60 protein-coding genes (1 of these 60 only partly in view) are annotated in these 56775 nt (G+C 44.3%); 39 read left to right on the top strand and 21 right to left on the bottom strand.

The features are described from left to right. The 16 genes from rnr to ACIGBN_RS16425 form a co-directional block, all read left to right on the top strand. Positions 1-1007 carry the 3' end of a ribonuclease R gene (gene rnr / locus ACIGBN_RS16500; protein ID WP_396666626.1) on the top strand. The gene continues 1564 nt to the left of window position 1, outside the view, so only the last 1007 of its 2571 coding nucleotides appear in the window; the start codon falls outside the window, past its left edge; the stop codon is at positions 1005-1007. A 32-nt stretch (positions 1008-1039) separates the two neighbouring features. Beyond that, complete coding sequence (gene rlmB, locus ACIGBN_RS16495) at positions 1040-1807, top strand: 23S rRNA (guanosine(2251)-2'-O)-methyltransferase RlmB (RefSeq protein ID WP_133004405.1); 768 nt, start codon at positions 1040-1042, stop codon at positions 1805-1807. Positions 1808-1818: 11 nt separating this feature from the next. After that, entirely contained in the window at positions 1819-2886 is a 1068-nt protein-coding gene (gene cobT, locus ACIGBN_RS16490) for a nicotinate-nucleotide--dimethylbenzimidazole phosphoribosyltransferase (RefSeq protein WP_396666624.1), read from the top strand. Continuing rightward, positions 2867-3649: an adenosylcobinamide-GDP ribazoletransferase gene (locus ACIGBN_RS16485; protein ID WP_396666622.1), complete on the top strand. Its 783-nt coding sequence runs from the start codon at positions 2867-2869 to the stop codon at positions 3647-3649. The genes cobT and ACIGBN_RS16485 overlap by 20 nt, the downstream gene beginning before the upstream one ends. Beyond that, positions 3646-4233, top strand: coding sequence for a histidine phosphatase family protein (locus ACIGBN_RS16480; RefSeq protein ID WP_396666620.1), 588 nt, complete (start codon positions 3646-3648; stop codon positions 4231-4233). The genes ACIGBN_RS16485 and ACIGBN_RS16480 overlap by 4 nt, the downstream gene beginning before the upstream one ends. 43 nt (positions 4234-4276) lie before the next feature. Next, positions 4277-4891 (top strand): trimeric intracellular cation channel family protein, encoded by a 615-nt coding sequence (locus ACIGBN_RS16475; protein ID WP_133004409.1) that lies wholly within the window; start codon positions 4277-4279, stop codon positions 4889-4891. Between the two features lie 3 nt (positions 4892-4894). Further along, positions 4895-5494 carry a cob(I)yrinic acid a,c-diamide adenosyltransferase gene (cobO, locus tag ACIGBN_RS16470; protein ID WP_133004410.1) on the top strand — a complete coding sequence of 200 codons (600 nt, stop codon included), beginning with the start codon at positions 4895-4897 and terminating at the stop codon, positions 5492-5494. Next, complete coding sequence (locus ACIGBN_RS16465; protein ID WP_396666617.1) at positions 5488-6549, top strand: endonuclease/exonuclease/phosphatase family protein; 1062 nt, start codon at positions 5488-5490, stop codon at positions 6547-6549. The genes cobO and ACIGBN_RS16465 overlap by 7 nt, the downstream gene beginning before the upstream one ends. Before the next feature lie 120 nt (positions 6550-6669). Continuing rightward, positions 6670-7113, top strand: coding sequence for a tetratricopeptide repeat protein (locus tag ACIGBN_RS16460; protein ID WP_133004412.1), 444 nt, complete (start codon positions 6670-6672; stop codon positions 7111-7113). A 217-nt stretch (positions 7114-7330) separates the two neighbouring features. Beyond that, positions 7331-7834, top strand: coding sequence for a superoxide dismutase, Ni (gene sodN, locus ACIGBN_RS16455; protein WP_133004413.1), 504 nt, complete (start codon positions 7331-7333; stop codon positions 7832-7834). Between the two features lie 79 nt (positions 7835-7913). Then, positions 7914-8240 carry a S24/S26 family peptidase gene (locus ACIGBN_RS16450; RefSeq protein WP_133004414.1) on the top strand — a complete coding sequence of 109 codons (327 nt, stop codon included), beginning with the start codon at positions 7914-7916 and terminating at the stop codon, positions 8238-8240. Positions 8241-8375: 135 nt separating this feature from the next. After that, a complete protein-coding gene (locus tag ACIGBN_RS16445; RefSeq protein WP_133004415.1) occupies positions 8376-8993 on the top strand; it encodes a YitT family protein in 618 nt (205 codons plus the stop codon). A 143-nt stretch (positions 8994-9136) separates the two neighbouring features. Continuing rightward, positions 9137-9667: a GNAT family N-acetyltransferase gene (locus ACIGBN_RS16440; RefSeq protein WP_133004416.1), complete on the top strand. Its 531-nt coding sequence runs from the start codon at positions 9137-9139 to the stop codon at positions 9665-9667. A gap of 31 nt (positions 9668-9698) precedes the next feature. Next, positions 9699-10388: a 16S rRNA pseudouridine(516) synthase gene (locus ACIGBN_RS16435; protein WP_133004417.1), complete on the top strand. Its 690-nt coding sequence runs from the start codon at positions 9699-9701 to the stop codon at positions 10386-10388. 43 nt (positions 10389-10431) lie between these two features. Continuing rightward, positions 10432-10809, top strand: a complete 378-nt coding sequence (locus tag ACIGBN_RS16430; protein ID WP_133004418.1) for a DUF2750 domain-containing protein — start codon at positions 10432-10434, stop codon at positions 10807-10809. Between the two features lie 376 nt (positions 10810-11185). Next, complete coding sequence (locus ACIGBN_RS16425; protein WP_396666613.1) at positions 11186-11809, top strand: TetR/AcrR family transcriptional regulator; 624 nt, start codon at positions 11186-11188, stop codon at positions 11807-11809. 128 nt (positions 11810-11937) lie between these two features. Here ACIGBN_RS16425 and ACIGBN_RS16420 read toward each other — a convergent pair whose 3' ends face one another. Next, positions 11938-15393, bottom strand: a complete 3456-nt coding sequence (locus ACIGBN_RS16420; RefSeq protein ID WP_396666611.1) for a PAS-domain containing protein — start codon at positions 15391-15393, stop codon at positions 11938-11940. 149 nt (positions 15394-15542) lie between these two features. Here ACIGBN_RS16420 and ACIGBN_RS16415 point away from each other — a divergent pair, with 149 nt between their 5' ends. The 4 genes from ACIGBN_RS16415 to ACIGBN_RS16400 all read left to right on the top strand — a co-directional run bounded on the left by ACIGBN_RS16415 (position 15543) and on the right by ACIGBN_RS16400 (position 18039). Continuing rightward, positions 15543-15899, top strand: a complete 357-nt coding sequence (locus tag ACIGBN_RS16415) for a DOPA 4,5-dioxygenase family protein (RefSeq protein ID WP_133004421.1) — start codon at positions 15543-15545, stop codon at positions 15897-15899. A 24-nt stretch (positions 15900-15923) separates the two neighbouring features. Then, positions 15924-16571 (top strand): MarC family protein, encoded by a 648-nt coding sequence (locus ACIGBN_RS16410; RefSeq protein WP_133004422.1) that lies wholly within the window; start codon positions 15924-15926, stop codon positions 16569-16571. A gap of 242 nt (positions 16572-16813) precedes the next feature. After that, entirely contained in the window at positions 16814-17296 is a 483-nt protein-coding gene (locus ACIGBN_RS16405) for a peptidylprolyl isomerase (protein ID WP_133004423.1), read from the top strand. Between the two features lie 140 nt (positions 17297-17436). Continuing rightward, entirely contained in the window at positions 17437-18039 is a 603-nt protein-coding gene (locus ACIGBN_RS16400) for a uracil-DNA glycosylase family protein (RefSeq protein WP_133004424.1), read from the top strand. On the opposite strand, the gene ACIGBN_RS16395 is transcribed toward ACIGBN_RS16400, so the two are convergent. Then, positions 18023-18472 (bottom strand): GNAT family N-acetyltransferase, encoded by a 450-nt coding sequence (locus ACIGBN_RS16395; protein WP_133004425.1) that lies wholly within the window; start codon positions 18470-18472, stop codon positions 18023-18025. The genes ACIGBN_RS16400 and ACIGBN_RS16395 overlap by 17 nt on opposite strands. 114 nt (positions 18473-18586) lie before the next feature. Between ACIGBN_RS16395 and ACIGBN_RS16390 the strand changes: the two genes are divergently transcribed. After that, positions 18587-18823 (top strand): glutaredoxin domain-containing protein, encoded by a 237-nt coding sequence (locus ACIGBN_RS16390; protein WP_396666608.1) that lies wholly within the window; start codon positions 18587-18589, stop codon positions 18821-18823. Between the two features lie 186 nt (positions 18824-19009). Here ACIGBN_RS16390 and ACIGBN_RS16385 read toward each other — a convergent pair whose 3' ends face one another. The 5 genes from ACIGBN_RS16385 to ACIGBN_RS16365 form a co-directional block, all read right to left on the bottom strand. Next, a complete protein-coding gene (locus ACIGBN_RS16385; RefSeq protein WP_133004427.1) occupies positions 19010-19222 on the bottom strand; it encodes a hypothetical protein in 213 nt (70 codons plus the stop codon). 131 nt (positions 19223-19353) lie between these two features. After that, positions 19354-20010 (bottom strand): 5,6-dimethylbenzimidazole synthase, encoded by a 657-nt coding sequence (gene bluB, locus ACIGBN_RS16380; protein WP_396666606.1) that lies wholly within the window; start codon positions 20008-20010, stop codon positions 19354-19356. A 118-nt stretch (positions 20011-20128) separates the two neighbouring features. Next, positions 20129-20644 (bottom strand): hypothetical protein, encoded by a 516-nt coding sequence (locus ACIGBN_RS16375; RefSeq protein ID WP_396666604.1) that lies wholly within the window; start codon positions 20642-20644, stop codon positions 20129-20131. A 100-nt stretch (positions 20645-20744) separates the two neighbouring features. Beyond that, on the bottom strand, positions 20745-22511 hold the full coding sequence (locus ACIGBN_RS16370) for a sodium:solute symporter family protein (RefSeq protein WP_133004430.1): 1767 nt from the start codon (positions 22509-22511) through the stop codon (positions 20745-20747). A gap of 6 nt (positions 22512-22517) precedes the next feature. Beyond that, positions 22518-22778 carry a DUF4212 domain-containing protein gene (locus ACIGBN_RS16365; protein WP_115898895.1) on the bottom strand — a complete coding sequence of 87 codons (261 nt, stop codon included), beginning with the start codon at positions 22776-22778 and terminating at the stop codon, positions 22518-22520. 426 nt (positions 22779-23204) lie between these two features. Between ACIGBN_RS16365 and ACIGBN_RS16360 the strand changes: the two genes are divergently transcribed. Further along, a complete protein-coding gene (locus ACIGBN_RS16360; RefSeq protein WP_165943023.1) occupies positions 23205-23732 on the top strand; it encodes a GNAT family N-acetyltransferase in 528 nt (175 codons plus the stop codon). 62 nt (positions 23733-23794) lie between these two features. On the opposite strand, the gene ACIGBN_RS16355 is transcribed toward ACIGBN_RS16360, so the two are convergent. The 5 genes from ACIGBN_RS16355 to ACIGBN_RS16335 form a co-directional block, all read right to left on the bottom strand. Then, entirely contained in the window at positions 23795-25495 is a 1701-nt protein-coding gene (locus ACIGBN_RS16355; RefSeq protein WP_396666600.1) for a diguanylate cyclase domain-containing protein, read from the bottom strand. Positions 25496-25550: 55 nt separating this feature from the next. Further along, entirely contained in the window at positions 25551-26567 is a 1017-nt protein-coding gene (locus ACIGBN_RS16350) for an amino acid ABC transporter substrate-binding protein (protein WP_133004433.1), read from the bottom strand. A 251-nt stretch (positions 26568-26818) separates the two neighbouring features. Then, positions 26819-28450, bottom strand: a complete 1632-nt coding sequence (locus ACIGBN_RS16345) for an aminotransferase class V-fold PLP-dependent enzyme (protein WP_396666598.1) — start codon at positions 28448-28450, stop codon at positions 26819-26821. A gap of 81 nt (positions 28451-28531) precedes the next feature. After that, the gene (locus tag ACIGBN_RS16340) at positions 28532-29005 is read right to left on the bottom strand and encodes an Lrp/AsnC family transcriptional regulator (RefSeq protein WP_133004435.1); all 474 of its coding nucleotides are present in this window, start codon (positions 29003-29005) and stop codon (positions 28532-28534) included. Positions 29006-29799: 794 nt separating this feature from the next. Then, on the bottom strand, positions 29800-30948 hold the full coding sequence (locus ACIGBN_RS16335) for an alpha-hydroxy acid oxidase (protein WP_341565383.1): 1149 nt from the start codon (positions 30946-30948) through the stop codon (positions 29800-29802). A gap of 118 nt (positions 30949-31066) precedes the next feature. Here ACIGBN_RS16335 and ACIGBN_RS16330 point away from each other — a divergent pair, with 118 nt between their 5' ends. The 3 genes from ACIGBN_RS16330 (at position 31067) to ACIGBN_RS16320 (ending at position 33582) form a co-directional block, all read left to right on the top strand. After that, complete coding sequence (locus ACIGBN_RS16330; protein WP_396666596.1) at positions 31067-31972, top strand: LysR family transcriptional regulator; 906 nt, start codon at positions 31067-31069, stop codon at positions 31970-31972. 203 nt (positions 31973-32175) lie between these two features. Continuing rightward, positions 32176-32484, top strand: coding sequence for a DUF6172 family protein (locus ACIGBN_RS16325; protein WP_133004438.1), 309 nt, complete (start codon positions 32176-32178; stop codon positions 32482-32484). Between the two features lie 252 nt (positions 32485-32736). Next, positions 32737-33582 (top strand): DUF2076 domain-containing protein, encoded by an 846-nt coding sequence (locus ACIGBN_RS16320; protein WP_396666594.1) that lies wholly within the window; start codon positions 32737-32739, stop codon positions 33580-33582. A gap of 34 nt (positions 33583-33616) precedes the next feature. On the opposite strand, the gene ACIGBN_RS16315 is transcribed toward ACIGBN_RS16320, so the two are convergent. From ACIGBN_RS16315 to ACIGBN_RS16305, 3 genes are all read right to left on the bottom strand, one after another. Continuing rightward, positions 33617-34594: a 2-hydroxyacid dehydrogenase gene (locus ACIGBN_RS16315; RefSeq protein ID WP_396666592.1), complete on the bottom strand. Its 978-nt coding sequence runs from the start codon at positions 34592-34594 to the stop codon at positions 33617-33619. A gap of 9 nt (positions 34595-34603) precedes the next feature. Continuing rightward, entirely contained in the window at positions 34604-35554 is a 951-nt protein-coding gene (locus tag ACIGBN_RS16310) for a sugar kinase (RefSeq protein ID WP_396666590.1), read from the bottom strand. A gap of 246 nt (positions 35555-35800) precedes the next feature. Beyond that, entirely contained in the window at positions 35801-36811 is a 1011-nt protein-coding gene (locus ACIGBN_RS16305) for a LacI family DNA-binding transcriptional regulator (protein ID WP_396666588.1), read from the bottom strand. Positions 36812-37617: 806 nt separating this feature from the next. On the opposite strand from ACIGBN_RS16305, the gene ACIGBN_RS16300 reads away from it, so the two are divergent. Further along, the gene (locus ACIGBN_RS16300; RefSeq protein ID WP_343773188.1) at positions 37618-39018 is read left to right on the top strand and encodes an amino acid permease; all 1401 of its coding nucleotides are present in this window, start codon (positions 37618-37620) and stop codon (positions 39016-39018) included. A 65-nt stretch (positions 39019-39083) separates the two neighbouring features. Here ACIGBN_RS16300 and cpxA read toward each other — a convergent pair whose 3' ends face one another. Both cpxA and ACIGBN_RS16290 read right to left on the bottom strand, forming a co-directional pair. After that, the gene (gene cpxA / locus ACIGBN_RS16295) at positions 39084-40493 is read right to left on the bottom strand and encodes an envelope stress sensor histidine kinase CpxA (protein ID WP_396666585.1); all 1410 of its coding nucleotides are present in this window, start codon (positions 40491-40493) and stop codon (positions 39084-39086) included. 59 nt (positions 40494-40552) lie between these two features. After that, positions 40553-41257 carry a response regulator gene (locus ACIGBN_RS16290; RefSeq protein WP_396666583.1) on the bottom strand — a complete coding sequence of 235 codons (705 nt, stop codon included), beginning with the start codon at positions 41255-41257 and terminating at the stop codon, positions 40553-40555. Between the two features lie 214 nt (positions 41258-41471). Between ACIGBN_RS16290 and ACIGBN_RS16285 the strand changes: the two genes are divergently transcribed. After that, positions 41472-41963, top strand: a complete 492-nt coding sequence (locus ACIGBN_RS16285; RefSeq protein ID WP_343773184.1) for a Spy/CpxP family protein refolding chaperone — start codon at positions 41472-41474, stop codon at positions 41961-41963. A gap of 287 nt (positions 41964-42250) precedes the next feature. Beyond that, on the top strand, positions 42251-42673 hold the full coding sequence (locus tag ACIGBN_RS16280; protein WP_396666581.1) for an acyl-CoA thioesterase: 423 nt from the start codon (positions 42251-42253) through the stop codon (positions 42671-42673). A 77-nt stretch (positions 42674-42750) separates the two neighbouring features. On the opposite strand, the gene ACIGBN_RS16275 is transcribed toward ACIGBN_RS16280, so the two are convergent. Next, a complete protein-coding gene (locus ACIGBN_RS16275) occupies positions 42751-43251 on the bottom strand; it encodes a lactoylglutathione lyase family protein (RefSeq protein WP_133004447.1) in 501 nt (166 codons plus the stop codon). A gap of 94 nt (positions 43252-43345) precedes the next feature. On the opposite strand from ACIGBN_RS16275, the gene ACIGBN_RS16270 reads away from it, so the two are divergent. From ACIGBN_RS16270 to ACIGBN_RS16260, 3 genes are all read left to right on the top strand, one after another. After that, a complete protein-coding gene (locus tag ACIGBN_RS16270; RefSeq protein ID WP_396666578.1) occupies positions 43346-44230 on the top strand; it encodes a LysR family transcriptional regulator in 885 nt (294 codons plus the stop codon). A 207-nt stretch (positions 44231-44437) separates the two neighbouring features. Next, positions 44438-45760 (top strand): methyl-accepting chemotaxis protein, encoded by a 1323-nt coding sequence (locus tag ACIGBN_RS16265; RefSeq protein ID WP_396666576.1) that lies wholly within the window; start codon positions 44438-44440, stop codon positions 45758-45760. A gap of 18 nt (positions 45761-45778) precedes the next feature. Next, on the top strand, positions 45779-46240 hold the full coding sequence (locus tag ACIGBN_RS16260) for an Lrp/AsnC family transcriptional regulator (protein ID WP_396666574.1): 462 nt from the start codon (positions 45779-45781) through the stop codon (positions 46238-46240). Here ACIGBN_RS16260 and ACIGBN_RS16255 read toward each other — a convergent pair. Next, entirely contained in the window at positions 46237-47112 is an 876-nt protein-coding gene (locus ACIGBN_RS16255) for a DMT family transporter (RefSeq protein WP_396666572.1), read from the bottom strand. The two genes, ACIGBN_RS16260 and ACIGBN_RS16255, sit on opposite strands and share 4 nt — an antisense overlap. Positions 47113-47498: 386 nt before the next feature. Between ACIGBN_RS16255 and ACIGBN_RS16250 the strand changes: the two genes are divergently transcribed. Then, complete coding sequence (locus ACIGBN_RS16250) at positions 47499-48134, top strand: LysE family translocator (RefSeq protein ID WP_133004452.1); 636 nt, start codon at positions 47499-47501, stop codon at positions 48132-48134. Between the two features lie 64 nt (positions 48135-48198). Here ACIGBN_RS16250 and luxS read toward each other — a convergent pair whose 3' ends face one another. Together luxS and yjeH are read right to left on the bottom strand one after the other, a co-directional pair. Then, positions 48199-48711 carry an S-ribosylhomocysteine lyase gene (gene luxS / locus ACIGBN_RS16245; RefSeq protein WP_133004453.1) on the bottom strand — a complete coding sequence of 171 codons (513 nt, stop codon included), beginning with the start codon at positions 48709-48711 and terminating at the stop codon, positions 48199-48201. A gap of 59 nt (positions 48712-48770) precedes the next feature. Next, positions 48771-50045 carry an L-methionine/branched-chain amino acid transporter gene (gene yjeH / locus ACIGBN_RS16240; protein ID WP_396666570.1) on the bottom strand — a complete coding sequence of 425 codons (1275 nt, stop codon included), beginning with the start codon at positions 50043-50045 and terminating at the stop codon, positions 48771-48773. A 146-nt stretch (positions 50046-50191) separates the two neighbouring features. Between yjeH and ACIGBN_RS16235 the strand changes: the two genes are divergently transcribed. From ACIGBN_RS16235 to ACIGBN_RS16205, 7 genes are all read left to right on the top strand, one after another. Next, positions 50192-50623: an Lrp/AsnC family transcriptional regulator gene (locus ACIGBN_RS16235; RefSeq protein ID WP_133004455.1), complete on the top strand. Its 432-nt coding sequence runs from the start codon at positions 50192-50194 to the stop codon at positions 50621-50623. Positions 50624-50749: 126 nt separating this feature from the next. After that, positions 50750-52426, top strand: coding sequence for a chloride channel protein (locus tag ACIGBN_RS16230; protein WP_243712072.1), 1677 nt, complete (start codon positions 50750-50752; stop codon positions 52424-52426). Positions 52427-52428: 2 nt separating this feature from the next. Next, a complete protein-coding gene (hemJ, locus tag ACIGBN_RS16225; RefSeq protein WP_341565370.1) occupies positions 52429-52851 on the top strand; it encodes a protoporphyrinogen oxidase HemJ in 423 nt (140 codons plus the stop codon). Between the two features lie 27 nt (positions 52852-52878). Continuing rightward, complete coding sequence (gene hemL, locus ACIGBN_RS16220) at positions 52879-54162, top strand: glutamate-1-semialdehyde 2,1-aminomutase (RefSeq protein WP_396666567.1); 1284 nt, start codon at positions 52879-52881, stop codon at positions 54160-54162. An 80-nt stretch (positions 54163-54242) separates the two neighbouring features. Then, on the top strand, positions 54243-54971 hold the full coding sequence (gene pssA, locus ACIGBN_RS16215; protein WP_396666631.1) for a CDP-diacylglycerol--serine O-phosphatidyltransferase: 729 nt from the start codon (positions 54243-54245) through the stop codon (positions 54969-54971). A gap of 115 nt (positions 54972-55086) precedes the next feature. Beyond that, on the top strand, positions 55087-56076 hold the full coding sequence (gene msrP, locus ACIGBN_RS16210) for a protein-methionine-sulfoxide reductase catalytic subunit MsrP (RefSeq protein WP_396666565.1): 990 nt from the start codon (positions 55087-55089) through the stop codon (positions 56074-56076). Position 56077: 1 nt separating this feature from the next. Then, on the top strand, positions 56078-56683 hold the full coding sequence (locus ACIGBN_RS16205; protein WP_396666563.1) for a sulfite oxidase heme-binding subunit YedZ: 606 nt from the start codon (positions 56078-56080) through the stop codon (positions 56681-56683). Positions 56684-56775 lie beyond the last annotated feature (92 nt).

Raw genomic sequence — 56775 nt, 5'->3', positions numbered from 1 at the left:
CACCAAGTGATTACGCGGTGTTAGCAGAACAGATTAAAGACCGTGCCGACGCGCGTAGCATACAAGTGATGTTGTTGCGTTCTATGTCTCAAGCCGTGTACCAAGCGGATAATCTTGGTCACTTTGGCTTGAACTACGAAGCTTATACACACTTTACTTCGCCGATTCGTCGTTACCCAGATTTGTTAGTGCATCGTGCGATTCGTTATTTGATTCGAGGTGAAGGTCGTCCCGTGGTGCGTCAGGCGCACCGAGTGACCGGTAGCCCAACCTTGAAAGAGCGTAAAATTTACGGCTACGATCAAGCCGACATGGATGCTTTAGGGGATTCTTGTTCGATTACAGAACGTCGAGCAGATGAAGCGACTCGCGACGTAGAAGCTTGGTTGAAATGTCAGTACGTAGAGCAACATTTAGGCGAACCGTTCGATGGTGTTGTGACCGCAGTAACCTCGTTCGGCTTGTTTGTTGAGCTACAAGGGTTGTTCGTGGATGGTTTGATCCATATTTCTGGATTGGGACAAGATTATTTTGTTCATGATCTAGAGCATCAAGCGATTATTGGTGAAAGAAGTGGTCGAGTCTTCCGCTTGGGCGATCGCCTAAAAGTGAAAGTGGCCAATGTGAACTTGGAACAGCGCAAAATTGACTTGAGCTTGGATGAGACACAATCGCGTCCGCGTAAAAAAGTAGTGCGTAGTGAAACCAGTGAGCTTGAAATGCAATTGGCGCAACTGCCTCCTATTGAGTTGGGCGGCCGTGTGAAACCTAAAAAAGCAGCACCAAGTGCCACTCAAGGTGACAAAGTAGAAAAAGCCGGTAAAGACGCGAAAGAGGGAGAAAAACCTAAGGCAAAAAAACGCCGTGGGCCTTCTAAAGGCAAGATCATTCGTCAAAAGAAAAGCGCTCAAAGTGCGGCGAAAGCCAAACCGGCTTCTGCAGCTAAAAAAGCGAAGAAGCCCAAAAAAGCGAAAAAAAATAACGCTAAGCCTCGCGCTCGCGATTAATTGATTTATCCGATTAGAGTAAAAACGTCATAATGTCAGATTTAGAATGGATTTACGGTATTCACGCCGTAGAAAATGCCTTATCACAGCAACCTGAACGCGTTAAAGAAGTGCGCTTTCAGGAAGGTCGTGATGACAAAAAAACACAGCGTCTAGTGCAGCTTTGCAAAACGAATAAAGTGCGTTATAGCCTAGTCGCGCGTCGTGAATTGGACCAGCTCTTTACTAAGAATAAAGAGCGCGCTGTTCACCAAGGTGTGGTGGCTTATACCACCATGACCAAAGCCGGTAACGAAGGTGATTTACATACCTTAGTGGAAGGGTTGGATGAAACACCGCTGATTATTATTTTGGATGGGGTGACTGACCCACATAATTTAGGTGCGTGTTTGCGCAGCGCAGACGCCGCTGGTGCCCATGCGGTCGTGATGCCAAAAGATAACTCAGCGCCATTGAATGCGACAGTGAGTAAAGTGGCGTGTGGTGCGGCTGAAAGCATCCCTGTTTACGCGGTAACGAACTTAGCGCGTACTATGAAGAAGCTACAAGACCAAGGCGTTTGGATATTTGGTACGGCTGGTGAAGCGACGCAAACGGTTTATGAGCAAGATTTTACCATTCCGACGGCCATTGTAATGGGCGCTGAAGGTGAAGGTATGCGCCGTTTAACTCGTGAACAGTGCGACTATTTAGTGAAACTACCCATGTCAGGTGTGGTTTCAAGCTTAAATGTCTCGGTTGCGACCGGTGTTTGTTTGTATGAAGTAGTGCGTCAGCGCGCTCAAAAAGCACAGGGTTAAGGAGTATCGTGGTGTTTGAATGCTTTTCAATTCAAGCCCCGTCGGCGGCATTAGACGACGCACTGCAGCATAAAATTGATAATAAAACCAAACCGTTAGGTGCTTTAGGTACGCTAGAAACATTGGCGTACCAGCTTGGTCGTATTCAGGGAACACTTCATATAGATGTTTCTAAACCCAAGATGATTGTGTTTGCTGCAGACCATGGTGTTGTGGCTCAGGGTGTCAGTTTGTTTCCTCAGGAAGTTACACCACAAATGGTGATGAACTTTTTGCATGGAGGGGCTGCTGTGAGCGTCTTTTGCGCACAGCACAATGTGCCGCTGCAAGTGGTGGATGTGGGTGTTAATGCGCCATTAGAAGATCATCCGCTATTGAGCAAACGCAAAGTAGCCTTGGGTTCAAATGACTTTAGCCAAGAACCCGCGATGACAACACAAGCCCTGTCACAAGCGATTCAAGCCGGTGTTAGTGAAGTAGATACGGCGATTAATGACGGCGTTAATCTACTGATGTTCGGCGAAATGGGTATTGGGAACACTTGTGTTTCCTCTTGCATGATGAGTGCGCTAATGGGCATTGACCCGCTAGAGAGTGCAGGTCGTGGTACAGGACTGGACGCCTCTGGAGTGTCCAGAAAAGCACAGGTGATCGCTGCCTCATTACAACGTGCAGAGGCGCACACGGGACAACCTGTGGCACAGTGGAATGCGCAGACATTGGCAGAGCAGGTCGGTGGTTTTGAAATCCTTGCTTTGGCTGGCGCTATGTTGCAATCAGCACAGCGTAAAACGGCGTTTGTGGTCGATGGCTTTATTTGCTCGGTCGCCTTGTTGTTTGCCCAAAAAGTGGCTCCTAATGTGAGTGAATACGCGATTTTTGCTCATCAATCGAATGAAAAAGCGCACAAACTTTTATTAGCACACTTAAACGCGGACCCTATCTTGTCGTTGGATTTACGTTTAGGGGAAGGCTCAGGTGCGATTCTGTCTTATCCTTTAATTCAAAGCGCGGCGGTATTTTTAAATACTATGGCGAGTTTTGAAAGCGCAGGTGTGAGTGACGGTGACAATATTTAACCCTCATTGGCAGGGCTTCAAACGCAGCCTTGTTACTTATACTCGGATTCCGCTAACGGTGGATTGGGGCGACACGATAAAGCACACCCCAGCGGTGTGCTTTTTACCTTGGGTCGGCATTGTTGTTGCGCTATTGAGTGCTTGGCCATTATGGTTTGAAGGCTTGCCTGCGACTATTCAAGCTATTTTTATGTTGCTAACCGCGGTATTGCTGACTGGCGGCTTCCATGAAGATGGTCTGATGGACGCTTGTGATGGTCTGGTCGGCGGTTGGGATAAAGAACAACGCTTGAAGATCATGAAAGACTCTAGGATTGGCAGTTATGCCGCCTTGTCGATTTGGTTTGCTCTGATGCTGAAATGGTTGTTGCTGACTCAGATACTACTAAGCTTTACCTCTAATAGCGCTCATTATGGTTCTGCATTGATCGCGTGGATTGCGGTGCATAGCGTATCTCGTATTACGCCTTTGGTGGTTATGAATACGATGGAGTATGTGTCCGCTGGTGGCAGTAAAGCCTCTAGCATGATCGCAAGGTTAGACGCGCCACAATGGGGCGTGGCCTTACTGCCTTGTGTATTGCTCCTGTTATTAGACTTTTCCTACCTCATTAAAGCAGTGCTTGTATTGGCGTTGTTTACGTTTGGCGCACGACGCTACCTAAGAAAACGCATCGATGGCTATAATGGTGACGCATTGGGGGCGGTAGAGCAGATAAGCGAAGTGTTATTGCTGTTGTGCTTTATGGATGCCTTAGCATGAAGCTGTATTTGGTTCGACATCCTCAGCCGGATGTCGAAAAAGGGCTTTGTTATGGGCAAACGGATGTACCGCTTTGTAAAGGCTGGCCGGTTCATGCCGAAAAGCTAAAACAACACCTTGATCAGCGCATACAGCAAGATGACGCGACTTTTTTTCATAGCCCATTAGAGCGAGCTGCCAAACTTGGTGTGTTTATCAGTCAGGGTCAATCTCAAGCCAAAGACGCTCTTAAAGAGTTGGATTTTGGTTGTTGGGAAAATACCTTATGGCAAAGTATCCCCAGAGAGTCGATAGAATCGTGGTTTGAGGACATCCTTCATGCTACGCCTTATCAAGGAGAGTCACTTCAAGCATTAGCGGATCGAGTGTGGACGTGGTGGTTGTCGGTGAGAGAAGGCGCTGCCGAACACTTAATCCTTGTTACGCATGCCGGGGTGATTAAAGTGCTGGTTAGTTTGCTGTGTCAGTGGCCATTAGCGCAAGCGCATCGCATTGATGTGGGCTTTATGAGTGTGACAGAACTGTATATTCAAGATGATTATATTTCCTTGAAGCGTCTCGGCGCTGGTGATTGGGTCGTCTAATTCCATCCAATAGAACGTGATTTGAACAGAGAAAAATTACACTATGCTGTTATATATTTTAGGCATGATAGGCATTGCTGCGTTTGCGATTACTGGCGTGATCTCGTCTGGAAAGCGAGACATGGATCTTTTTAGCATTGTCCTTTTAGGCATGGTTACCTCATTGGGAGGAGGCACGATTCGAGACACCATATTAGGGGTAGAAAGCGTGTATTGGGTGAAAGACACCTCTTATCTTTGGGTGGCATTTTTATCTTCTTTGTTTGCTTTTTTTGCGGTGCGCATTATCGATGACAGACAAAGGGTGTTTCATTACGCTGATGCGTTTGGCTTAGCCTTGTTTACTGTTGTTGCCACAGAGCGAGTGCTGACATTAGGGTTTTCACCAACCATAGCGATTACCATGGGGGTCACTACTGGTGTGGCTGGCGGTATTATTCGTGATGTGCTGAGCAATCGACCGCCAATGGTATTGGGGCGTGAGTTTTATGCGACTCCAGCCTTTATCGGAGCCGTGCTGTTAGTGCTTCTTCAAAAAAACATACCTTCTCATGAATATAACTCGATTTACGCCGTCGCTCTGATCTTTATACTCAGGTTGTTTGCTATTCATAAAGGCCTGTATTACCCCAGTTGGCTACTATATAAGAAGAGATAATTCATGACAGAACTTGATGCAAAACAAGAAGCGCGCTTATTAAAGAAAAAGGCTGTGGTTGATCAGCGCATCGCCGCCGCGACAGAAGAGCGTGGCGTCACCATTTTGTTAACCGGTACAGGCAAAGGCAAAAGTTCTAGTGCCTTTGGCACCATGGCAAGAGCGTTAGGACATGGCCATAAATGTGCTGTCATCCAGTTTATAAAAGGCCGTAAGGCGACCGGGGAGCAACTTTTCTTTGGCGAGCATCCTGGTGTGGATTTTCACGTTATGGGGCATGGCTTTAGCTGGGAAACCCGTAACCCAGAATTAGAAAAGCACGCGGCTGAGCAAGCTTGGGAATTGGCAAAACAAGTATTGTCTAATCCAGATATTCATTTTGTACTGCTGGATGAAATTACCTATATGTATAAATACGGCCATCTCGATGAAGCAGACTTGCTGGCAGCATTGGCGGCGCGTCCAGCTCACCAAAATGTCATGATGACAGGTAGAACGGCCCCTAGAGCATTATTGGACAGTGTGGATACCCACAGCAAGGTGGCGAATGAGCGCCATGCGTTTGCGAATGGTGTAAAAGCACAAGCAGGCATTGAGTGGTAGTTCGCATTGCGAGCTACAATACCGCATTAAGTCGACCTAATAGAGGCGATTTATTGGCTGCTCTAGAGTCTGGTCGTGATAAACAAGTGTTAGCCACGGTGGCGCTGTTGCAGCATATCCGAGCAGATATCATTTTACTGAACGAGGTAGACTTTGACCCAAGTGGTCGAGTCGTTGCCTTATTACAGCAAGCTCTTCGTCAACCAGCAAATAATGCGGCTTTGGATTACCCTTACGCATATTGCCAACCTGTTAATAGCGGGGAGCCTTCAGGACGTGATTTTGACAAAGACGGAATGGCCTCTGATCAGGGGAGTGACGCCTTAGGTTTTGGCCTGTTTCCAGGCCAGTATGGCATGGTGTTATTGTCGCGTTTCCCGATTGATAGCGCTTCGTCACGGACCTTTCAATCCTTCCTTTGGAAGGACATGCCTAATCCTTGTTTGCCCAAAAATGCTCAAGGTGATGCTTGGTTTGATTCAGCGGACCTTGCGGTATTGCCTTTGTCTTCAAAGTCTCATTGGGATGTGGCCATTAATATTGGGGGCAGGCGTCTTAGATGCTTGTGTTCACATCCAACGCCACCAGTGTTTGACGGTCCAGAAAGGCGCAATGCCTGCCGTAATCACGATGAAATTCGTTTTTGGAGCGATTATTTATCCGCTGAGCCTTACTTTTACGATGATCAAGGAAGGCGAGGAGGGTTAGACCAAGAGGACTTTGTTTTGCTGGGGGATTTGAACGCTTCACCAGTGGAAGGGGACGCTTACCAACAAGCGATCAAGCGCTTATTACAACACCCCAGAATGGCACAATGTGCTTTTCCTGACAGCATCGGAGCCATTACTCATAGTGCTAAGCTCGATAAAAACATCGCTAAACACCATACCGCTGTTTGGCGAATGCAAGCGGATTACGTACGAGTCAGCCACACACTCTCTCCCTCCTACCAGGCTGTATTTTGGCCTGCAAAAAAGCATAAAGCAGCGTCCTTGCTCACGGATACTTCAGATCATCGTCTTGTGTTTATTGACCTTCCTTTTGTAAAAAACTAAATCAAATGAGATTTATTCTCAATATCGCTGGATTTCTTATAGCTTTTTAATGATAATGATTCTCGTTACTTTGTTTTTCGACATTCATTACTATGAAAATCAACCGAAGTGGAGATGACTATGCAGTACTGGGAAAAGTTAACAAGAGAAGCCAATCAAGCCTATTTCAAACATGCTTTTTCTGATGCGGTAGATCTGAACCGAGAGGCGCTGACACAAGTTGAAAGTGACTTCGATCGTGGTTTTTATCAGGACCCAGAATCGTATGTATCCGCTGCTGTGGTTAGCCATTTAAATATCGCCGAAGCATTTGTTGCGTTGGGAGATTTTATTTCGGCTAATTTACAGTATGAAAACGCCGCTAATTTCTTACAAGCTATTTTGATTCGCCCTGATTTAGAGTGTGAACAGCGTGATTTGATTATGCGTACCGCGACTCATATACGTTTCGAATGGGATCTTTTTAGTCAAAGCCATAGTGCGAACTTGAAGGAACAAAGCAAGGTATTGATGCAGGCTATTACGCATGCGGTATCGTATTCAACAGCGGTTGTACATCACTAGGGTTGATAGAGGATGAAAAAAAAGACAGTCATAGCATGCAGGGTTCTGTTCGCAAGTGTTGTCAGTGGACGTTCTTTTGCTCAGGCAAACGAATGCGCTTCTTGGTTTACTGTTCATAATCTAGCGTTTGTCTTTGTGGGTCTTTTGCTCTTTGCCGGTGTGTATTACAAGCAATTTTTTATGCGACGAAAAAACAGACAGAAAGGACGTGTTCACCATGATGCATCAGATGATTAACCTGTTAGATAAAATGGTTCATTTTAAACAAGCTCAGGCGCATTGCGATATTCCTTGTAAAATTTACGACCCATCTGGTGCTTTGTTGGCGGCATTGAGTTGTGTTCGTATGATTGACCTGATTCATGAAGTCGGTGATGGCACCAGTTTGTCCGTCTCTGATGTGGCGAAAATTTCACGCTTAGTGCAGGAAAAAGAAAAAACCTGTAGCGATGTAAAAGAAGAAATTCGAACCATTTGGGGAGATTATTTTAAGGCAGCGCAGTTTGAACAAGTACCGGATGTGCACACCATGGTTCACGATATCATGATGCAAGCCTCTAAGTGCAAGCAAGGAATCGACCGCTCTGACAGTGAAGCCTTGGTAGAAAAAATAAATCGATTTGCTGAAGCTTTCTGGCTAACAAAAGGAGTGAGTACTTACCGAGCGCCTTGCCCTTATCCGCCAGCATTAGAAACGGTTTACCCTAATTTAAAACCTTAAATAGCTCGCAGGTACATGCCTTTGATAGTGATTGCGCAGGCCTGCGTTTATTTGATCAATGTTTACACGGGGACGCTTTATGTTTCGTTTAATTAAAGTGCTGGGCAACAGCATGGTGCCACGGCTTTATGATGGCGACTTTGTTTTTACAAGCCGCTTTTACACGACGTTAAAAGTAGGGCATCTTGTTGTTGTGGATCATGCCTTATACGGACTTATTCTTAAAAAAGTACTCCACATAGCCCCAGATGGACAACTTTGGCTAGGCGGAGAAAACAACCAAAGTATGCAGTCTGAACGCATTGGTTGGGTGTCATCAAGGCGAGTGGTCGGTAAAGTAGTCGCGTCTATTTGTGCTCATCGTCCTTCGGCTGCGGTTATTGAAGGGCAGAGTAGCGTCAAATAAGTGTACAGAAAAAAAGACACTTTTTAGAAAAGAGTAAAAACAAAGTATGGCTCAACAGTTGGTCTTCGGGCTGTGTTTCTCTAAAATTTGCTTATCCGTTATGCGAATTTTAATGTCTAATTTGAAGAGAAACTTATGTCTACTAGTGCAACAATACCTAAACGCCATACTCGAATAGAAGATATTCAGGCGCTTGTTATTGGTACCCTTATTATTGCCTTAGGGGTGAATTTTTTCACTCAAGCGGGGTTGTTGACCGGTGGTACCGCTGGCATGGCATTTCTACTGCAATACACAACCTCACTGACTTTTGGTGAAGCCTTCTTTTTAGTCAATATACCGTTTTATCTATTAGCGATGAAATACATGGGGTGGGAATTTACGCTTAAAACGTTTTCCGCTGTGTTTTGTGTTTCGCTTTTTTCCGATCTGACTCCCAGGTTTATTTCGTTAAACAGCATTGAGCCCATTTATGCGGCATTGGCTGGTGGTTTTCTGATGGGCGTGGGCTTTTTGATGTTATTCAGACACAACGCCAGTTTAGGTGGTATCAATATTTTGGCACGCTACATCGCGGAAAAGTATGGTATCTCGTTTGGTAAATTTCAGATGGCCGTGGATTGCACCATAGTGACCTTGTCTATTTTTGTGGTGGACATCTACTTGATTGCGATCTCAATTATCGGCGCCATTGCATTGAATATCATTCTGGCAGTCAACCATAAGCCTGGACGTTACATGGGCAATATCTAATCAAATTACAGTGTTAAAAAATACGGCGGCCTATGGTCGCCGTATTTTTTGGGAAGCAGTGCATTCGCTTGATGTAACGCCATTTCTAATGCCGACAGGCTCAGGTATCATAGCGACTTATAGATTAAAGAAGGATACACGGTTTGGAGCTACTCAAAGTAGATGACCTCAACCCTTACCTGAATGACCTAGTTGAATTGCTTTGTGATGCGGTTGACTCAGGTGCTCCTATTGGCTTCTTACCACCACTGAGTGAGCCGGAAGCGAAAGCCTATTGGCTGTCAATCAATGAAGAATTACAGGTCAATTCTCGGCAGGTGTTATTGGTTCGAGAAGAAGACAAAATTGTTGGCAGTGTACAGATAGCCATGTCTCCGAAAGCCAATGCATTGCACCGCTGTGATGTGGAAAAATTAATGGTACACACAGAGGCCCGAGAAAATGGCCTTGGTAGCATTTTAATGCAGGGCGTTGAGCGTGTTGCTGCCTCGATGCAAAGACAGCTGTTAATATTAGAAGTAAGAAGCGATGATATCGCCCATGACATGTATGTTAAATTAGGTTTTACACCGTTTGGTGAAGTGCCAAATTACACACGAAGTGCCAATGGTGCGTTACACAATTCCACTTTTTTCTTTAAAGAAATAGAGTTAACTCACGAAGTTTTCTCTTAAATTGATCGATTAGGCACAGGCGAATCCCCCTTTGAGACTAGATTTTTATTTATCCCATGTGACAGACCTTGCTCGCAAGGCATCAAAAATAGCGGCATCAAAAGGCCGTGTCACAGTGAATGGCGAGATCATTAAGAAAGCAAATTATACGGTACAAGAAACAGACGTTATCTGTTTAGATGATGAACGCCTAGCATGGCCATCTGAAGGCTACTATTTGCTTCATAAACCTGCAGGTTATGTTTGTGCAACCGAAGATGCCGAGCACCCAATCGTGGTGGACTTATTGCCTTCTCACCTTGGCCAAAGCTTAAAAGTGGTTGGACGCTTGGATAAAGACACCACAGGATTATTGCTATTAACCACCGATGGACAATGGCTACACCGAATTACTTCTCCTAAAAAAGCGTGCAGTAAACGTTATCAAATGACGCTAGTCGATAGCATTGATGATGCCGCTCTGGAGCAGCTTGAAAAAGGGGTATTGCTCAATGGCGAGTCCCAACTTACTTTGCCTGCGGTGGCGGAGCGTATTTCGGATAAAGAAATATACTTAACCATTCAAGAAGGTAAATATCATCAAGTGAAGCGCATGCTGGCGGCGGTTGGCAATAAAGTAGTCACGCTGCATCGAGACCAAATTGGTGATCTAGTATTAGATAGCGCGCTGGCTCCAGGTGAGTTTAGAGCGTTAACCGAAGACGAAGTTGGCTATTTCTAGATAACATGATCGTACTTTAGCGACGACAAACGAGAGAACATATATGACTACTGAATTGTCTATGGATGAGCGCGTCCAATTATTGATTGCACCAGATAGTGAGCGTTTAGCCTACTTTGTTGAAAAAGTAAAAGAAACTCAAACCGTATGGAGTTTGAGCAACGAAGAAGGCTTTGTGATGGTTGAAACCGACGAAGGCGATTGTGTCATGGTTTGGCCTGATGCAGAGTTTGCAAGCCAGTGGGCGGTTGATGACTGGGATGATTGCGAGCCTGTTGCGGTTGAAATGGCTTCTTTTATGACGGAATGGTTGCCAAGTTTAGCCATGGATAAAATTACTATTGCTGTCTTTCCAAATATTGAAGACGAAGGGAAATTGTCTTCAGCAGATGACTTGAAAGCGCTTTTGTCTGAAGCTTAAGTGTCTTTTTTCTAGGGATGGTATCGCTGAGCAACAAACCCAAATAGGGTTTGTGGCTTGTTATATCAGAGTTGGACGCGAGCAAGCTTTTTGGTGTCGTATTTTTTTATGCCGCTGAAAGACAAAACGCTTGTTCGGGCTCCCTAATAATCCGGCATAGATCTGGCTTGTTCAGGGGGGTTATTAAACAACTTAGCCTTGTTGTATTACTAAGCTGTATTACTGGATTTCTTTGATATAACCTCAGTGAATTTATTGCTTGAATATAAATTCGCTTCTCGCCTCAGCGTCTCCCATTGTGCATAATATTCGTTTCCCCTTTTAAGTAAGCGATAGTTTACAGATATTGATTGTATGATAAGGATGTAATCAAATAATGAGCAAGCGCCAAAGTAATCGAGAAGAAATCTTTACTCGGATTTTAGAGGCTGCCGAGGTTGAGTTTGGCCTTAAAGGATACAGTGGCGCCAGTTTGCAGCACATCGCCGACCGTGCAAATCTCCCAAAACCTAATATTGTTTACTATTTTCAATCGAAAGCGAATCTATACAAACAAGTGCTGAATCAAATCCTAATGGATTGGAATGATTTGTTTGATCAGGCAACCATTGATGATGATCCTGCCGTTGTATTAGATGCTTTCATTCGAGAAAAATTAGCATTGAGTTTCACCAATCCTCGCTCTTCGCGTATTTTTGCGATGGAAGTAATTGGTGGCGCCTTGCACATTGGCGACTATTTGAAAGAAGATTTGGTGCCCTGGCTGGCGTCTCGTGTTGAGGTGATTCAAGGCTGGATTGATGCCGGCAAAATGCGCTCTATAGACCCAACCAGCCTCATTTTTATGATTTGGGCGACAACACAGCATTATGCCGATTTTGAGGCGCAAATATTGGCTTTGACCAACAAAGAAGCGTTAGTCGAAGAGGATTTAAAGCGCATAGGAGACACTGTCAGTAGTATTGTGTTGACTGGCGTTGGCTTAACCTTACCTAATTAACTACCTTATCTAATTAGAAACGGTGCACGAAGACAAACTGCTGAGGAATAACACGGCGCCTTTGTTTCCTGATGCATTATGTTAAAGGGATGCTAAGGCGTAGATTTTAAGAGAGGGAGCATAATTTATTATGCTCCCTCTCTTTGTTTATGGATGTGTTGAATAAGGGCTCTTAATTTAGCGGGCTTGGCAGGTTTTGCCATATAAAGCACATTACTTTGTTTGCAGCGTTCGATAAGGTCTGCTTCTTGCAATGCTGTGATTAAAACTGCTGGAATGTCTTTGTTGGCTTTTTGGCGCAAGGCTGCGATCAGTGAAAGGCCGTCTTGGTCTTGATTTAATTGATAATCGACAAGCAATAACTCTGCTTCGCCTTCCGCTTGTTTTGCATCTTCGATACTTTCAAACGTACGGCATTCACATTGCCAATGGGTTAATAAGGTTCGCATGGCAGCGAGGTTATTTTTATCGTCATCAATACACCAGACAGAACAGGTGGCGGTATGGCTCTGTACTTTGGGAGCGCCTAATGGTTTTTTATTTTCATTGTCTTGCTGCTGTTTTGCCAATGGAATAAGAATGCCAAAGCAACTTCCTTTGCCTGGTACTGAGCGTGTCTGTGTTTCCAGCCCCAGCTGGTTTTGCAATCGTCTTACCAGGCCTAATCCAAGTCCCATACCTTGCTCTGCGGTGTTTTCCCAGCGATAAAAATCATCGAATATTTTTTGTTGTTCGGATTCTGGAATGCCGATTCCCGTGTCCCAAACTTGCAACAGCGCGTGGTCTTTTCGTCGACGAGTACTCAGTAATATATGTCCTTTTGTCGTATATTTAACGGCATTTGAGACAAAGTTTTGAATAATGCGGCGCAGATAAATGGGGTCGCTGTGTACTTGAAACGGTAAAATATGGGTGGAAAGGGTGAGTGATTTGTCTTCTGCTATAACCCCAAACTCTGCCACAATCGGGGCGAGCAGGTCCGCTAAATGACAGTCGGATAATCTGGGTTTAATCGCCCCTTGGTCAAGACGGGCAATTTCGAGCAGAGTTGAAATCAGTGATTCAGTGGATTCTAACGCGTCTGATAATTTTCCCACGATTTCACCTGACTCAGGCGCTAAATGGCTCGACTGAAGCACGCCCATATAGAGTTTTGCTGCATTTAATGGTTGCAGTATGTCGTGGCTGGCGAGAGCGAGAAACTCTGTTTTTGAGGCGTTTGCATGCTCTGCTTCCGCTTTCGCTTTAATAAGCGCTTGCTCTGCGATATTACGCCGAGAAATTTCAGCCATCAGCTCTTGGTTAATACCTTGTACTTCCACCGTACGAGCTTCGACACGTTTTTCCAAATCGATGTTGGCTTCTTTAAGGGCTTGCTGGCTTTCGATGTGTTCTGTGACATCCGTGAAACTGGTGACAAAGCCGCCATCAGGTAGGGGATTCCCAACCATCTCAATCACGCGGCCACTGGCTCTGCGGCGTAAAAAACGATGGCCGGAGCCTTTGCGAAGGTAATCTAAACGACGATTCACTAACTCTTCAATATCGCCGACACCACATTCACCGCGTTCCGCGTTGTAACGAATTAAAGCTTCAACCGGAAGGCCAATTTTCAACATGCCTTCGGGGTAGGGGTAAAGAGATAGATAGGTTTTATTCCAAGCCACCATGTGTAGATCTTTGTCTACTACGCTGATGCCTTGGTCTAAATTGTCCATGGAAACGAACAATAAATTTTGGCTGAATTGAATGGCTTGGGTGGTTTCATCGAGATAAGTCACCATCTCTTCGACCTTGATCTGCTTATCGACCAAGATAGAGTTGATGATGGTACGTGCGGATGAGCCGCCTAGTACGCCACCAAGAATACGTTCGCAATAGTCGATAAACAATCGATTCGGCGCCGCATTAGGAGACAGGTTTTGGGTATAATCGTGCTCGAATGTCTGTAAAACGCGCTGACTTTTTTGGGCTCCTAAAAAGGTTTCTAATAAAACAAATAAGTCGCTGTTTAAAGCTTTGCTTTTGGGTTTAAAAAAGCGCTTTTCCAATTCGGCTGTAGGGCTGACGAAAGCGGTTGCTTGTATGCGGTCTATGAGGCGTTCAGAGGACAAAACAGAACCTCCAATATAGCCTATGATATTGGCAATTAAACTGATAAAGGCGCCATAGCTCAGTAAATTAGAGCGTGACTCAGGATTGTCTAATGCCCAGTTCATATTGCCGGTAAGCGGCAGCATGAGTAATAAAATCCAGCATAAAAAGCCTAACGTTAAGCCGGTATAAACGCCATAGGCGTGGCCTCGCTTCCAATAGAGTCCGCCAAGTACCGCTGGCAACAGCTGGAGAACCAAAGAGAAGGCGACTAATCCGGTTCCGGCCAGTGATTCGCTGTTCGCCATTTTCTGATAATAAAGGAACGACAGCATCAAAATTCCGGCCATCGCAAAACGGCGAATAATCAAAATACGGCGGCGATAAATCGGCAGACCTTGCTGCTGTGCGTTAGCTCGTGCCAACATCAAAGGTAGGATGACATCGTTGCTAATCATGATGCTTAATGCAAACGTAGAAATGATAATCATGGCTGTAGTAGCGGACATGCCACCCAGAAAAATCAGCATTTGCAGTGCTAAGTTATCCGACGCGAGTGCGAACTGAATGACGTAGGTGTCGGCGTTGATATCACTGGAAAATAAACTTTGTCCAGCAATGGCCAAAGGCGGAATGATAAGGGCAAATATCAATAAATAGAGAGGAAACAGCAATCGTGCCATGCTTGATTGGCGGTTGTCTTGATGGTCCACCACAGTGACGTGAAATTGCCGTGGCAGGCAGATAACCGCGGCGGCCGACATAAGCGTTTGCATGATAAAAGAAAAAGACAGTAATTGGTCTGTATGCCAAGCGCTAAAGTCGATAGAAAGCGCTCTCCAGCTGGGTGCAGAATGCTTCATCATGATGATGGCAACAATGCCCACCGCGACAATAGCGATCAACTTAAACAGTGACTCAGCGCCAATGGCGAGCATCATTCCTGAACGGTACTCTGTTACTTCGACTTTGCGCGTGCCAAACAACATGGCAAAAACGCCAATAAGAATGGTGGCAATAAAAACCACCAAGTTGGCCGAGGACTCTTCTTGATTAACAAACAAAGCAAAGTTGGAACCAATGGCCTTTAGTTGCAGAGCGATATACGGAATAATGGCCAGCATGGCAATTAAAATGACCAAGGGGGCAGTCATTGGGCGCTTGCCATAACGAGATGAAATAAAGTCTGCGATGGAGGTGATGTTTTGCTTTCGACTGACCAAGATCATCTTACGAATAAAGGGAAAGGCGAACAGATACAGTAAGATAGGGCCTAATAAAACCGGTAAGTAGTTCCAGCCAGAGCGAGAGGCTTCGCCGATTGCGCCATAAAACGTCCAAGCGGTACAATAGATCGCCAATGAAAGGCTGTAGACGACAGGATGGCGAGTCAGTTTCTTAGCAATAGGGCTTTCTTTATCGCCCCATATCGCGATCCAAAACAAGCCTAAAATATAAAGAATGGCCAATAAAACCCAAAAAACCGTCATCGATTGAATTACCTTTCCTTCGACTTATCATTATTGTTAATAGCAAACCAATGTATCATAGCTAACCTAACAATCCTCTACGACTTAGGTCGCTATCCTGATGAAATTAGGGCGGCTACTGTGTTATATGAATCATTAGGAATGTAATTATGCCTACTCATTTGTCAGAAAAAAGTATTAAGGCGTTTCATGCACATCTTTATTTCAAAGATGAAGTTGGTACAGAAATCGCTAAGAAAGTTGCACAACAAGCGGCAGAATTGTTTGATATTAAAGTTGGCCGCTTCCATCAAAAGCCAGTTGGCCCTCATCCATTGTGGAGTTGTCAATTGTCCTTTGCCGTGGAAACCTTTTCAAAAATAGTCCCCTGGTTGATGTTTCATCGTCAGTCTTTGGATGTCTTTTTGCACCCACTAACGGGAGATGACTATGTGGACCACACACAAGGTATTAGTTGGTTAGGACATTCTCATCCCCTTAACCTTGCTCAATTTACCCCTAAATAAGGGACTTTCTAGAAAAGGTATTTTATGGAAGATTGGTTCAAACAGTTTATTATTTTATGGTCGGTTATCGATCCAATTGGTACCGTGCCAGTATTTTTAGCGGTAACCGCAGGACTCGCTAGTCCTTCTTTAGCTCGTAAGCTCGCGCTAAAAGCCGTGCTTATTTCGGCGCTCGTATTGCTCTTTTTTGTGATTGCTGGTGAGTATCTTCTAAACGAAATGGGCATACCGCTTGAAGCCTTTCAAATCGCGGGTGGCTTGGTTCTCTTCCTGTTCGCCTTGACGATGATCTTTGGTGAAAGTAAGCCGGATGAAGAGATGGGCATAGTGGAAAAAGGAATGCACAGTGCGGTATTTCCGTTGGCCATACCTTCTATTGCTTCACCAGGGGCGATGATGGCTGCTGTGCTATTAACAGATAACAATCGTTTTTCTGTGATGCATCAGTTTGTCACCACCATGGTGATGTTAAGTGTCTTGTTTGTGACCTTTATTTTAATGTTGCTGGCTACTCGTATTCAAAAAATTATCGGTGTGGCTGGTGCCAGTGTGATTAGTCGAGTCATGGGCTTGATTCTAGCGGCGGTAGCGGTGAACTCTGTATTAACAGGGATTCAGCAGTATTTTGATTTGCATACGGCAATCAGTACTAAGGATTCGTTGGGGCTGTAAACGCCCATTGTGGACGCTGTATTTTATGATATTTTGCCTACGGGTAAAAAAAATGAAAGCGGGCCCTAGAAAAATCGTCGATCGTCCCAAACTTTATGGCTAACGGTAGTTATTAGCACTATGGAAGGTTATCATAGTGCGACAAACTACAGTTTGGGTTCGTGTTGTGGCGGTGTATCGCAAAGTCTGTTTGCTTCTATCAAGCACTCGTTCCCCTATTCATATTTAAGCAGGAGAAGACAATGCAAATCGCAGAAAACGCCGTTGTAAGCATGCACTACACATTGACAGATGAACAAGGTCAAGAATTGGACTCTTCCATTGGCCAAGAGCCACTTGTATTTTTGAGTGGCGCACAAAATATCATTGATGGGCTAGACAAAGCGCTTCAAGGTAAAACGGCGGGTGAGAAACTAACGGTTTCTGTTGCACCTGAAGAAGGTTACGGTGACGTTCATCAAGAATTGATTCAAAAAGTACCACACGATAACTTCCAAGGTGTTGATGATATCCAAGTGGGTATGCAATTCATGGCGCAAACGCCAGGTGGTCAACAGCCAGTAACCGTTATTGGTGTTGAAGAAGATGGCGTTATGCTAGACGGCAATCACCCATTAGCGGGTAAAACATTGAATTTTGATGTTGAGATTGTTGACGTTCGTGAAGCTGTTGCTGAAGAACTAGAACACGGTCATGTGCATGGCGAAGGCGGTCACCAGCACTAGGCTATTGAATAGCGATATTGATTCGCTATCATAGGGTTAATGAGAAACGGTATCCTTAATGGGTACCGTTTTTTTATGTCTGCTATTTATCGCTGGGCAGAGTGGATGAAAAAACGGATTGATAACGAGAGGATTAGGTCGTGGAAGAATGTACGTTTGCTGAGCTAGAGTCAAAAATATTGGCCTGTACTGCTTGTGCGCGTTTGCTACCTCATAAGCCTAAACCTATTTTACAAATTCACCCACAAGCGAAAATACTCATCGCCGGACAAGCGCCAGGGCAACGAGCGCATGATGCGAATTTACCGTTTGATGATCCCAGTGGCGACAGGCTAAGGGGTTGGCTTGGGGTCTCAAAAGACACCTTTTATAACCCTACAAAAATTGCTTTGGTGCCAATGGGGTTTTGTTTTCCAGGGGCGGGCAAGTCAGGGGATTTAGCCCCTAGAAAAGAATGTGCTGAGAAATGGCGTGACCCACTTCTTCGCCAGTTAACACACGTAAAACTGACGGTTATTCTGGGGACTTATGCGCAAGCTTACCATCTGGAAACGAATCGAAAAACGACACTGACAGAACAAGTTAAAGCCTCAAAAGCTTGGCTTGAGCAGGGCAAGATAGTCTTGCCCCACCCAAGCCCAAGAAACAATCGTTGGCTGGCTCAGAATCGCTGGTTTGAGGAGGAAATATTGCCTCTGTTAAAAGCGCGCATAGAGCAGATATTGTCTACTCACGAAGCATAGAAATATGCTCAATACCGTCTTCTAAATAGGGCTTAGACACAGTGACAAAACCATGGGAAGCGTAGAAGTTTTCAAGATGTGATTGCGCCCCGATTTTGATGCCAATGTTAGGCCAGAGCGTGAGTGTTTGGTTAATGGCTTGCTCAATCAGGGCATGACCCAGTTTGTCTTTTCGATTGTTTGGCGCCACCACGACACGTCCTATACTCGAATATAGCGGATAGCTTGCCTCAACAGGCAAGAGTCTTGCGTAGGCGATGAGATGGCCTTCTTGAACCGCATAGAGGTGCTGTGTATCTGGCAAACGATCTAGGTCATCGAGGTCAGGGTAGGGACAGTTTTGCTCAACGACAAAGACGTTGCTGCGCAGTTTGAGTAAGTCATAAAGCGTGTCTACAGAGAGCTCATGGAATTTTCTGCAATACCAATTCATTCTTTCCCTTATTCTTAAATAGTCTTGCTTGATTAGCACGATGTGATCAATTGATTATCGGCCAAAAAGAAACTGGCATAAAGTCGTTTGATAAGATCACAATGAGAGTTAAGTATGCCAGAGTACATAGTATATGGTCAGGACGCCTGCTTATTTTGTCGGCATGCACGGAAAGTATTAGAAGAGCATGGTATCGCTTTTCAATTTATTGATGTGCTCAAAGAGTCAATATCACGGTCAGCGCTCACAAAGGTGATAGGGCACGATGTGTATACTTTGCCACAAATTTTTAAAGGGTCCCATTATTTGGGCGGATTTCATGAACTGCAAAAATATTTTGGCATCATCTAATAGAAAATTAGGTAAACAGAGAGAGAAAAAAGAGAACTGAACAGAAGAGGGCGCTTTATTGCTTGAAGAAGAGAGCTGTGATGCAGAGAAGTGAGCAAGTGCATGTATTGTTATTTTTCATGCTACTCATATATCACTAGGATTGCTTAAGCGAGAGTGACTTACTTACTTTATTGTAAGCCAGTATTACGCTTGGTGTTTACGTGGCTGAATGCTTGGTACTAGAGCATTTTTAACTTTTACTAAGCCTTTTTTAACGCTCTTGTAGGCGTAAAATGCAACTTCAATCATAGTTTCACTTCTTTCAGCGCTAACGATAGCGTTGTTTTTTTCTGCTTCAGTTAAGTAGCTACCGTCAATTCCTTTGATCAGTTCAGCAAGACGTTGTGAGTTATTCATGGTGGTCTCCTATCAGGTTTTATTTCGATAATGAGATGATAGGAAGTTGCGTCATATAAGACAAACGATAAAAAATATCCTCAAAGGTGAGAAAAACTCATCAATAGGAAAAACGTTATTTTATCATGGGCTTATAGCGGATTATCGTCAGGCCAGGTCTCAAAGTGAATGGCATTTTTAGTGTCTCGTCTTGGCAACCAGCCAAGGCGTTCTAAGTCCGGTGTCGTTTGAAATTGCTCTACGTAACCAACGCATAAATAGGCGATGATATCTATGTTGTCAGGGATGTTTAACGTGTCTCTAACGACATTATCATGAACAATGCTGACCCAACCGACACCGACATTTTCAGCTCTTGCTGCGAGCCATAAATTTTGTACGGCGCACACAGCACTAAAAAGGTCCATTTCAGGTTTTACTGTTCGTCCTAACACCACAGACCCTGTTCGGCTGCGGTCACAAGTAACGCAAATACCAAGAGGTGCTTCTTCGATGCCTTCTAGCTTTAAAGCTTGGTATTGGGCTTTACGTTCGCCTTCAAAAAGTTCGGATGATTGGGCATGGGCGTCTAGAAACCCCTGCTTTATTTTCTTCTTGGAGGTCGCGTTCTTTACCACAATAAAGTCCCAAGGCTGCATAAAACCAACACTTGGAGCATGGTGTGCTGCGAGTAAGATACGCTCTAATACGTCATCAGGTATGGCGGTGTCGGTGAATTCACGGCGTACGTCTCGGCGCGAGAAAATGGTTTTGTATACCGCGTCACGTTCTTCTGGAGAAATGGTCATAACAGCCTAAGGTTCAATCTTAAAAGACAGGCATTATGACGCCGAATGAATAGGGATGCCAACGAAGGGATAGCACTAAGAGATGAATAGACTTCATCTCTTAGTTATAAATTGGGTACTAGCCTGCTTTTTCACATACGGCGTTGATTAAGGGGTCGTTGGCCTTTAGAGCATGCCAGTGGCTATCCTCAAGATGAGAAGGGCTAAATGCAGTGGTGAAATCCGTGCGCGCCGCTTTTACGCAATCAACAATTTGTGGCACTCGTTTCGCTAAGTGACGGCGCTCGAAGAAATAGAGGTCGACGAGCACAAGATCAGAGTCGACTTTATTTTTAGCTGAGTTACTTACATCTGCGGCAATGAAACGCATGGTTTGAGGGTAAACATAACTCCAAGGACGCCATGGTGCTTCTTCTTGAACGGCCTTAATAACGACGAGGCCATTAGGCAATAAACTTTTCTGGTGATCGTACCAATTGTATTCACCGTGTACTTGGAAACCTAACATCGCAAGGCCTGCAAATGTTGGGACTAACCACTTAGGGGCTTTTTTCTTAGACAATGTTCGAATAAAAAGGGCAATACCAGCGCCTCCTATTCCTGCAAATACCGTTGCTATTAATTCCCAAAACATAGTCTTCTCTCTGTGTGTGCGATCTTTGTTTAAACAAACATAAATGAAATAAAAAGATCGAGCACCATCATGGATGCTCGATCTTTCTCATTGATCCATATTAGTGATCAACCGCCTTACCCGCACCTTGTGGGTAACGCACGCTTTCGACTAGATCTTGGATTTCTTTTGGTGGCTCTTCGGTCATAGAAGACACCAAGAAAGCGACCGAGAAGTTAATCACAGCGCCGATTGCACCGAAGGACAATGGTGATATACCGAACAACCAGTTATCTGGTGTGTTGGCATAAGACGCTGTACCTGGGATAAAGAACCAACCTAGGAATAAGAAGATATAAACCAAGGTAGAAATTAACCCAGCTAGCATACCCGCGACGGCGCCTTTGCTGTTCACACGTTTCGAGAAGATCCCCATCATAAGAGCAGGGAAGATCGAAGCGGCGGCAATACCAAATGCGAGAGCCACTACCTGCGCGGCGAACCCTGGAGGGTTCATACCCAAGTAGGTGGCAACAACAATGGCGACAAACATCGACACCCTAGCGGCAAATAACTCACCTTTATCGGTTATGTCGGGATTGATCGTGCCTTTGATTAAGTCATGACTGATTGCCGACGAAATGGCGAGCAATAAGCCTGCCGCAGTAGATAAGGCTGCAGCAAGACCACCGGCCGCAATCAAACCAATTACCCAGCTAGGAAGGTTCGCGATTTCAGGGTTAGCCAAGACAAGAATGTCTCGGTTAACCACCAACTCATTACCGTTCCAGCCACGGGCTGTGGCTTCGGCTTCAAATGCTGGTGTGTCGTTATACAGTTCAATACGACCATCGCCGTTTTTGTCTTCGAATTTGATTAAGCCTGTTGTTTCCCAGTTTTTAATCCAATCAGGACGTTCGGCATATTCAATAGATTGTGCCGTAGGGCCGTCTGGGTAAATGGTACTTAATAGGTTTAAACGAGCCATAGACGCAACGGCTGGCGCGGTTAAGTAAAGCAGAGCGATAAACACCAATGCCCAGCCAGCAGACCAGCGAGCATCCGCTACTTTAGGAACGGTGAAGAAGCGAATAATAACGTGTGGTAAGCCTGCAGTACCTATCATCAATGATAGGGTAAACAGCACCATGTTTAACTTATTATCCACATCCGCGGTGTAGTCTCTAAAGCCTAGTTCACGAACTACTTCGTCTAGTTTTTGCAATAATGGCATACCAGATTCAGTGTGATTAGAGAACAGACCAATAGCAGGGATGAAGGTGTCAGTCAGTTGTAAAGAGATAAATACCGCAGGAATGGTATACGCAATGATTAACACCACATATTGAGCAACCTGAGTATAGGTAATCCCTTTCATACCACCAAGTACGGCATAAAAGAATACGACAATAGCCGCAATAATTAAGCCGGTATCGTTGTCGACTTCTAAGAAGCGAGAGAAGGCGACGCCAGCCCCCGTCATTTGACCGATTACATAAGTGACCGAGGCAATAATCAAACAAGCCACCGCCACGAGTCGAGCGGTACGACTGTAGAAACGGTCGCCAATGAAGTCCGGCACGGTGAACTTACCAAATTTGCGTAAGTAAGGTGCGAGCAACATAGCCAGTAGTACGTAACCGCCAGTCCAACCCATAAGGAAGGTTGAGTTAGCGTAACCACCGGCGGCAATAAGACCCGCCATTGAAATGAACGACGCCGCTGACATCCAGTCAGCCGCTGTGGCCATACCGTTTAGAACGGGGTGAACACCACCGCCGGCCACGTAAAACTCTTTTGTAGAGCCTGCACGTGCCCAGAAAGCAATCCCAAAGTAGAGTGCGAAAGAGGCACCAACGAAAATCAGGTTGATGGTAAATTGACTCATACTGACTTACTCCTCTAGGCCAAATTTTTCATCAAGCTTGTTCATTCTCCATGCATAGAAGAAGGTCAAGATGATAAAGACAAGAATGGAGCCTTGTTGAGCGAACCAAAATCCTAGGTCGGTTCCGCCAATATGAATTCCGCTGAGTAAAGGTCGAAAGAGAATGGCACACCCATAGGACGCCAATGCCCATACGACCAAACAACCTAGGATAAGCCTTAGGTTGGCCTGCCAGTATTGTTGCGCATTAAGATTGTGATCTGACACGGTAGATCTCCTTATTTATAATTATTTTTTCTACACCTGATCAATTTAGCAGCACTTTACAAATTAATAAGTCCGACTTTAGTCGAATAAGGACATATTGGGCAAAAATAGCGCAAGCTCTGTTGATTAATTAGCGGCTGAAAGAGGCGCTTAAAGGAATATAGGATCGATGTAAAAATAACGGGAGGCCGTTAAATAATGGAAGCATTACGCCAGAATAAGGCTTTTAGTGACAATGACGGCAAAAGGGGAGATATAAACGGCGAAGAGTCTTTATACTTTATTTATCCAAACGGACAAATTTTGATTGAGTCGTTTGCAGTAGCATTATGTTGCTGTTTTCTCATTTTGGACGTGAGTTTACCCGCATCACGACTGTGGTGATGTTTGGTTGTGCTCGAGATGATAACCATAAGGAGGTTGTTCATGAAAGGAAGTAGATTTAAATGGCAGCTCGCTCGATTTCACGAAGCCGCTGAGATTAGTGATTTGTTGAACTTAGCTTACCGAGGTGTTGATAACTGGACAGAAGAAACACAGTTATTAAGTGGTAAAAGGTCGACGCAATCTTTAGTTGAACGCAGTATGAATGAGACTGGGACGTATTTTTTTGTTTGTCGAAATGACGCCGCATTACTGGCTTGTGCTCGATTAACGCTGGTGGGAAATGAGGCTTACATTGGTTCGTTTGCGGTATTGCCTAGGTATCAAAGAAACGGTATTGGCAGCTACCTTTTGAGCGAAATCGAGCAGATTGTCATGAAAGAATATGGTGTGACTTTTTTTTCTGTGCCTGTTTTGTCCGAGCAACACACCTTGAAAGCATTTTATGAAAAGTGTGGTTACCAAAAAAATGGGCAGGCCGAACCTTATCCAGCTCACTTAAATATAGGTACGCCTAAACGCAGTGATATTATGATTGAGTTTTATTTGAAAAAAGCGAGCTTACATTAATACCCGAGTTTATAAGCTAAGCGATACCAAGGTTAAATGCTTGTGTGTAGGCTGATAACGGCTTAGTCCAAAATAGGATTGAACTCAGACACTTGATCTCGACCATTGTGTTTTGCTTCATAAAGCGTTTGGTCCGCTAGGTGAATTAATTTATCTAAATCATCACCAGGCTTAGGTTGATGAGTTGCCACACCAATGCTTAATGTGACCTTGCCCTTGTCGGACCCTTGATGAAGAATGTTCGCTTCTTTGACTTTCGTTGTGAGATGTTTTGCGAAAACCATTGCGCTCATTTTATCGGTATTTGGTAATAAAATAATGAATTCTTCACCGCCATAACGAGCGACCAAACCGCCCACACTTTCCGCTTCCGTTTTGAACATTTGCGCGAGTTGGAAAAGACACTGATCTCCTGCTTGATGGCCATAATGATCGTTAAATTGTTTAAACCAATCTAAGTCAATCATAATGACACTAACGTCATGCTTTTCTGTGCTGGCTTTGTCCCAGTATGCGATGAAATGCTGGAAGAAGTAGCGGCGGTTCGCTATTTGCGTTAAATCGTCTGTGTGGCTGAGCTGCTGCAATGATTGATTTAATTCGATCAATTTCAGATTGGCGTCTTCCACTTCTTTCCTGGCGTCCATGGAGTCTTTTTGAGCTTGTTCTGTGGCTGCTACGAAAACAGAAAAAACTTTTCCCATTAGCGCTATTTCATCTTCTCCTTCTTGTGGTATCGGGGTTTTTAAGCCTTTTGCGTGTTGTAGCATGACTTGATTCAAGCGGTTAAGTCGGAAGATGAGGTAGTGACGAATGAACCAATAAGCGAATGCCGTTAAGACTAAAAAAACGCAACTGAATAGAATGATATTTGTGATGACATTACGAATTAATACATCGTGTTTTTGTGTCGAATCTAATGTGGCTTTTTTTAGTAATAGATAGAAATCAAAGGAAGCTGCGCTTAACTGTTGTGCTTTTTGTCGAGTTTGTCTGATTGCCGACAGGGTTGCTAAGTGTTGGTTTTGAAATTTTAATCTGGTAGAAAATGCGTGTTGCGAGGTGTGATAAAGCTGATCCAATAATGCCAACTGAGCGTCAGAAAGGGTATCCGTATAATACATTTTGGCCAATAACGCGCTGATGGCATTTTTTTGAGCTTGCAGTTCACCTCGGCTAACGGCGTTTTGGCTTAGCATTGTGATATTAATGGCGTTTAGAAAGAGGTTTGTAAAATGCTGCTGGTGGGGGGTTAGGTCCACGTTGGAGGAAATGGCTTTTTGCAGGTGACGCAATGAATTAGAAATACTGCTGTGCTGCTTAGCAAGCTCTTTTTCTGTTAATAAGTAATTATCCAAGATTTTTAAGGTGTTGAAGTAAGGCTTCGTTATGCTGTCTATTTCATCAAGGATGGCTTGTTCTTTGGGGGTGTTAGCGTAAAGCTTTTCTCGGATTGAATAGAATACTTTCTTGGGAGAGTTGCTCAGTGATTGATAGTAGGAGCTGCTGTAACCTTGAACAATCATCTTCTCTAAGGCTTGTGAGGTGATTTGCTCTGCGTCTCTTGATAATTCCGCGGCATGAATAGCGCGTTCGAACTGGGTATTGGTAAGGTGCTTAAACTCTTCGGATTGCTGCCATAAGATGAAAATACTGTAAGCTGTGATAATAAGGTAAAAACACAGAACGCTAAGAAGAACTAAATTCAAACGAAAGCCAATCTTCTTCCTTGATTTGAGCTTTACCGTGGCAAAATCTGCCATGTAACCTCTCCTTACACACTGTGTACTACAACAACTTTCATCTTACTGAATTTTTTTATTTAAAGGGAGGAGCGAATAAGGTTCCACCGTGTTTCCATAATGCGCTCAATCCTCGCTCTGCCTGAACAGGAGAGTGCTTTCCTAAGTGTCGGTCAAAAATCTGTGCGTAATTCCCCACAGACTTAATAATACGGTACGCCCAATCTTTGTCTAATCCCAACATGTCGCCAATTTCACCTGTTGTTCCAAGCAAGTTCGTGACTTCAATGTCATCACTATGAGCTCGGAGTGCATCAACATTGTCTGCAGTAATGCCTTTGTCCTCTGCAAGAATGACGGCATGGATGACGGAGCGAATAATACGCTGCCATTGAGCGTCATCGTTGCGAACCGTTGGGCCAATGGGCTCTCTGGACAAGGTAACGGGTAGGATGACGTATTCTTGTTTGCGCGCGGTATTGTTGGCTAAAGAGATGCGTAAATTCATTTTGTCGCCAGTATAAGCGTCACAAGCACTGCCGCGGAAAAACTGGCTGCCCTTTGAGTAGATAACCTTGGTTTTGAGTTTTTTAATGGTAACTATGTTTTCAATATTGCGCTGTGATGTCGTGTTGTTGGTAACACAAATAGACTTGTTATCTAAGTCTTCAAGGGTACCAATACCGGAGCTTTTACGAACCAAAATACCTTGGCCATCAAAAAGATATATCGCTGGGAAGCTAATAGCGTAGGCGTCTTCTCGGCCCAATGTCCAGGTAGAGCTGTACATAACCACATCGGTCGTTTTATCGACAAGGCTGGTAAAGCGTGTTTTGGCTCGCACCTCAACATAGTTAACATACTCTGGGTTTTTAAGCACAGCAGCGGCAACGGCTCGACAAAAATCCACGTAGAAACCTTCCCAATGGCCATTTATCGAAATGGCGCTTCTGCTTGGATCATCCGGGTAAACGCCACAATTTAAATCCCCACGGTCGATAACATTCTGCAATGTTGATGCATGGGCATTTGTCTCAAAAACGAATACGAAAAAACTAAAAAGACAAAAACCTAGGCGTTGCGGTAACGACATAAAAACTTCCACATTATAAAGTCGCCATCTATTTTCATTACTCTTGATGGGCAACTGGCTGCTATCAGTGCTAAAAGAAAAACGATTAGTTTATGTTTTGATAGTACGTTTTTATCACGGATAAACAGTTTTTAGTAATAAAATATTAAAATGACGAGGAAGTGAATAGCTTATTCCTTTGAGTTTATTACGTCATTGCCATGCAGAAAAACACATGGCAATGACTGTTTTCTAAAACAAAGGGGGTTCTATTAGTGGATATCTTGGACTAATACAAAATCTCTAATGTCGTTGTATGCTGGGTTAAAGGTGTGTTTTTGAATGTCGTACACAAGGTTTTGGCAATCTTGGATGACCTTTTTCGCCTCATCAAAATACCTCGTTTTATTCATCTCTTTGGCTGCCTTTGGCGTGTTTGTATTATGGGGGAGATCGAAGAGGCTATTTAAAGACAGACAGTCTGCCATTTTTCCTTGAAAGCGCCATAAATCACCGTCTTGGTCATAAGCGTAATAAGGCAGAATCGCAAGACCATAAGAGGCAATGAAATCAATGGCATCAAGAATAAAGTCGACATCAGACTGAGTTAAAAAATAGTTGAGGTTAAAGCGCACCCAGCCTGGTTTAACCAGCTTCTCTCCATGAGACAGGGCCTCTTGAATACGTGCCGAGCGTTGATTATCTATGCCTAATAGCTGGTGGCCATAAGGCCCTGCGCAGGAGCAACCTCCGCGCACTTGAATACCAAACAGATCATTTAACAGCGCTGTGACCAGTCCATGATGTAGGTAGCCATGTTCTGTACGAATACGAAACGCCGTAATAGAAAGCCTTGCCGCGGTGGGGTGGCCTAATCTTTCAATCGCTGGATTGTTAGCCCAGCGCTGATGGGTTTGCTCAACCCAAGCGTGTTCGCGCTCCTCGATGGTTTTGATCCCAACGGCTTGTTTAAGCTGAAACACCAAACCTGCTCGAATAGATTCGGTAATGGCCGGTGTGCCACCTTCTTCACGGCGCTCTCCTAGTGGCAAGAATGTATGATCATCAGGGGTAACAAATGACACAGTTCCACCACCAATTGAACTGGGTTTTTGATTTTTAATAATGGATTTTTTAACAATCAATACGCCAGGCGTACCAGGCCCGCCCACTAGTTTATGGGTTGAAAAAAAGAGCGCATCTTTGTTTGCCGCTTTATTATTAGCCGGGTTCATGTCTATGTTTACATAGGGTGCGGCCGCGGCAAAATCCCAAAAAGAGAGGGCATTATATTGATGTAATAGCGACGTGATAGCATCTTGATCACAAAGAATACCCGTCACGTTAGAAGCGGCACTAAAGCTACCGATTAGACATTTATGTTGATTTTGTTGAAGCGCTTTTTCTAAGTCTTCTAAACAGACGCCACCTTCTTGCGCTTCTTTTATCCGGATAACGTTAATGCCCAGTTCTCGCCATGGTAATTCATTCGAGTGATGTTCATATGGGCCGATCAAAATACAATGTTTGTCTTTTTCGGCCTCTGTTAACGTACGCAATTCCAACTGTGTAATTAACGTATTGATTGCGCTTGTAGCGCCACTTCCACAAAATAGAACAAGATCGTCATCATTCGCATTGGTTGCGCGACGAATCTGTTGCCTTGCTTGCTCGCGGAATGCGGTGGTTTGTTGACCTGTCGCATTTGCTTCCGTATGAGTATTTGCATATAAAGGCAAGACATAATGCATCATGGCATCTTCGATAAACTGAAGGCTACGCCCAGAAGCGGTATAATCGGCGTAAGTTAAATATCGTAAACCAAATGGCGTTTTTATTTCAGTGTCTTTGCCAATAATGTTTTCACGAATCGTATGAATCAGAGCATCATCTTTATCTGCCATTTTATCTCTCTCTATCATTGTTAGCGTTGGTTTTTCTGCTTTTAGATAATTAATAGAGAAAGGCTTTTTATTATTGAGCCATTACTTATTTTTACTTAAAGGCAGAGGCAATTCTGTGGTGTATTTAATTTGTTCCATAGCAAAGTTTGATGTGACATCTGTTAATGCGGTGGCACTGATTAGTTTTTTATAAAAACGGTCATAAGCTGGAATATCCTTGACGAGTACTCGCATTAAATAATCGTAATCTCCTGCCATTCGGTAAAACTCAACAATTTCTGGAAACTCAGTCACGGCTTCAGCAAACTTCATTGCCCAATTGGCATCGTGTTGATTGGTTTTTACCTGCACAAAAACCGAGACCCCTAACGCCAGTTTGTCTGCGTCTAATAAAGCCACATGACGCTTCACATAACCTGCTTTTTCAAGCTTCTGGATGCGTCGCCAGCAAGGGGTTTTGGAGAGGCCAACTTGCTGTGCCATCAGGTCTAAAGAGATACTATCATCATGTTGCATTAAGGCAAGCAGTTGCATGTCTGTGTTATCTAGGTTCATTTTGTTCTCTTTTTTGATGATTTGTTGGAATTTAATTTTTAATAATGAAGTTTTCTTTTGCCTCGTGCAACCTGGTTTTATATTTGCTCTATTTTTAGCAATGAAAGCTCTCAAAAGTAGGTGAAAAAGATCACAAAAAGTCGAAAATTACCTTAAAAGTAGGCTTTTTACCGTAGTGGGATAGGATGAAAAAGAGATTGAAACTAAGGAGGGAGCCTCTCTGGTAGGGGCAAAACGTTCATAGGAGGGGTTAAACGTTGTGTGCAAGGGGAAAGGTTAGGTGATTATAGAAGTGAGAGAGGCATTAGAGTCAATTAGGAAATTGACGAAGCATCAAGGCGATAGCGATAATCCTAATAAGAATAATGTCGCCTATATGGATGGCTTTACTCTTTAAAGATAAAAGTATTGTTTCTGCAAGATGACACTTATATGAATCTTTAATGACATCGATGAAAGTGGGTACCATGAATCGGAGAAAAGACTTACAGTAGTGGCTCATTCAAACATACTTATCGATGGTGGAGACACTTATGTCTAATAAAGAAATCAAATCTATTAAAAAAGAAATAAAAGCTAGAAAAGAGAAAGTAGCGAAACAAAAAAGTAAAATTGATAAACTAAAAAAATCTCTAAAGAAAAAAGCTTAATATAGCGTTATTATTCATTGTTAACAATGCGATGAACAAGTGGAACGACAGCTTCCTCTTGTTCGCACGCATTATATTAATCCCTAGAGAGTTATGATAAATAACCTTGTCTAACTCGCTTTTACTTATTCTGATTATTAACCATTAAGGCCTAAATCTTAGGTTTTCTCTAGAAAGTTGCTTTATTGACGTTTTCCCCATTAATTTCATGTCCCGTTCTAGCTCTGCTTTCATCAGCCCTAACGCTCTCTCGACACCGGGTTGTCCTGCCGCAGCGAGAGGATAAAGGTACATTCTGCCAATACCAACGGCTTTGGCGCCCAATGATAATGCTTTTAAAACATGAGTACCGCGCTGTACGCCACTGTCAAAAATGACGTCTATTTCATCGCCTACTTCATCGACTATCTCGGCGAGCTGATCGAAAGAACTTCGTGAGCCATCAAGCTGGCGACCACCATGATTAGAAATAATAATCCCAGTACAGCCTATATCTACCGCCTTACGGGCATCCTCTCGACTCATAATGCCTTTTAAGCAAAACTCCCCATCCCAAAATTTCACCATTTCGGCCACGTCATCCCAATTCATTGAAGGGTCGAGCATGTTGGTAAAATAGTCACCTATTGAAGTGGCACCAGAACCCATGTCTATGTGCTCATCCAACTGAGGTAAGCGAAATTTTTCATGGGTGACGTAATTGATCCCCCACATGGGTTTGAGTGCAAATTGCAACATTCCCGCGAGCGTCAAACGGAAGGGGATGGAAAAGCCGGTGCGCAAGTCGCGTTCGCGATTACCGCCGGTGATCGAATCAACGGTCAACATCATAACTTGTACGCCAGCCGCTTTTGCTCGCTCCATCATGGCGCGGTTTAAGCCGCGATCCTTATGGAAGTAAAACTGATAAACCTGAGGCGTGTTCACTTGTTTCGCGATCTCTTCCATGCTGACGGTACCAAGGGAGGACACGCCAAACATGGTGCCATATTTCTCAGCGGCACCTGCAACTGCGCGCTCTCCTTGATGATGAAATAAACGTTGCAGTGCGGTAGGGGAGCAATAAACAGGCATGTCGAGCTTTTGTCCCATGACGGTGACAGACAGGTCAATGTCTTTTACGCCTGTTAGGACACTAGGGACGAGGTCACAGGTTTCAAAGGCTGCGGTGTTACGTCGATAAGTCGACTCATCATCAGAGCCGCCATCTATATAATTGAAAATTGGACTCGGCAGGCGTTTTTTAGCCAGAGTACGAAAATCCTGAAAGTTATGGCAGTCATTGAGTCGCATTAAGTTGCTCCTAAAAATGGATTAATGAAGACATTGGTGCGTAGAGGCAAAGTATAGTGGTAGTTTTATTTGTGATAAATACGACATAAACTAATTAACTATTTCCTAAAACGGTGTAATGACAGTGAATGCTGCAGATTTGACGCTATTTGTAAGTGTTGCCGATCAAGGGTCGTTTCATAAAGCGGCTGAGCAAGTGGGCTTATCCACGCCTGCTTTGAGTAAAAGAGTCAGTAAATTGGAGGCCTCTCTGGGGGTTCAATTAATTCACCGAACCACACGACGACTCAGCTTAACGGAAGCAGGAGAGAGCTTGTATGTCCATGCTAAAAACATAGAGGGACAAGTGAGTGATGCGATCGCATCCGTATCGACGTTTAGCCAAGGCTTGACTGGAACAATAAAAATGTCGGTGCCAACGATTTCTGGTGAACTGCTACTGGCCGAGGCGGTGGCGGATTTTTGCCAACAATACCCGAATATCACCGTGGATATTCGCCTCGAAAACGACTTCGTGAATTTGGTTGAAGAAGGTCTAGATCTTGCGATACGTACGGGGAAATTGGAAGATTCAAGCCTGATCGCCAAACCATTAATTCAATCAAATTGGGTTGTTTGTTGTTCGCCTACGTATTTGGAAAAGCACGGTGAAGCCAAGACACTAGACGCTTTAAAAGAACACAATTGCCTTGCTTATACTTACCAGACTCATGGCTCATTTGATTGGCGATTCTTTCAAGCAGGGGAAGAAAAAAGTGTTCGAATCAGCGGCAGTTTTGCGACAAATAATGCTCAAGCACTGCGTAAAGCGGCATTGGCAGGCTTTGGTATAGTGTATGTTCCTCGCTGCAGTGTTTATGAAGATTTGCAGCAAGGGAAGCTGGTTGCGATTTTGACGCAATTTCAACCTAGGCGCTTGGGGGTCTATGCTATTTACCCTTTTACGAAATATTTGCCAGAAAAGCTTAGGTTACTCATTGAACACATTAAGCAGGCTTATCAGGATAAAAAAGAGTACTTTTGAGCCTCCCACAGAACGAGTCTTATGAGTTTTCATATAAGGCAAATCCTATGGTGAATCTTCTGCGCTTTTCTGTGGCGATTTAGAGTAAAGATCTTCGCGCTAGATTGGCATATTCATGGCTAGCGCTTTGATATTCCGTTATCATGCGCATCATTAGCAGGCGGCATTTTATCGCAGCCTCACTCTTAACCTGTAGGATTCTAATGAAAAAGACATTTCAGCTAACTCACCCAAAAATTGCTTACCCTCGTTTAATTGAAGCAGCAAAAGCAGACGTTAAAAAATATCTAAAGCGAGAGCGTAATAAGACGTTACCTGACTATGCTGATTTTTGGGGTTTTGACTGCAAATTCGGTAACACAGCCGAGCAAGCTGATGTGATTCATGTTGCTGAAATTAATGACAAAATCAGCTTTGCAGAAAGCCAAGCTTGGGAAACATTTTACCTAGAAATCTTGGCGACACCTGCTAATCGCATGAAACGCCCAGAAGGTGAAGTAGACGGCGAATAAGTCGTTCTGTTGATTTTAAAAAGCCAGACTCGTGTCCATGAGTCTGGCTTTTGTGTTTCTAACGCCTCTTATTCTCACTAGTGAGCTTGCTAAAGTCATCTCATCATTGCGTCATAATGATCGATACGTTTTTCCTTTTTCCTGACTCTCTACCTGCTTGTTCGTTTCTCTGTCGCCCTTATTCTAATAAAGAGTGAGGATGCAACGATTCCCCGCGATTGAATGACCGTTTATTGTTTCAGGAGTATGGCTATGAGTGATGATGCAAGTCGATTGATTGATCAATTGTTTGAACGCGTAAAAGAGGCTGAAAAGCAAACCGGGGAACGTGATTCTCATGCGGAGTCGCAAATTAATAAGCGCTTAGTCGAGCAGCCGTCAGCACCTTATTATATGGCGCAAACGATTATTATGCAGGAAGCGGCTCTAAAGCGATTAAACGCAAGAGTAGAGCAGTTGGAGCGTAAGTTAACAGAAAAGCCAAGCTCTGGTGGCTTTCTCTCAGGGTTATTTGGCGGCGATTCGTCACAAGGGACACAATCGAGAAACGCGCAGAATAAAGCGCAAGCCGGTTGGGGTGATGGTCGTGCCCAATACAAAGGGCAAGGCGCCTCTCAACAACAAGCGTCTGGACCTAGGGCGGCGAATCAAACTCAGCCGAATCAAAATTATGGCACTGGTGGCAATCGCAGCTTTTTAGGTGGGGCTCTGCAAACGGCCGCAGGTGTAGCTGGCGGTGTGGTGGTTGGTAGTATGTTGATGAACATGTTTGGTCACCATACTCCAACCGAAATGGTCGACGTTATTCAAGAAGAACCTACGGGGCAAGATTTTAGTTCAGATAACATGGGAGACAGCGGCGCAGGGGCAGATGACTTTGCCAGCAATGGATTTGATACAAGTGGCGCGGATCAAGGCGGTTTTGGTCAGGCAGGCTTTGATCAAAGTAATGGTTTTGACCAATCCAACTTTGAGCAATCCAACTTTGACCAAGGTGGCTTCGCCGATACAGGTTCAGATTCAGGTGGTTTTGGGCAAGGCGGTTTTGATGATTTCGGTGGTGGTTTTGATGATTTTGGCGATGACTTTGATATCTAAATTGCCGCTTTAGCTTGAAGACATATGGCGATGCTTAATGCTTTAGTAAATGGCCATTTGCGGAATTTTTAGAGACATCGCCTGCTAAGGCTTGAATTAAATTATCGACGGCACAAGACACCATTTTTAAGCGGGTTTCTGTGGTGGCTGAGCCGATATGAGGGAATAACACCGCATTATCGAGAGTGCACAAAGGGGAGTTTGCAGGTAGGGGTTCTACTTCGTATACATCTAATCCGGCCGCTCGAATCACGCGCTTAGAAAGCGCGCTAATGAGCGCTTTTTCATTGATAACCTTGCCCCGTGATCCATTGATAAAAATAGCGCTTTTTTTCATCATCGAAAATTCTTTTTCACCAATTAAATGCTCGGTTTGCGGGGTTAATGGTGTCATTACACAGATAAAATCTGAGCTCTCAAGCAGGGCTTCCATGCTTAGGTAGGTGGCGTTGAGGTCTCGCTCTGCGTTTATATTTCGGCTGCGATTAGTGTATTGAATGGGCATGTTAAAACCAAAGTGTCCTCGTTTTGCAAGCGCATAACCGATGCGCCCCATACCAATAATACCTAACGTTTTACCATGAACATCTGTGCCGTATTCTGCTGCTCCAATGCTCTTAGTCCAGCGTCCTTCACGGACCATATTAGACAGTTCTACCGCACGCCGAGCGGTGCACATAAGCAGGGTAAAGAGGGTGTCTGCAGTGGTTTCATTGAGTACATCGGGAGTGTGCATCAGAGGAATACGACGTTCGGCAAGATAGGCTAGATCAAACTGATCCGTTCCAACGGAAATGGTCGATGCCGCTTTGAGTTTAAGGGCTTTATCCAGCACATTTGGGCCCATAGGGAGGCTACTGCCAATAAGGCCTTCAGCCTCCTTCAACGCGGCAAAAAAGTCGCTCCGATTCGAATCATTGACTGTGTCAAAAAAAGAGATGTCGAACCGAGCTTTGAGTCTCTCATACTCTTGTTCAGGGATGGCTTTGTATAAGAGAACTTTTTTTTTCATCGTTAACGCCTACGCAAGTTCGTTGAGTTGAGCGCGAGTTGGTAAGCCTTCACTGTCGCCGCGAACCTGTACTGCAAGAGAGCCAAATAAATTACCTCTGCGAGTCGCTTGCTCTGTCGATTCTCCATCCAGTAAGGCTGAGATAACACCAACAGCAAAGCTGTCGCCTGCTCCAACAGTATCAATAACCTCTTTGACTGGATAGCCAGCAACCGTAGCAGATTCGCCTGTTGCGGTTTTGTAATACGCTCCTTGGCCACCCAGTTTTACAATCACGGTGTTAACGCCTTGGCTTAGATAAAAATCAGCAATGGTTTCTGGGTCTTCACTGCCAACCAAAATTTTCCCTTCTTCAACTCCTGGTAAGACAATGTCACTGGCAAAGGCAAGCTGGTTGATTGTGTTAACCATGGTGTCAGTATCAGGCCAAAGAGAAGGGCGTAAGTTAGTGTCAAAACTAATACTGCTGCCTTGTTCTTTTGCGAAAGTCAGTGCTTGCTGAACGGCTTCTCTCATGGAGCTTGAAACCGCGGCGGCTACACCAGTCAAATGTAGGTGGCTGCTAGAATGGAATAGACTGCGATCAATGTCTGTTGCATTTAATGTGGAGGCGGCTGAGTTACGACGAAAATACTCAACAGCAGGATCGCTGCCATCAGTTTGTTTTGTTTTCATCATGAAGCCGGTGGCGTGTTCCGCGCTTTCCGCGATAGCATCGGTTCCAATGCGCTCTTTTGCTATGGCTTTTTTAATGAATTGTCCTAAGCAATCTTGGCCAATTTTGCTGATGTAAGTGGTGGGGAAATCTAGGCGAGCCATACCGATCGCCACATTGACTTCTGCCCCAGCAAGAGAGCGGCTAAATTCTTCGACTTCTGCAAGTGGTTCAGGTGTTTTAGCAATAAATAGGGCCATAGCTTCGCCCAGCGTAACAAAAGATGGTGCCGCATTTGTTTGCATTGTGGTCTCTCTTCTAACATTCATGGTGACTATATAGAGTAATTTTTATTGTATTTTGATACTAAATAAGTTGCCTTAGAAAAATGCATCGTAGCAAAATAATAAGAATTCATACGAGAATGATGACCTAAATAACAGACTACTGTGAGTACTTTATTGTATTTATATTGATCACATCAAGCGCCATGACAATATCATGGGATCGGTTCCATGAACAGAGTCTGTCTTTTCTTAGAGGCGTTTTTTCTAGGTAGATTGACGAATAATAAGCTCTGCTGGCAACTGAATGTGTTGTGCTGGCTCTGTATTTCCTTGGATGCGAGTAAGTAATCTACTGCAAGCTTGCTGCCCTATTTCACGGGTGGGTTGTCGCATGACGGTAATCCCCCCTTCAAAAAGTTGCACCCATTCTGGGTCATCGATGCTGATCATGCCGATCTGATGCCCAAGCTTAAGCTGTCGGCTTTTTATGGCTTTGGCTGCCAATAAAGTGGCCACGCCATTTGTGGTGAAAATGGCTTGTTTACAGCCTTTGTGTCGATTCATGAAATCACCGATGGCGGCATTTAGGTGGGCGTCGTTGCTTTTGCTGACTTCAACGAGCTCGTAGGCGATGTCGGAATGCTGCTGACAAAAGGTTTCAATGGCATTGATCCGAGCTTTACGAGGGGCGACGTCTAAAGATTCGGTTACCACCAGAATGGATTGATAGTGCCGAGCTTTTAAATGCTGGCATGCATCCTCGATGGCGGCCTCATTGTCCAGCCCAACAGAATCGAACCCCAAAGACGTGTCAATTCTGTCCACAAGGACCAGCGGGCAATTTATTTGCTTAAGATGGTTAAGTTGAGTTTGTGCCATGTCTGCGGTGTTCACAATAAGGCCATCGACCCGATGGGCTTCAAGTAAGGCCAAATAGCCTTCCTGTAAAGCCGTTTCATTGTCTGTATTGCAAACCATCAACATATAGCCTTGTTGACGACAGATATGTTCTACCCCTTGGAGAATATCAATGGAATAGGGGTTGGTGACGTCGGCGAGTAATAGTCCAATCAGCTTAGAATGCCCCGCTTTTAGCATTCGAGCAGAATGGTTGGGGCGAAAATCGAGATACTCTATTGCGTCTGCAATTTTATCTCGTAACGCATCAGAGAGCTTATCTTGCTCACCATTTAGGTATCGGGAGACACTGGTTTTTCCGACTTTTGCGTAGTTAGCAACATCTGAAATAGTGGCGAAACTTTTGTGGTTCTTCAATGTGTTATCTCACAGTAGAGTCCTGAGTGGGCGATTTCATATTTCAGCCTTCGCCGCTGGGATGACTGTAAACGATCTATTTACTCAGGCGCAATGGTCTTATTGCGCCAAAATGCGAATGAAAATCGCTTAGTATGTTGTTATATAGGGTACTTTTTTGTTGAGTATATGCTGACGTTATTTCTTGGCGTCAGCGGATGGACGGTGTTTTTTCCATTTTCATGCCTTATTCACAGAGTCTCCATTATCTTGTTAGAAAACCTGCAGAAGGCTTGGTTTCCTTGTGATTTGACAGGGCGACGACAGTGACGAGCGACATGATTTATCGTGTTGTTGTTTTCTTTATGAGATGGAAAGCAATTATTTACTGAGCTGAAATTCAGTTTTATGACAGAGTTATTTTCATAACTCTATGTTTCATATCTATTTTTTAATTTTCTATCTGGTCATTCTTATTAAATATGTAACGACTTTGTATGCGTTGATGCAAATAACGACGTCCTGCGCAGTGAATAGGGTGTTCTCAAAGATCAATGGTGAGGATTTTGTCAGGATTTAGGATTATGTAATGACGCTATGTCAGCAACGGTGAGCGGCTTGCTTGAGGTGTCATAAATATTGCTGTAATTATTCGTCGCGATATTGTTACGACTAAGCAGATCTGTCTCGCAACATGGTCAGCAAGACCTTTACCTTGTTCGCTTTTATATCTTTTGTATCAACGACATAGAAAGTGCAATGTTACTAATGTGAGACACCGTCGTATCAATAAGTTCACCTTTTTATAAAAAAAATGAGTTCGAGTAATGGGGAAGTTGACCATGGGTAGTAACACGACAAGTGAACAGTTAGGGGCAGGCCTAACGAATCGACAGGTTTCGATGATCTCAATCGCAGGAATAATTGGTGCTGGGCTGTTTGTCGGCTCTGCTAATGCCATTGCGACAACCGGTCCTGCTATTATTATTTCTTATGCATTAACCGGCTTGTTGGTGCTACTGGTAATGCGAATGCTCGGCGAGATGGCGGTTTCTAATCCTGACTCTGGCTCTTTTTCTACTTATGCGGCTCGTGCTATCGGACCATGGGCTGGTTTTACTATTGGTTGGCTTTATTGGTGGTTTTGGGTGCTCGTGATTCCAGTTGAAGCCATTGCCGGGGCGAATATTCTTCACGCTTGGTTTCAAGGTATTGCCTCATGGGAATTTGCCATTGGCATTATGGTGGTGTTGACGTTATCTAATTTGTGGGACGTGAAAAGCTTTGGTGAATTCGAATTCTGGTTTGCACTGATTAAAGTGGTGGCCATTATTGCGTTTATTATTGCTGGCGGATTGGCCATCTTTGGCTTTTGGCCTTTGGCGAATGTGAGCGGCGTCGCCAGCTTGTATTCCCATGGCGGTTTCATGCCAAATGGTTTTGGCGCCGTATTAGCTGGTGTGTTGGTGACTATCTTTTCTTTCTTTGGGGCTGAAATTGTTACGATCGCCGCCGCCGAATCAGAAAACCCACAAGCTAAAATTCGTCAGGCAACAAAACTTGTTATTTACCGTATAGCTTTGTTTTATCTGCTGTCTATTTTTATCGTAGTGTCTTTGGTCGCATGGAATGACCCGGCTCTTAAGCAAGGCTCTTTTCAGTTTGTATTAACCGCACTAAATGTCCCTCACGCAAAATTACTGGTAGACATTGTTGTCTTGACCGCCGTATGCAGTTGCATGAACTCCGGTTTATACACGGCTTCTCGTATGTTTTATTCACTGGCGCGTCGTGGCGATGCGCCGGCTATCGCTAAAAAACTGTCACCTAGAGGTGTGCCGCGTTTGGCGGTTATTGCTTCGACCATCGCGGGTTTCGTTGGGTGTTTTGCAAGCTATGTGTTTCCGGGGGAAGTGTTTGGTTTCTTATTGTCGACAACCGGCGCGATTGCGCTTGTGGTGTATCTCGTTATTGCTGTCTCACAATTAAGAATGCGCACGGCAATGGAAAAGCAAGGAGACTCTCCAGACTTCAAAATGTGGCTGTTTCCAGGCTTAACATGGGCAACAATTGCGGTGATTTTGGTGGTTCTAGGTTACATGTGCTTCTCACCAGAGTATCGACCTGAAACCTTTGCCACCATTGGGGTTACAGGCATTATGTTGATCTGCAGTTTTATTGTTATTAAGAAACGCTCGACCACACTCGACGGTTTAGTAACAAACTAGCTTGTGACTTTAGGCCAGAAACCTTTTCTAGGGGGCTGGCCTACTTTGAAGTCTGATACACTTTGTCAATCTAACGGCAAATGAATCTCAACCAGTAACCCGCCAAGAGGGCTGCGAGACGCTTGGATACTGCCATTATGTTGTCGGATAGCGCTTTCTGTAATGGAAAGTCCTAATCCTGTGCCACCAGAATGGCGGTCTCTGGCTGTCGATACTCGATAAAAAGGCCTAAAAATAGCGCTCAGTTCTTCTTCTGGAACGCCTTCTCCATTGTCTTCTACTCGAATAATCAATTGATCTGATTTCGCTTCCATGGATACCTGGATGGTATCTTTTCCATAGTAGATGGCATTTCGAATAATGTTTTCCAAAGCACTCACAATAAGTTGTGGGTGGGCGTGAATATTTCGTTGAGGGATATCATTGAACGTCAGGCGTTTCCCCATCTGTTCGGCTTCAAATTGGGTGTCTTCTAGTAACCCTTCCCAAAGAAGTGGTAGCGCTAAGCTCTCTCGATTTATATGGCTGTCTACTTGCATGTGAGACAGTTCCAGCAGTTTACCAATCATCTGTTCAAGCCGCTGTGCTTCGGTATCAATGCGAGTCAATTCTTGGCTTTCTCCCTGCTTTCTAACCGCTAGAGCTTGAGCCATTCTGAGGCGAGTTAGGGGTGACCTTAACTCATGAGAAATGTCAGATAAGAGACGCTGTTGTCGTGAAATCATTTGGTTTATGGCTTCAACCATTTGATTAAAGCTGGCCCCAGCCTGACGAAATTCAGACGTGCCTTTTTCCAGAGTCGGGTCTGTTTTAAATTCCCCTCTGGCAACAGATTGAGCGGCTTTTTCCAATCGACGAGCCGGTTGACTTAGGGCCCAAGAAAGCCAAAGTAATAAAGGGGTGCTCACCAGCATTACCGCAAGCAACAGCTGAAATGGATGGTCAAACAATTGAAATAAGAAGCTAGGAGGGCGGTTCCATCTTTCGCCTACGTACAACTGATACTGAGAACCTGCAAGTGTGATTGGAAGAGGCCCGGACACCATAAAACGGCCATATAATCGTTGTTTTGGTGTGTCTGGCGTATCCACTGAGGTGATAAAGTTACGAATCGCTCGATAAGTAAAATGCGGGGCTCGATATCGAGTCAGAATATCCCCTTTGTCATTGACGATGAAAAACATCGGTGGGGACGATTCTTTGTAATCCCATGCTCCTTTTTTCTTAGGGCGATCGTCGAACTCTGCTTTTACGTCTTCGTCAGGTTGACGCGGTGCGAAGTCATCTTTTTGAAAGGTGTTGTATCTGCTGACTAAATCCTTGGTAATCACTGATATTTTTGTATCGAGCGAAAATTGTTGCTCTATTCGGGTGCTTGTATCGAGCAATTCTTTGTATTTGTCTCTAGGAATGTCTTTTGCTTTACGAGGATCCAAGTGTTGCAGAGCGAGTACTGCCACTAAGACTAGAAACATAGTGAACCAAAAAATCGCGAAGATTCTACCGTATAAGCTGGTTATATTTGGCAGGCGCATCATTCTTCTTCCACTAGTAAATAACCCCGGCCGCGCAGCGTTTTGATGCGTGGTTTTTTGTTCGAGCTATCAGGAAGCTTTTTACGTAGATTAGAAACATGCATGTCTATGGCTCGATCGAAAGCGGCTAAGCGTTTACCTAGAACATCTAAGCTAAGTACTTCTTTGGTGATGATTTTGCCTGGGTGAAGTAAAAAGTGGTGAAGAAGTGCAAATTCTGTACTGGTTAAATCCAGTAGTTGCTGATTGCAATAAGCCTCAAGCTTCCCTGGGTAGAGTTGAATATCTTGGTAGGAGATATGTTCTTGGCGTTTGTCCACTTTACTGTCTTTTTTCTCTTTGATGTGTTGAGCGCGTCGGAGGATGGCGCGAATTCTAGCCAAGAGTTCACGTTCGCTAAATGGTTTAGGAAGATAATCATCCGCGCCCAGTTCAAGGCCAATTACTCGATCGATCTCATCCCCTTTGGCGGTAAGCATCAGTACTGGAACTTCCCACGTTTCGCGTAGCTGTTTTAGCGTTTCAATACCGTTTAGTTTTGGCATCATAACGTCTAATAAAATTAAGTCGACACTGTCATTCATTGCTTCAAGTCCCGCTTCACCATTTTGAGCCGTGGATACGGTGAAGTTTTCGAGTATTAATACTTCTTTCAGCAAGTCGGTTAGTTCAGTATCGTCATCGATTAAGAGAATATGTGCCATTCAATGTCCTTAACAAAAAAGTACTTAGTAAAGCGCGTCCTAACAATCCGCAAGAACAGAACGTTATTTTACTGTGAAATCACAATAGGCGCTGTGCCTTTACGATAATTTACCTTCGATAGACGTCAGTTTACCTAGCAGGTTTTATTCTATACCTCATCGCCACTTCGTTATGAATAGTCATGGTGACCCTATATTTTGAGAGAGGAATAGAATGATGAAAATGATTAAAAAATTAATGCTTGCTACTGTCGTGTTACCGATTGCTTTAGGTTCTGCTGGCGCCTTCGCTGGTGGTGGGAAAGACAATCAGCGTCCATCTATGGAACGTTGCCAAGCTGGGCCAATATTAAACCCTAAAGTGATAAAACGTTTGGATTTAACCGATGCTCAGAAACAGCAAATGAAAGCACTTCGACAAGCGGATCGTGCCGATAGAAAAGCGAAAAGGGATGAGCACGAAAAACGCATTAATGGGCTATTAATGGCCGATAAATTTGATCAGTCTAAAGCTGAAGCCATGGTCAAAGAAGGTCAAAATAACCGTGTTGAGCGTCAAGTACACATGTTAGAGCAGCAGTTCAAGATGCTGAGCATTTTAACCCCAGCACAAAAAGAAAAACTGATGACTCTTAATGAAAAGCATCAGCAAAAATGCGATGAGAAAATGCACCACGGTAAAGGCGACAGAGAACAAGGTGAATAAGCATTTCTTATATTAAAAAAGGTGGCCTCAGGGCCACTTTTTTTATGTCTGATTTTTATGTTTTTATCCGCGCTACCGTCCGTCGGATAGCTTTTTTGTAGCTAAGAGTCATCGATTTAAGAAGGTTCCCAAGAGGGGAGATCTAGTGCACAAAGCGATGCGGTTGAGTGGCGTTTATGCAGATTGTTGAGCAAGTCGATGCCAGTAAAGTCGAGCGATTTTGTTATTTTTTTCTTACCTTTGCCCCAGTAGGATTTTGAGCATGGATGATCAACAGGAAGACAATCATGATAAATAAGGTTCAGATAAAAGTAAGAGGCTACCACCTAGATATTTTTCAACATGTGAATAATGCGCGTTACCTTGAATTCCTTGAAGAAGGGCGTTGGGCATTTTTTGAGGACTTTGGTGTCGGCACAGACATGATGGCGCAAGGCATTGCTTGGGTCGTGGTGAATATCAATATTAACTTTAAAAAAGAAGCGAGTTTTGGGGATGTGTTAGAAGTTCAAACGGCCTTTTCAAAGTTGGGCAATCGAAGCATTAGCATGCAGCAAAATATTGTGAACAGTAAGACCCAGGCGCTTGTCGCCGAAGCCCAAGTTACCTATGTTTGCTTTTCTCAGGCGCGAAAAGAAGCCGTAGCACTGCCAGAAGAATATCGTCTTAAAATTGAAGAAGCGATCATCGGGCTAAATGAGCCCGCATAAGAGCGGTTAAAAAAGGTGCCCTTTGCTATAAAGTAAAGCGCACCCTTATGTGTTGTTGAACGCTTACTCGCTTAAGCTTAGTAGGCGCCAGCGCCGTAAGTTAGCTCGTAACTGTGGCTGTAGATTTCAAGAATGTTTCCGAAAGGGTCTTCCATATAGATCATGCGGTATGGCTTTTCCCCTGGGTAGTAATAGCGCGGCTCTTTCATGCGTTTTTTCCCACCTGCGGCAACAATTTTCTCTGCTAGCTCTTCAAGGTTTGGATCTTGTACACAAAAATGGAAAATACCAGTCTTCCAGTATTCGAAATTATTTTCAGGGTTTTCCTGATGTTTGAATTGGAATAACTCGACACCAATACGATCGCCAGTGGAAAGGTGAGCGATGCGGAAACTTCCCCACTTAGCCCCAAAGACATCTGTACACATTTCACCAATAGGGCTGTCGTCTTCGACGATTTCTGTTGGTTTCATGATTTCATACCAGCCTAATACGTCTGTATAAAATGCGACGGCTTTCTCTAAATCTGGGACCGAGATACCAATATGTGAAAAGCTTCTAGGGTACGCATTCGCCATTCTTTTTCTCCTGTTAGTGAATTTAATAGCAGGTTACAGGCTTCTTTAAATCATATAAAATTATTAAAAATTATAAATATGAGAAAATTTTGTAATGATCAATCCCACTTGGTTAAGAACCTTCTGCACTCTCGTGGAACGAGGGCATTTCACTCGCACTGCAGAGAAGCTGCATATGACTCAATCTGGGGTGAGTCAACATATACGAAAATTAGAAGAGCACTTCGACACGCTTTTGCTAATGCGAGAAGGAAAGCAGTTTTCTTTGACCGATGCTGGAGAAAGGCTTTATGACGAAGCGCACCAGATCATTGCAAACCTGTCTGATCTTGATTCTAAAATCAGAGAAGACGCAACATTTGCAGGCGTCGTTCGGATCATGTCGCCAGGCAGCATTGGTCTTAAGCTGTACCCTCATTTATTGATGCTGCAACAGGCGTTTCCTCGTTTGATAATAGATTATCGGTTTGCTCCTAATTCTGATGTTGAGCAAGCGTTGGCCGAGCGAAAAATTGACTTTGGGATAATGTCTCGTCGCTCGACGTTGAAAGAGGTGGACTGTCAATTGATATCCAGTGAAGCCTTGCTATTAGTGACTCCCGCCTCTTTGCCTGATCCACATTGGCAGGGGTTACTTGAGCTTGGCTTTATTGATCATCCAGATGGCACACATCATGCTAGCTTACTTTTAAGTCAGAACTTTACTGAATTTCAAAACATGAATATGTTCGAGAAAAAAGGCTTCTCTAATCAAATTGGCTTAATTCTTGAACCCGTTAGTCGAGGGCTGGGGTTTACTGTATTGCCTTCCCATGCGGTGAGTGCGTTTGCTAAACAATCGTTGATTTGTACAAGTGAGCTTGAAAAGCCGGTGAAAGAATCTCTTTATTTGAGTTTGAATCACAAAAAGTACGTGCGAAATCGAACTCAAACTGTCATCAATGAGGTGAATAATTGGCTAGAAAACGAGAATAAATAGTTGTGCGATTCGTTGTGATTGTGGGAAATTAAGTGACTTAGTATATTGGCAGTTTATTGAGTTATAACAATAACTAATGGAGATGGCTTAAAAAGCACCCGTATGAGCTGCGCATTTGGTGTTATCTTTTTGTGAATTAAATTGTAAGTTTATAGCAGTGGTTTTATATAGACTATTTCGAAGTAGGTTAGCGGCTAAAGGACAGGGATGATGTTTGGACGGAAGAAGGCTCAACGAGAGAACGACCTTTTACAACAAGAAGTGTTATCACTTCGCCAAGTGCGAGACCGCTTGGATCGAGAAATGCTAAGCCTGACGTTATCCGCCTCAGGTGAAGTGATCAAGGTTAATTCGCTGTTTTTGGATGAACTTGGTTTGAAAGAAGAGACTGTTTTGGGAAAGAAAATGGTCGACCTTGTCCCAGAAGATTTAAGAGATACGACTCACTTTGCATTAATGAAAGACTCGATAGCGGCGGGAAAGCATTGGTCTGGGGCGCTTCAAGTCGCTAGAGAAAATAGTAGCAATGCGTGGCTTAGAGCCATCATACAGCCTGTCAAAATGCTGGATGGGAGTATCGATTACATTTCCGTTCACGCCAACAACCTGACGCGTACAATAGAATCATCGATTGAGCATGAGAACCTGATTAAAGCATTGCAACGCTCTACCGCCGTGGTTGAATTTGATTTAGAGGGGCTCTTTATTACCGCTAATGATAAATTTCTTAAATCGATGGGGTATACGAAAGAGCAGCTTAAGGGGAAACATCACCGTATGTTCTGCTTACAAGAGGATGCGGACTCAGAAGACTATCAAGCCTTTTGGGAAAAACTGAAGCGTGGCGAGTTTGTTGCAGGGCGTTTTCAGCGTCTTGATAGTCGCGGTGAAACTGTGTGGTTAGAAGCGTCCTATAATCCGATTTCAAATGCACATGGTCAGTTTTATAAAGTGGTAAAATTTGCCTCAGTTGTAACCGATCAAGTCAATCAAGAGTTGTCGATTGGTCATGCCGCCAAATTGGCTTATGAAACCTCAAAAGTGACGGATGAAACAGCCATTAACGGTAGTCGTATTATCAAAGAGACGGTTTCTGTTATGCAGGAGTTAGCTGATCAAATGACCTCGGTCTCACAAGGCATTTCAGATCTTGATGAGCAGTCTGAAAAAGTAGGTAATATTATTAAAAGTATCGGTGATATTGCTGATCAAACAAACCTGCTGGCACTCAATGCCGCTATTGAAGCCGCGAGGGCCGGTGAATACGGGCGAGGTTTTGCCGTCGTTGCAGATGAAGTTAGGTTGCTTGCATCAAGAACAACAAAAGCAACGGAAGAAATTGTAGACGTTGTGCTGCGCAACCAAGAATTAGCAAAAAATGCCGTGGGCATGGTGGAAAGCGGCCGTCAGCAAGCTGAGCGAGGGTTGGCGTTAGCAGGCGAGGCGGGCGAGGTTATTATAGACATTCAAAAAGGGGCTAAAGAAGTGGTTGGTGCCGTGAGTAAATTTGCCAACTACATAAAACCTTAATAAAACGACGGGGGAATTGTGGACAAGACAAATTGGAAGTTGCTCAAAGCGTTAGAAAGCAATGCCCGTCTCACCTACGCCGAGTTGGGGAAGCTGGTTCATCTTTCTGCCCCTGCTGTTGCCGAACGGGTTCGTAAGCTTGAAGAGTCTGGGGTGATCACCGGCTATGGTGCCAAAATCAATTTAGAAAAAGTGGGTATTCCGATCACGGCGCTGGTGGCTTGTCATGTTTATCGAACCAAAGAGCGTGAGTTTAAAGCGCTAATACTCAATCTTGATGAAGTGATCTCTTGCCATAATGTCACAGGGCCTTACGCTTTTGTACTAAGAGTCGCTGTACGCTCCATGTCCTTATTGGATGAATTGCTGGAGCGTCTCATTGAGTTTAGTGATACCAACACCATGATGATTTTAGCGTCGCCTGTGGTGCGAGAAATGCCTGTTAATATTGAGAAAATGGTTATTTCAGAAGAATATTAAGGTACGACGACAACCGTTTCTTTGGGGCTTCTTGGCCACTGGCTAACTATGATACCGATTAGAATGAAGCCACACCCAATGAGCGCGCGAGTCGACAGTGTTTCTCCCATCAGCATCCATCCACCTATCACAGAAAAAACACCTTCCGTGGACAGAATCAATGCACTTACGCTTGGTGAGACATTCTTTTGCCCTAACGTTTGCAGTGTGAAGGCAATGCCTGATGATGCCACGCCAGTATAAATTAATGGCCACCAAGCAAGTTCAAACCCTTTTAATGTAGGGCTTTCTAGTGTTAATGCTGTGAGGCAGGCCAAGAGAGTCGCGACCATAAACTGCACTATTGATAAAGGCAGTGCGGATACATAACGGGATAAATAGGCGATAATCAGCACGTGAGCGGTCCAGAAAAAGGTGCCAACCAATTCGATAGCATCGCCTTTGTTGATACTGAAGTTAGGCCCAACCGTTAGGCAATAGAGACCAATAATCGCCAACACAACCCCTACCCAAAGATTAGATTCGGTTTTATGACCGAGTAGAATGCCAGCAATAGGCACCAGTACAATGTACATGCTGGTAATAAAGCCTGCATTTCCTGCCGTTGTATATTGTAAGCCTACTTGTTGGAACGTTGAGCCGAGGAAAAGACAACACCCCCCAGCGATTCCCCCTAACCATAATTGCTTAGCGTGTTGGCTTTTTTTGGGCTTGAAGATGAGCAGTAAAGGCAACAGTGACAGCGTCGCTAAGAGAAATCGTGCCGCATTAAAACTGTGTGGGCCGATAGAATCCATCGCCACACTTTGGGCTACAAAGGCAAAGCCCCAAATGGCGGCCGTGGACCATAAAAAAAGATGGGCAATAGACATAATAATCCTCTGATGGTTTTGTGTAATAACGTACTTGTCAAAGCTGCGCAGTTAAGTCAGGCAATAGTACGGGGCGGACTCATTTGCCAACAGTGGAAAAAAAGGGTTCTTTTGCGCTTTCGCTTTGGATTCCAAAGCAAAAGATAAGGTTGGCTTTGTTTTGCTAACCGGTAGCGTTTTGGGGTGTTTTTTTTGCGTTCCCTTCATCAAATAACGTCTTTTCGCAGGACATGAGAAAGAACCTTGCTCTGTGCACTTTTTTCCGTTGAAAACGCCTTTTTCGCAGCTGACAGCCAACCATTTACAGAGTACAGTCGAGCGCCTTTTTTCTTATTATTAAATCGTCACTGACGATTTTTTTGCTGACTTGTGTAGGTTCGATTGTTATGACATTTAGTGTGTGGTTGACCATGGCGCCTTTGTTGATGTTGCTGTCTTTAGGGCCAGGTCCCAATAACTTTACAGCGATGCATAATGGTATTCAGGTGGGAGCCAGAAAAGCGGTGATTGCCGTGGTGGGGCGAAACCTAGCGTTCAGTATTTTGATGCTGGTGTCCGCACTAGGGTTGGGCGCCGTTATAGTGTCCTCTGCTTTTTGGTTTAGCGTGGTGAAATGGGTTGGTGTCGCGTATTTGTTTTATGTTGGTATCAAAACATGGCGTAGCGCCGCGGTTGTTTTAGAAGAACACGAGACTGAAAATGGCACCAAGGCAAAGCGAGGTCACCAAGCGAGAATGCGTCAAGAATTCTTAGTGGCGATTAGCAATCCTAAAGCGATTTTGCTGTTTACCGCGATTTTCCCACAGCTGCTAGATTTGAGTAAATCCGTGCCTGAGCAGTTTTTTTGGATGGGAGTGACCTTTTGTTGTACCGAATTTATCGCGGCGTATGTTTATGCGATGAGTGGCAAGCAGATTCGTCGTTTGATTCGGAGTCCAAAAGGCTTGCGAAATATGAATCGAGGCATGGGTAGTGTGTTTGTTTTAGCGAGTGCTTTTTTGGCAACAGCGTCTCGAATCTAATCAAAGATAAAAAAAACGGAGCATGATGCTCCGTTTTTTAGACTAATAATCCGCTCGCTTAAGATTAGCTGTGTTCTTTTAAGAACTCTTCGCTAAGGTAAAGCTCTTCGTTAGAGTTTACTTTCACGTCACGGTCTAGAATCATTTTGGCAATCTCTTGAGCTTCTTCTAAAGAGTGCATTTCGTAGGTACCGCACTGGTATTCGTTTAGCTCAGGGATGTCGGCTTTTGCTTTTACGGTTAGCACATCTTCCATCGCCGCTTTCCAAGACGCCGCAACCACTTCTTCAGAAGGTTGGCCCACTAGGCTCATGTAAAAACCAGTACGACAGCCCATTGGAGAAATATCAATGACTTCTACGTTGTCGCTGTTCAAATGGTTGCGCATAAAGCCCGCGAACAAATGCTCTAAAGTATGAATGCCCTTTTCAGATAAAATCTCTTCGTTAGGAACACAGAAACGAAGGTCAAATACGGTAATTGTATCGCCTTTAGGGGTAGCCATGGATTTCGCAACACGAACGGCTGGTGCGTCCATGCGGGTATGGTCAACTCGAAAACTGTCTAATAGTGGCATCTCTTGTCTCCTTTACAGATAAAAGCCGTTAGCGCCTTTTATGCATGAATTTAATGGCGTCATTGTACATGAATTTCATGGTCTAGCATGAGGTTTTTCCTGCCTTTGTAATATTCAAAATACATTGCAATAGCAAAAATAGACAAGGCAAAGAGCATACTGACGCCAACAAAATACGTCATCAGTAAACAGGTTGTAGACGCCATAAAGCCTAACCATTTCTGATGGCTAGGTAGAAGTTTTAATGAGGTGATGCAAGTGAGTGTGTAGATAAGCAAAAAGGCCCCGTTGGTCATCTCTATAAACCAATGCAGAGACCATTCAGAGAAATAGCTCAAAAGAATGGACGCGAGCGTTAACCCCGTCACCAAATAGACAGCGTAAATCGGCGTACCTTGTTTTGACAAATACGAAAAAGCGCGCGGCAGTGCTCCTTGAGATGACATGGATTGCACCATGCGAGCGAAACCTAATAAATACATGCCAGTGTTGGCGAAAGCGATGATGAAAGCGCCAATGGCAAACAGCTTTTTAGAAGGCTCTCCAAAAATTTGTCCGACCAATAAAGCCAGTGATTGGCTATTCGTAATTTCATCGCCATAGGTGTGGTGCTGAGTAATTAATAGAACCAAGGCGAGATACAGGGCAATAACAATGAGCATGCCGCCAAGCAAGGCAATGGGGAAATCTCGTGCTGGATTTTTGAATTCAGCCCCCATATGAGCCATGACTTCAATACCGATAAAACACCAAAAAATAGTACCAATCGCCAAGGATGCCGTTTGCCATTGTGACCACGATAGTGGTGTCTCTATGGTGTGAGTTGCGCCGAGTAAATCGCCTTTCCAGGATAGAAGCACCACCACAGTAATTAAAGCAACGACGACCATGGCTTGAAATCGTGAGGAGTTTTTTATTCCGGCCAAAGCATACAGGGCAGTGGTAAAGACAGTTATGATGCTTAGTATGAAAACGCTGTCTTGTTGAAGGTTAAGCGCCACGGCTAGATAAGCCGCGGCAATGTTGATTGCCACCGCAGGGCCTACAAACAAAATGCTTAAGAAAAGCCAGCCGACGGCTTTCTCTGCTTTCTTTCCGAACGCACGACCAATGTAATGAGACGCTCCGCCGGCAGAAGGGAAACGACTGCCTAACAGAGCGAAAACAAACGCCACAGGCAACACAATGGCGGTGGTAATTAGCCAGGCATAAAGCGCGAAACCGTTAGCCTGACTGACGGATAAAGCGGGCAGCAGCATTAAGCCAGTACCAACAAAAGTGGTGACTGTCATTGCTATGCCTTGCAAAGGCCCCAAAGTGCGCTGATATTGCATTGAGTTAATCCTGACAATGTAAATGAATGTGGCATAGAATACGCCATATAGCTGGGATATAGACCTAGCATAATGAGGTTTAAGACCGTCAATTTGCAGCTTTTAAGTGACAGCTTGTAGGGTTGCGGTGCCATTGAGAAGACAAAATGCAGTTAGATAAATACGATAAAAGAATAATAGCCTTGCTGGTGGAAGATGCTCGACAGTCAGTGTCAGACATTGGCAGACAGATTAATCTGTCTCGCTCTGCCGTGACCGATCGCATCAAACGTATGGAAGAAAAAGGCTATATTACGGGATATCATGCGCACATTAATTACGGTTCTGCGTTAGCCGTCAGCGCGTATTTCTCGATCACTTTTCGGCCGTTGTCGTGTGAGCTTATCCAGCCTTATATCGATGCATTAGCGGAGGTTAAACTGGCACACTCTATTAGCGGCGATGTGGATTTAATGTTATTGGTAGAAGCGCCGAGTATGACTCGGTTAAATGAAATCCGTAGTGAAATGGATCAATGGCCAAATGTGGCTAAAGTGGTCACACACATGTGCTTGTCGTCTCGCCTTGAGCGTGTTTGAGTTATGAGTCACACGTTCTTCTAAACGCATTTAAGTTTTACTCTGTCGATAGGGAGGTCTGCTCTGAGTGAATTCAATTTAAAAGAAAAATGGCGACAGCAACGGCGCTCAAATGATGACTTATTGGTGCTGTCTTTATTGGGCGCGGTGTGCGGCTTGCTCAGTGCGTTAGTCATGGCACTGCTGTATTGGCTTATCATGTCGCTCAGTCATTTGTTTATGGCTGGCGGTAGCGAGGCGTTCGAGAGTCTGCCGATTGAATTGCGCGCGGTCATTCCTATTGTTGCCTGCTTTATATTAGCGGTTATTTTTACCTTGCTTCCCTCTAAACTTCGCAGTGTAGGGGTTCCCTATGTTGTAGAGCGGTTGAATTATCATCAAGGCATTCTTCCTGTGTTAAATGCCGTCGTGCAATTTTTTACCGTGGCAATTAGCTTGATCGGGGGCTTGTCTGTTGGTAAAGAGGGGCCAGCGGTTCATTTGGGGGCGACCTTTGGCAGTTATCTTGCGCAAAAAGGCCGTTTGCCTCAATACGGCGTTGAGACGTTAGTCGCTTGCGGTGTTGCAGGCGCCATTGCTGCCGCGTTTCAAACCCCTGTAGCAGGCGTTTTGTTTGCTTTTGAAGTGATTTTTATTGAATACCGTATGGGCATGGCGTTGCCGGTTTTGTTGTCTTCGGTTGTTGGTATGCTGGTGAGTGAATATTTACTTGGCAGCATTGAAATCTTTGATATTGATCATTTGTCTACGGCGCAGTTCACTCCTGACTTTTTTCTTGCTTGTCTTGCTCTGGTTGGCTTTATAGTGATATTGGCCTTTCTTTTTTTGAAAGTGCAAAAAATCTTGTGGCGAATCGGAAAGGTGTCTGTTTGGTGGCGTTTTTCTTTGGTTGCATTGGTCACTTCCATTGTGGCTATTTATTTACCAGAGGCGTTAGGCGGAGGCTACGACTCACTGCTTTCTTTACTGTCTGGTCAGGTCCTTGTTAGCTCTTTGTTGGTTATCATAGTCGTGAAAACGCTGCTTACTTCTGTGTCAATTGGATTGGGGATTCCCGGCGGCATGATTGGCCCTACTTTTGTGATTGGTGGGCTAGCTGGTGCGCAGGTGGCTTTTTTGTTTGATAGTGTGCTGTCCCATAATCATGAAATGGCCTTGTTCATTTTATTAGGCATGGCCGCTATGATGGCGGCTTGTTTTCAAGCGCCTCTCACGGCATTGATTGCCATGATTGAAATGACTCATACATCAGAAGTCATTGTTCCTGCGATGCTGGTTATTGTCTTATCGTGTTTGATCATGCGGCTCTTGTTTCGGCAGGACTCTGCGTTTGTGCAGCGCTTAGAATACGTCGGCTTATCTTCATCTGTGAGTCCTTTTCGCCGTTATTTACGACACCATACGGTCACCTCGGTTGCCGAGCCTGTGGTGGTGCTGCCGGCTCATGAGTCCATAGAGCGACTAAAAGATCTTGGCTCAAGTGTGGTAGACTACGTGGCTTTTGAGTCGGACGGTAAGTGGATGTTGGCGCGTCGAGAAGCCGTGTTGAGTGCGTTGCAATCGATTCATTTTGGGCCTCCTCCATTTTTGGTTGTTGATGATGATCGTATTTTAATGGATTTAACAAAAGCGTTAGACTACACCCCATCAATGGTCATTCCTGAGCCCACTTCTTTAGAGAAAATGCTCTCTTGGTTTCAGACTTCGGGTCGAGCGGATGTATTGGTAGAAATTAAGCAAGGAGATAAAATGTGTTTAGTATCTCGTCGGCAGTTAGATCAATTTTTATTGAAGGATAATTAACTATGTTGTGGATAAAGGCGTTCCACGTGATTTCTTTGGTGTGTTGGTTTGCCGCACTTTTTTATCTTCCTAGGTTGTTTGTTTATCATGCAAGCAGCACGGATCAGGCGAGCATTGATCGTTTTAAAATTATGGAAAGAAAGCTTTATCGGGGCATTATGACGCCAGCCGCGATAGCTACCGTAGTTTTTGGTATTTGGTTAGTCTCATACAGTCCGTCTTATTATCTAAGCGCGGCTTGGTTTCATGCCAAAATCACCTTGGTTATTATTTTATTAGGTTATCATCATGCCTGTGGACGTTTGTTGAAAAAGTTCGCAGCAGACCAAAATACCCGAGGGCATGTTTTTTATCGTTGGTTTAACGAATTCCCAGTCATCATACTCATCGCTATTGTTATTTTAGTGATTGTTAAGCCTTTTTAACTTTGATTTGTAGAGTCGAGATATATTATGAGTCGTTCAGAAGATTTGTACGCAAGAGCACAACACCGTATTCCTGGTGGCGTAAACTCCCCAGTAAGAGCATTTAATGGTGTCGGCGGGACTCCGGTATTTTTCCATCAAGGAAAGGGCGCTTACCTTTTTGATGAAGATAAAAAACGCTATATCGACTATGTTGGGTCTTGGGGGCCGATGATTCTTGGTCATTCTCATCCTGATGTATTAGACGCCGTACGTGAGCAATTGGATTTAGGCTTAAGCTTTGGTGCACCAACAGAAGTCGAAATCACCATGGCAGAAAAAGTCTGTGAGTTGGTTCCTTCGATGGACATGGTTCGCATGGTGAACTCTGGTACTGAAGCCACTATGAGTGCGATTCGACTGGCTCGCGGTTACACGGGACGTGATAAAATTGTCAAGTTTGAAGGTTGCTATCATGGCCATTCAGACTCCCTGTTAGTAAAAGCAGGCTCAGGTGCATTGACGTTGGGCGTGCCTAATTCTCCAGGTGTTCCTGCTGATCTGGCACAACATACTTTAACTTTGCAATACAATGATATTGAAGAAGTGAAGCAGTGTTTTGCCGAGTTGGGGGATCAAATTGCTTGTATTATTGTTGAGCCGATTGCTGGCAATATGAACTGTGTTCCACCGGTTACAGGATTCTTGGAAACGCTTCGAGAAGTGTGTGATGAATCAGGGGCTGTGCTTATTTTTGATGAGGTAATGACAGGCTTTCGAGTGGCGCTAGGTGGTGCTCAAGAACGCTTTTCTATTACGCCAGATTTAACCACGCTAGGAAAAATCATAGGGGCAGGTATGCCTGTTGGTGCTTTTGGTGGCAAACGAGAAATCATGTCGCACATTTCTCCTTTAGGCCCAGTGTATCAAGCGGGAACCTTGTCGGGTAATCCAGTTGCTATGGTGGCAGGTCTTGCGGTATTAAATAAAATCAGTGAGCCAGGCTTTCATCAGACGCTAGGCGAAAAAGCCAATCGTTTAGTTTCTGGCTTAAAAGCGGCGGCGGATGAGGTCGGTATTCCTTTTTGTGTGGTCAATGAAGGTGGCATGTTTGGCTTCTTCTTTACGGACGCAGAGAAAGTGACGCGCTTTGCGGATGTGCAAAAATGTGATGTTAAGCGTTTTGGGGCTTTTTTCCATCATATGTTGGAAGAAGGGGTATATTTTGCCCCAGCGGCGTTTGAGGCGGGCTTTATCTCTCAAGCACACACAGAAGAAGACATTGATTTTACTATTGAGGCTGCGAAACGTTCATTCGCAAAGTTACTATAATGAAGAAAAAGATTGAAAAGGTATTCGACATGCCCGTAGAAGAAACGGAAAAAAGTCCTATAGAAGGGGCTGAAGGGGAAATGGACGACACAGTAGACAGTGAGCAAAAGCAACCACACCGAGGTGTGTACTTGCTGCCTAATCTGTTTACAACGGCGGCTTTGTTTTCTGGTTTCTATTCTATTATCGCGGCAATGAACGGTGATTTTACCCATGCCGCTGTAGCGATCTTTATTTCGATGGTGTTTGACGGGCTAGACGGGCGAGTGGCTCGCTTAACTCGAACGCAAAGTGCGTTTGGTGCGGAATACGACTCGCTTGCTGACATGGTCTCTTTTGGTATTGCCCCTGCGCTGGTGGCTTTTACTTGGGCCTTGGCGCCATTAGGCAAAGTCGGTTGGATTGCGGCTTTCATTTATGCCGTAGGCGCGGCGTTACGATTAGCGCGCTTTAATACCATGATCGGCATCGAAGATAAGCGTTACTTTACCGGATTACCAAGCCCTGCTGCGGCGGCCATTGTGGCAAGTGTTATTTGGGCCGCCAATGACAGCGGAGTGTCAGGAGAAAGCCTCGCGACCGTGATGGCGCTCTTGGTTCCGATTACTGGATTGTTGATGGTAAGTAATGTCAAATTCCGCAGTTTTAAAGATTTGGATGTAAAAGGACGCGTGCCTTTTGTTGTATTGCTTATTGCGGTGCTGGTTTTAGTCTTTGTTGCTTTAGAGCCAGCCATTGTTCTGATGGGTGTCTTTTGTCTGTATGGCCTTTGGGGCCTACTTGGTGTCGTGTCTGAACGGTTTCGCTAGTTTTTAATCTTTGTATCTAAAGGCCCAGTTTGTGCAACAAACTGGGCCTTTTTGCATTTTTAGGAACTAGTCCAGAGGAGGAGAGTCTATTTTTGATTATTAGAGGAGCCTAGCGATGTTGATTAAAAATAAAAAACGTTCTGATTGTTCTGAAGCAGAAGTCACCCCTGAATCCATTTATCTAAACCGCCGTCAATTTATGAAAGCCTCAGGCGGTATTGCGCTAGGTGTGAGTGCCAGTAATGTATTTGCTGCGTTACAAGGTGGGAACTCTCTGCGTCCTCCCGCGCCCCTTAAAGAAGCCTTTGCTCAGATTATCCAAACCTCATACGGTAAAAGTGAGACACCTGCGCCTTATGATGTTGCCACAACCTACAATAACTTTTATGAATTTGGTTATGGAAAAGGGGACCCTGCTGAGCGAGCGGGGAACTTTAATACTCGACCTTGGACCATTACAGTAGAAGGTGAAGCTGAAAATACAGGTACCTTTGATCTAGACGACATCATCAAAACCTCTGCACTGGAAGAACGGATTTATCGACACCGTTGTGTGGAGGCGTGGTCGATGGTTATCCCTTGGGTTGGAGTGTCACTTTCAGACGTTCTGAAGCGCTTTAAACCGACATCAAAAGCCAAGTATGTGTATTTTGAAACCCTTTATGACCCTAAACAAATGCCAGGACAAAATGGCGGGAGTTTAGACTGGCCGTATCGCGAGGGGTTAAGAATCGATGAAGCGATGAATTCCTTAGCGATGTTCACCGTCGGTATGTATGGAAGTATTTTGCCTAACCAAAATGGGGCGCCGGTAAGATTGGTTCTGCCCTGGAAATACGGATTTAAAGCAATTAAATCGATTGTTAAAATTCGCTTTGTTGAAAGCATGCCATTAACCACATGGAGTTCATTAGCACCCAGTGAGTATGGTTTCTACGCAAACGTGAACCCTAATGTAGATCACCCTCGTTGGTCTCAAGGTCAAGAGCGTCGTTTACCTGGCGGCTTATTATTCCCTAATGTGATCGATACACAAATGTTCAATGGCTATCAGGATGAGGTCGCTGATCTGTATTCTGGAATGGATTTGAAGAGGTTCTTTTAGCGTGTCTACTTTCTGGGATCGAAAAGAAAAGCCTATTGTCGCCATTGTGTTTGCTTTGCCGTTTTTTTGGATGCTGGCTTCCTTGTTTATGGGGCGCTACTTTCCTGACCCCGGAAAGTTACTGATGCCATTAAGTGGCTCTTGGGCTGGAGTGGCTGTTGTCTCTGTTTTGGCTTTAACGCCACTGGCAAGAATAAAAGCGCTGAAGGTGTTATCTCGTTATCGTCGATTTGTGGGATTGACCGCTTTCTTTTATTCACTGTTGCACCTAGTTATTTATCTGGTGCTGTTTGCGGGATTAAGTTGGTCTTGGATTAGCTCGGATCTTATCGAGAAGCCTTATATTTACGCTGGTGTGCTGGCGCTTGTGATCTTCTTTTTATTGGCGATTACCAGTACCAAGAAAATGATGCGCCGCCTAGGGAAAGATTGGAAAAAACTGCATCGCTTTATCTACCTTGCTGCTTTAGCGGTTATTGCGCATCTATGGTGGCAGGTGAAAAGTGATGTTTCGACGGCACTTTGGTTTTCGGTATTTTTGGTTCCTCTATTAGTGATGCGTTGGGAGCAATTTCCAGTGCTAAAACGTCTTTTCAAAAAAAACTAAGAAAGTGTTAAAAAGTGCTTGCGCTAATTTTTTCAGAATGTATTATACGCACCCACTGACACGGACAACGACGCAAACAAGAGTTTGCCACT

It is taken from the genome of Marinomonas sp. NPDC078689, assembly GCF_044542435.1.
In the GTDB taxonomy this organism is placed as follows: domain Bacteria; phylum Pseudomonadota; class Gammaproteobacteria; order Pseudomonadales; family Marinomonadaceae; genus Marinomonas; species Marinomonas arenicola.
This window is presented reverse-complemented; position numbering and strand designations above follow the sequence as displayed.

Excerpts from the sequence above, each read along its gene's own strand:
- rlmB (WP_133004405.1), top strand. The coding sequence starts at position 1,040 with ATGTCAGATTTAGAATGGATTTACGGTATTCACGCCGTAGAAAATGCC.
- ACIGBN_RS16480 (WP_396666620.1), top strand. The coding sequence starts at position 3,646 with ATGAAGCTGTATTTGGTTCGACATCCTCAGCCGGATGTCGAAAAAGGG.
- ACIGBN_RS16475 (WP_133004409.1), top strand. The coding sequence starts at position 4,277 with ATGCTGTTATATATTTTAGGCATGATAGGCATTGCTGCGTTTGCGATT.
- cobO (WP_133004410.1), top strand. The coding sequence starts at position 4,895 with ATGACAGAACTTGATGCAAAACAAGAAGCGCGCTTATTAAAGAAAAAG.
- ACIGBN_RS16460 (WP_133004412.1), top strand. The coding sequence starts at position 6,670 with ATGCAGTACTGGGAAAAGTTAACAAGAGAAGCCAATCAAGCCTATTTC.
- sodN (WP_133004413.1), top strand. The coding sequence starts at position 7,331 with ATGATGCATCAGATGATTAACCTGTTAGATAAAATGGTTCATTTTAAA.
- ACIGBN_RS16450 (WP_133004414.1), top strand. The coding sequence starts at position 7,914 with ATGTTTCGTTTAATTAAAGTGCTGGGCAACAGCATGGTGCCACGGCTT.
- ACIGBN_RS16445 (WP_133004415.1), top strand. The coding sequence starts at position 8,376 with ATGTCTACTAGTGCAACAATACCTAAACGCCATACTCGAATAGAAGAT.
- ACIGBN_RS16430 (WP_133004418.1), top strand. The coding sequence starts at position 10,432 with ATGACTACTGAATTGTCTATGGATGAGCGCGTCCAATTATTGATTGCA.
- ACIGBN_RS16425 (WP_396666613.1), top strand. The coding sequence starts at position 11,186 with ATGAGCAAGCGCCAAAGTAATCGAGAAGAAATCTTTACTCGGATTTTA.
- ACIGBN_RS16420 (WP_396666611.1), bottom strand. The coding sequence starts at position 15,393 with ATGACGGTTTTTTGGGTTTTATTGGCCATTCTTTATATTTTAGGCTTG.
- ACIGBN_RS16415 (WP_133004421.1), top strand. The coding sequence starts at position 15,543 with ATGCCTACTCATTTGTCAGAAAAAAGTATTAAGGCGTTTCATGCACAT.
- ACIGBN_RS16410 (WP_133004422.1), top strand. The coding sequence starts at position 15,924 with ATGGAAGATTGGTTCAAACAGTTTATTATTTTATGGTCGGTTATCGAT.
- ACIGBN_RS16405 (WP_133004423.1), top strand. The coding sequence starts at position 16,814 with ATGCAAATCGCAGAAAACGCCGTTGTAAGCATGCACTACACATTGACA.
- ACIGBN_RS16395 (WP_133004425.1), bottom strand. The coding sequence starts at position 18,472 with ATGAATTGGTATTGCAGAAAATTCCATGAGCTCTCTGTAGACACGCTT.
- ACIGBN_RS16390 (WP_396666608.1), top strand. The coding sequence starts at position 18,587 with ATGCCAGAGTACATAGTATATGGTCAGGACGCCTGCTTATTTTGTCGG.
- ACIGBN_RS16385 (WP_133004427.1), bottom strand. The coding sequence starts at position 19,222 with ATGAATAACTCACAACGTCTTGCTGAACTGATCAAAGGAATTGACGGT.
- bluB (WP_396666606.1), bottom strand. The coding sequence starts at position 20,010 with ATGACCATTTCTCCAGAAGAACGTGACGCGGTATACAAAACCATTTTC.
- ACIGBN_RS16375 (WP_396666604.1), bottom strand. The coding sequence starts at position 20,644 with ATGTTTTGGGAATTAATAGCAACGGTATTTGCAGGAATAGGAGGCGCT.
- ACIGBN_RS16370 (WP_133004430.1), bottom strand. The coding sequence starts at position 22,511 with ATGAGTCAATTTACCATCAACCTGATTTTCGTTGGTGCCTCTTTCGCA.
- ACIGBN_RS16360 (WP_165943023.1), top strand. The coding sequence starts at position 23,205 with ATGAAAGGAAGTAGATTTAAATGGCAGCTCGCTCGATTTCACGAAGCC.
- ACIGBN_RS16355 (WP_396666600.1), bottom strand. The coding sequence starts at position 25,495 with ATGGCAGATTTTGCCACGGTAAAGCTCAAATCAAGGAAGAAGATTGGC.
- ACIGBN_RS16350 (WP_133004433.1), bottom strand. The coding sequence starts at position 26,567 with ATGTCGTTACCGCAACGCCTAGGTTTTTGTCTTTTTAGTTTTTTCGTA.
- ACIGBN_RS16345 (WP_396666598.1), bottom strand. The coding sequence starts at position 28,450 with ATGGCAGATAAAGATGATGCTCTGATTCATACGATTCGTGAAAACATT.
- ACIGBN_RS16340 (WP_133004435.1), bottom strand. The coding sequence starts at position 29,005 with ATGAACCTAGATAACACAGACATGCAACTGCTTGCCTTAATGCAACAT.
- ACIGBN_RS16335 (WP_341565383.1), bottom strand. The coding sequence starts at position 30,948 with ATGCGACTCAATGACTGCCATAACTTTCAGGATTTTCGTACTCTGGCT.
- ACIGBN_RS16330 (WP_396666596.1), top strand. The coding sequence starts at position 31,067 with ATGACAGTGAATGCTGCAGATTTGACGCTATTTGTAAGTGTTGCCGAT.
- ACIGBN_RS16325 (WP_133004438.1), top strand. The coding sequence starts at position 32,176 with ATGAAAAAGACATTTCAGCTAACTCACCCAAAAATTGCTTACCCTCGT.
- ACIGBN_RS16320 (WP_396666594.1), top strand. The coding sequence starts at position 32,737 with ATGAGTGATGATGCAAGTCGATTGATTGATCAATTGTTTGAACGCGTA.
- ACIGBN_RS16315 (WP_396666592.1), bottom strand. The coding sequence starts at position 34,594 with ATGAAAAAAAAAGTTCTCTTATACAAAGCCATCCCTGAACAAGAGTAT.
- ACIGBN_RS16310 (WP_396666590.1), bottom strand. The coding sequence starts at position 35,554 with ATGCAAACAAATGCGGCACCATCTTTTGTTACGCTGGGCGAAGCTATG.
- ACIGBN_RS16300 (WP_343773188.1), top strand. The coding sequence starts at position 37,618 with ATGGGGAAGTTGACCATGGGTAGTAACACGACAAGTGAACAGTTAGGG.
- cpxA (WP_396666585.1), bottom strand. The coding sequence starts at position 40,493 with ATGTTTCTAGTCTTAGTGGCAGTACTCGCTCTGCAACACTTGGATCCT.
- ACIGBN_RS16290 (WP_396666583.1), bottom strand. The coding sequence starts at position 41,257 with ATGGCACATATTCTCTTAATCGATGACGATACTGAACTAACCGACTTG.
- ACIGBN_RS16285 (WP_343773184.1), top strand. The coding sequence starts at position 41,472 with ATGATGAAAATGATTAAAAAATTAATGCTTGCTACTGTCGTGTTACCG.
- ACIGBN_RS16280 (WP_396666581.1), top strand. The coding sequence starts at position 42,251 with ATGATAAATAAGGTTCAGATAAAAGTAAGAGGCTACCACCTAGATATT.
- ACIGBN_RS16275 (WP_133004447.1), bottom strand. The coding sequence starts at position 43,251 with ATGGCGAATGCGTACCCTAGAAGCTTTTCACATATTGGTATCTCGGTC.
- ACIGBN_RS16270 (WP_396666578.1), top strand. The coding sequence starts at position 43,346 with ATGATCAATCCCACTTGGTTAAGAACCTTCTGCACTCTCGTGGAACGA.
- ACIGBN_RS16265 (WP_396666576.1), top strand. The coding sequence starts at position 44,438 with ATGATGTTTGGACGGAAGAAGGCTCAACGAGAGAACGACCTTTTACAA.
- ACIGBN_RS16255 (WP_396666572.1), bottom strand. The coding sequence starts at position 47,112 with ATGTCTATTGCCCATCTTTTTTTATGGTCCACGGCCGCCATTTGGGGC.
- ACIGBN_RS16250 (WP_133004452.1), top strand. The coding sequence starts at position 47,499 with ATGACATTTAGTGTGTGGTTGACCATGGCGCCTTTGTTGATGTTGCTG.
- luxS (WP_133004453.1), bottom strand. The coding sequence starts at position 48,711 with ATGCCACTATTAGACAGTTTTCGAGTTGACCATACCCGCATGGACGCA.
- yjeH (WP_396666570.1), bottom strand. The coding sequence starts at position 50,045 with ATGCAATATCAGCGCACTTTGGGGCCTTTGCAAGGCATAGCAATGACA.
- ACIGBN_RS16235 (WP_133004455.1), top strand. The coding sequence starts at position 50,192 with ATGCAGTTAGATAAATACGATAAAAGAATAATAGCCTTGCTGGTGGAA.
- hemJ (WP_341565370.1), top strand. The coding sequence starts at position 52,429 with ATGTTGTGGATAAAGGCGTTCCACGTGATTTCTTTGGTGTGTTGGTTT.
- hemL (WP_396666567.1), top strand. The coding sequence starts at position 52,879 with ATGAGTCGTTCAGAAGATTTGTACGCAAGAGCACAACACCGTATTCCT.
- pssA (WP_396666631.1), top strand. The coding sequence starts at position 54,243 with ATGGACGACACAGTAGACAGTGAGCAAAAGCAACCACACCGAGGTGTG.
- msrP (WP_396666565.1), top strand. The coding sequence starts at position 55,087 with ATGTTGATTAAAAATAAAAAACGTTCTGATTGTTCTGAAGCAGAAGTC.